At 72.5% G+C, this 41256-nt stretch carries 19 protein-coding genes and 1 pseudogene (1 of these 20 cut by a window edge); 13 read left to right on the top strand and 7 right to left on the bottom strand.

The features are described 5' to 3' along the window. Positions 1 to 481, top strand: a pseudogene (locus tag ACZ7CH_RS38850) (hypothetical protein); the annotation flags it as partial. 61 nt (positions 482 to 542) lie between these two features. Here ACZ7CH_RS38850 and ACZ7CH_RS38845 read toward each other — a convergent pair. Further along, positions 543 to 1331, bottom strand: coding sequence for an IclR family transcriptional regulator (locus ACZ7CH_RS38845; RefSeq protein ID WP_470376228.1), 789 nt, complete (start codon positions 1329 to 1331; stop codon positions 543 to 545). A gap of 366 nt (positions 1332 to 1697) precedes the next feature. Between ACZ7CH_RS38845 and ACZ7CH_RS38840 the strand changes: the two genes are divergently transcribed. Continuing rightward, positions 1698 to 2942, top strand: coding sequence for a chorismate-binding protein (locus tag ACZ7CH_RS38840; RefSeq protein WP_360400085.1), 1245 nt, complete (start codon positions 1698 to 1700; stop codon positions 2940 to 2942). Between the two features lie 13 nt (positions 2943 to 2955). Here the strand turns inward: ACZ7CH_RS38840 and ACZ7CH_RS38835 are convergent, their stop codons facing one another. The 4 genes from ACZ7CH_RS38835 to ACZ7CH_RS38820 form a co-directional block, all read right to left on the bottom strand. Continuing rightward, a complete protein-coding gene (locus ACZ7CH_RS38835; protein ID WP_470376227.1) occupies positions 2956 to 5814 on the bottom strand; it encodes a helix-turn-helix transcriptional regulator in 2859 nt (952 codons plus the stop codon). Between the two features lie 60 nt (positions 5815 to 5874). Continuing rightward, on the bottom strand, positions 5875 to 6150 hold the full coding sequence (locus tag ACZ7CH_RS38830; protein ID WP_360400079.1) for a hypothetical protein: 276 nt from the start codon (positions 6148 to 6150) through the stop codon (positions 5875 to 5877). A gap of 569 nt (positions 6151 to 6719) precedes the next feature. Next, positions 6720 to 12842, bottom strand: a complete 6123-nt coding sequence (adhE, locus tag ACZ7CH_RS38825; RefSeq protein WP_470376226.1) for a bifunctional acetaldehyde-CoA/alcohol dehydrogenase — start codon at positions 12840 to 12842, stop codon at positions 6720 to 6722. 176 nt (positions 12843 to 13018) lie between these two features. Next, positions 13019 to 13570: an NUDIX domain-containing protein gene (locus ACZ7CH_RS38820; RefSeq protein WP_360400073.1), complete on the bottom strand. Its 552-nt coding sequence runs from the start codon at positions 13568 to 13570 to the stop codon at positions 13019 to 13021. Between the two features lie 264 nt (positions 13571 to 13834). Here ACZ7CH_RS38820 and ACZ7CH_RS38815 point away from each other — a divergent pair, with 264 nt between their 5' ends. From ACZ7CH_RS38815 to ACZ7CH_RS38790, 6 genes are read left to right on the top strand one after another with little or no spacing between them, the layout of a single operon-like run. Beyond that, positions 13835 to 14866, top strand: a complete 1032-nt coding sequence (locus ACZ7CH_RS38815) for an NAD-dependent epimerase/dehydratase family protein (protein WP_360400070.1) — start codon at positions 13835 to 13837, stop codon at positions 14864 to 14866. 2 nt (positions 14867 to 14868) lie between these two features. Beyond that, positions 14869 to 16200, top strand: a complete 1332-nt coding sequence (locus tag ACZ7CH_RS38810; protein ID WP_360400067.1) for a D-arabinono-1,4-lactone oxidase — start codon at positions 14869 to 14871, stop codon at positions 16198 to 16200. A 22-nt stretch (positions 16201 to 16222) separates the two neighbouring features. Further along, the gene (locus ACZ7CH_RS38805) at positions 16223 to 17107 is read left to right on the top strand and encodes a sugar phosphate isomerase/epimerase family protein (RefSeq protein WP_470376225.1); all 885 of its coding nucleotides are present in this window, start codon (positions 16223 to 16225) and stop codon (positions 17105 to 17107) included. A gap of 39 nt (positions 17108 to 17146) precedes the next feature. After that, positions 17147 to 17458, top strand: coding sequence for an L-rhamnose mutarotase (locus ACZ7CH_RS38800; protein ID WP_470372069.1), 312 nt, complete (start codon positions 17147 to 17149; stop codon positions 17456 to 17458). After that, positions 17455 to 18435, top strand: a complete 981-nt coding sequence (locus ACZ7CH_RS38795; RefSeq protein ID WP_470376224.1) for an aldo/keto reductase — start codon at positions 17455 to 17457, stop codon at positions 18433 to 18435. The genes ACZ7CH_RS38800 and ACZ7CH_RS38795 overlap by 4 nt, the downstream gene beginning before the upstream one ends. A 30-nt stretch (positions 18436 to 18465) precedes the next feature. Then, positions 18466 to 19872 (top strand): glutamate decarboxylase, encoded by a 1407-nt coding sequence (locus tag ACZ7CH_RS38790; protein ID WP_360400055.1) that lies wholly within the window; start codon positions 18466 to 18468, stop codon positions 19870 to 19872. On the opposite strand, the gene ACZ7CH_RS38785 is transcribed toward ACZ7CH_RS38790, so the two are convergent. Then, entirely contained in the window at positions 19810 to 21225 is a 1416-nt protein-coding gene (locus ACZ7CH_RS38785; RefSeq protein WP_470376223.1) for an ATP-binding protein, read from the bottom strand. The genes ACZ7CH_RS38790 and ACZ7CH_RS38785 overlap by 63 nt on opposite strands. After that, complete coding sequence (locus ACZ7CH_RS38780; protein ID WP_360400049.1) at positions 21225 to 22892, bottom strand: NAD(P)/FAD-dependent oxidoreductase; 1668 nt, start codon at positions 22890 to 22892, stop codon at positions 21225 to 21227. Before ACZ7CH_RS38780 ends, ACZ7CH_RS38785 begins: the two co-directional genes overlap by 1 nt. Positions 22893 to 22948: 56 nt before the next feature. Here ACZ7CH_RS38780 and ACZ7CH_RS38775 point away from each other — a divergent pair, with 56 nt between their 5' ends. The 5 genes from ACZ7CH_RS38775 to ACZ7CH_RS38755 all read left to right on the top strand — a co-directional run. Continuing rightward, positions 22949 to 23215 (top strand): UBP-type zinc finger domain-containing protein, encoded by a 267-nt coding sequence (locus ACZ7CH_RS38775; protein WP_360400046.1) that lies wholly within the window; start codon positions 22949 to 22951, stop codon positions 23213 to 23215. A gap of 479 nt (positions 23216 to 23694) precedes the next feature. After that, entirely contained in the window at positions 23695 to 23898 is a 204-nt protein-coding gene (locus ACZ7CH_RS38770; protein WP_360400043.1) for an MbtH family protein, read from the top strand. Between the two features lie 251 nt (positions 23899 to 24149). Continuing rightward, entirely contained in the window at positions 24150 to 25517 is a 1368-nt protein-coding gene (locus tag ACZ7CH_RS38765; RefSeq protein ID WP_470376222.1) for a serine hydrolase domain-containing protein, read from the top strand. Between the two features lie 76 nt (positions 25518 to 25593). Beyond that, on the top strand, positions 25594 to 39198 hold the full coding sequence (locus tag ACZ7CH_RS38760; protein WP_470376221.1) for an amino acid adenylation domain-containing protein: 13605 nt from the start codon (positions 25594 to 25596) through the stop codon (positions 39196 to 39198). A gap of 14 nt (positions 39199 to 39212) precedes the next feature. Then, positions 39213 to 41256, top strand: partial view of a non-ribosomal peptide synthase/polyketide synthase gene (locus tag ACZ7CH_RS38755; RefSeq protein ID WP_470376220.1) — the 5' portion only. The gene runs 17474 nt beyond the window's last position; 2044 of the gene's 19518 nt are visible here — the first part of the coding sequence; it begins with the start codon at positions 39213 to 39215; its stop codon lies off the right edge, out of view.

Raw genomic sequence — 41256 nt, 5'->3', positions numbered from 1 at the left:
GCTGATGCCCGCGGGCACCACCGAGACCTCCTACGCCAGGGTCTTCCGCCACGACCTGCCCGCACGCGGCGCCCGCTACGTCATGGTCTTCATGACCAACAACAAGACCAACCACCGCGACATCGGCTGGGGCTGGTCACCCAACGCCCGCGACTGGACCTTCTCCCAGACCCCGCTCGTCCGCCACCAGGACGTCGGCGCCGTCAACATCGGCGGACCCCACCTGCTCTTCCGCAACAACAGCGCCTACGTCGTCTACAACACCGACATCGGCAGCGGCGGCAACATCCTCATCACCGAACTCGGCCGCGACTTCACCCAGCGCCGCCACCTCGGCGTCTTCCACGACTCCCTCACCGGCGCACCCGACAACGGCCGCTCCGCCGCACCCTCGTTCGGCACCTACCAAGGCCACGAGTACATGATCTACGAAGCAGGAGACCGGCTCGCGGGCAACATCGCCATCGCACGAGCGCTCTGACGCCGGTCGGCACCACCGGCCACTCCTTTGTGGAACGGCTGATGTCGACGGGCGGTCGTGCTCATCCGGCGAGTCGGTGACCCGCGGACGGGGGAGCGGAGTGGAGCTCCCTGGACGCGGTCTCGGCGGCGTGGTGGACGCGGCGCGCGACGGCGTCCGGGCTGAGGCGCTGCACGGGCCCGAACACGGAGATCGCGCCGACGAGGGTCGGGCCGGGTCCCCACACCGGGGCTGCGACACCGGTGAAGCCGGGAAGCCACTCGCTGCGGTCGAAGGCGACGCCGTGCTTGCGCACACCGGTCAGCGCGGACTGCAGCACCCCCGCGGAGGTGATGGAAGCGGGGGTGAGCGCCTCCAGCCCGTGGGCGCACAGCACGGGGAGCAGACCGGGGTCGCCGGCCAGGAGGATCTTCCCCGGTGCGGTGCAGTGCAGGGGGAGGGGACCGCGCAGCCGCGTCGCGAGCTCGCTCGACTGCCTGCCGTGCAGGCGTTCGACGACGCGCGCCGTGGTGCCGCACAGGACGGAGAGCTGGACGGCCTCGCGAGTGGACTCGTAGAGGTCCGCGAGCACCGGCAGCAGCCGTTCCCTGGTGTGGTCGGAGATCTCCAGCGGAACGGCGGTCGACAACTCGGTGATCTTGGTGGTGAGGAGGAACCGGTTGTCGATCATCTCGACGAGTCCCTCCGCGCGCAGGAAACCGACCATGCGGTGAACTGTGGACTTCGGGAGGTCCGAGTAGCGGGTGAGCTCGGTGAGCGACGCCGCGCCGTCGCACGCACCGAAGGCCTGGAGCACGGACAAAACCTTCGTGGCCGCAGTGCGTCGCGAAGGGTCTCGCGGTGCCGGCACGGTCGCGGGGGCTTCCAAGGCGGTGTTCTGGCTGGTGATCACGGTTAATCTTCTTTCGCCTGTGGGTTCCACCACACCGTATTGAGGGCGTCGCGTCGTGTAGCTACGGAGTTCCACAAACCCGTACGCGAAAGAGTGAATGTTGCGAATACTCGGTGTTACTGCCCGGTTGATGTCCGAAAAGTTCCATCGGTTGGCACGGCCGTTTGACCGGGTGGATCGGCCGTGAATAGATTCGTTTGGGGCCAATTCTGGTCTTGCCGGACCGAGGGACCACCGTGGAGCTGGGGGAAGAGCGGTGGCCGGTGTGGACAGGAAGACCGATCGCCGAGTCGCGGTTGCTCCGCGACACCCGAGGAGCTGGTAATGGCCGTTCTCACGGAACCCTCCCCGATGTCGTCCGCCGAGCTCGCCGCTGCACTGATCCGCACCGGTTTCTTCGACACCTACTTCGTCTACGAGCACGGCGACGTGTGGACGGTCACCTGGGGCGTGCGCGTGGAGATCGTCGTGAACGCGACCCGTGTGCGGGTTCGGCGTGACTCGGTGGAGGAGTCGTGGCCGGTCGTCGGCGGGCCCGTGCGCGCGGCACGTGCGGCGCTGGAGCGGTTGTCGTTGCGCGAGTGGACGGTGTGCGGCTGGATCGCGTTCGAGGCCGTGCACGTTTTGAACGACCGCTCGGACCTCGCCGGGGACTCGGAGGTCGTGCACCTCGTGGTGCCCGAGGTGGAGGTGCGCATCGAGGACGGGAGGGCGAGCGTGGTGCGGGGCGGCGACGCGCGGCTCGGCGCACTGCTCGAACACCTGCGCACCGCACCGGTCGAGGACGCGCCGGCACCGGGGCGCGCGACCGTGCCGGTGGACCTGGACGCGGGCAGCGGCCGGTACCGCGACGCGGTGCTGGCGGCGGTGGAGGAGATCCGTTCGACCGGGCTGCGCAAGGTGACCCTGTCCCGCAGCGTGCCCGTGGACGAGCCCGTCGACTTCGTGGAGACGTACCTGGCCGGGCGCGCGGCCACCGCACCGGAGCGGTCGTTCCTGTTGTCGATCGGCGGCTTGACGACGACGGGCTTCTGCGCGCAGACGGTGCTGGAGGCCGGGTCGGACGGGAAGGTCGCCACGCGGCCGCGGCTGGAGTCCCGTGTGGACGAGCTGGTGCCGGACCCGGACGAGGCGCACGACCACGCGATCGCCGTCGAGTGCGCGTTCGCCGGGTTGACCGAGGTGTGCGAGCCGGGCTCGGTGGTGGTGGACGAGCCGGCGTCGCGACTGTGCGGCCGGCTGACCGAGGGCAAGACCTCCTGGGACGCCTTGGAGTTGCTGTTCCCCGGCGTCACGATCTCGGGTGCGCCGAGGAAAGCGGCCTGTGAGTTCACCTCCCGGGCGGAGGCCGCGCCGCGGGGCGTCTACTCGGGTGCCGTGCTGTTCGCGTCGGACAACGGGTTCCTGGACGCGGGCCTGGTCCTGCGCGCGGTGTACGAGCGGAAGGGACGGCGGTGGCTGCGCGCGGGCGCCGGGATCGTGGCGTCCTCGCGGCCGGAGCGGGAGATCGAGGAGACCTGCGCGAAGCTGCGCAGCATCTCGGCGCACCTCGTGGCGGGCCCTGCGTGAGGGAAGCCGTTCCCTACCTGCTGCTGCCGGTCGAGTGGAACATCGCCGCCAGCTGCGTGCGCCGCTGGATGCCGAGCTTGCGGTAGACGTGGGTGAGGTGGAACTCGACGGCCCGCCGCGACACGGACAACTTCCTGGCGACCTCGTCGTTCGAGGAGCCCGTGGCGACCAGGCTCGCCACGCGGTGCTCCTGCGGCGTCAAAGGAGAGCCCGCGGAAACGGAAACAGGAGCGGCCGGCCCGGCGCCGGACCGTCCCACCGCCTCCGCCGGCAGTTCGGCGAGCTTGGTGAGCAACGGCAGCGAACCGCACCGCTCCGCGGCCACCTTCGCCTGGGCCAGCTCCTCCCTGGCGAGCTTCTGCTGCCCGTGGCGCCACCTCGTCGTCCCGAGCTCCACCAGGACCGTCGCGCGCAGCAGCAACGCCTGCGTGTTGCGCAGGACGTGTTCGGCCTCCATGAGCCACGGCAGTGCCGCCGCGCCACCGGTCGCCATGCCGACGGTGAGCATCGCGCGGGCCAGACTCGGTGCGGAGGCCCACTTCTTGGCCAGTTCGAGCTCTTCGAGGGCCAGCTGCACCGCCTCCAGCGACTGACCGAGGTGGAGGTGCGCAACGGCCGCGTACGAGCGCCACGGCAGCACAGCGGGGCCGGGAGCACCCCACGACTTCAGCCTCCGCCCGCACTCCAGGTGGTCCGTGAGCGCGCCGGCGTCGTCCCCCAGCCGCATGCGGAGGTGACCGCGTCCCTGCAGGAGGCTGGTGTGGTGCCAGCTGTTCGGCAGCGGGCTGGTGAGGCCGATGGGCTCGACCAGCTCCCGTGCCGCCTCGACGTCACCGAGGTGCAGCAGCGCGGACAGGAGCGCGTCCATCGGCCAGATGCGGCCGGGGTGGCGCTGGTGCAGGTTCATCCGGTGCGCCTTGGCCAGTGCGAGCCGGGCGTCCACTACCGCCTGGGCCAGAGCCCCGCGGTGGAAGTGCACCCGCGACCGCAGCGTGTGGCCCAGCACGAAGACCAGGTCCAGCTTCTGGCGGTGGGCTTCCAGGATCGCCTCGCTGGAGTACCGCAGGGCCAGGTCGAGCTCGTTGGTCCTGATCAGCGAGTTGATGGCGGCCATCATCCGCTGCGGGTCATGCATGATCGACACCGCGCCCGCGGACAACGCGGTCAGCGCGGCCTCGCGGGACGTCGTCAGGTCTTCGCCCCGGTTGCTCAGGTCCTCCGCCACCAGTGCGGCCAGCCCGCGGCCACGGGCGTCACGGCGCCGCCAGTCGACCGCGACGCGGTCCGGAGCGGCGTCGGGCTCCTCGGACTGCTCGGACTGCTCGGTTGGCAGGGTGACGCGGAGCGCGAGGCGCAGCTGAGCGGAGAACTCCGGTGCGGAGGCGCACATCCTGGCGATGGACTCGCTCAACGCCGCGCGCGCGTCCTCGTAGCGCCCGTCGAGGCAGAGCGTCCTGGACAGCAGCGAGGTGACGTCGAGGAGGAGCTCGGGTTCCTCGATGTCCTCCAACGCCTGCTTGAGGTGCGTGGCCGCCTGGTAGGGGTCGAAGAACGACTCGGCGTGGCCGAGCTTCACGAGCAGCTTCGTCCTGAGCTCGGCCGGCACGTGCTCCTGCAGCGCCCTGGTGAGGAAGCTCGCGGCGGTGGTCGCGTCACCGTCGTGCAGCAACTGGTCCGCTGCCCGGTGGAGCGCGTCGGCGGCCCACCGGCCGAGCTTCGCGGAGGTGCACTGGACGTGCCGCGCGACGAGCGCCGCTCGTGCACCGGACGCGTGCAGGCTCGCGGCGGCCCGTGCGTGGAGGTCGTCCCTGACCGCGCGCGTGATCGAGCTCGTGATCGCGTCCGTGAACACGGAGTGGGTGAACGCCGGCTTGGCGGCGCCGGTCAGCAGCCCCATCCGCGTCAACCGGTCGGCGCCGTCGGTGGCTTCCGGCACCGTCATCCCGGCGACCTCGGCCGCGAGCCCGAGGTCCGGGGGTTCCACGACCGCGATCGTCCTGGCCAGCCGGAGCAGTGGTTCGGGCTCGCCGTGTAGCCGTGCGAGCACCGACTCGCCCAGCTCCTCCACCCCGTACGAGGACGGGATCTCCTGCACGGAGAACTCCCCGGTCGTCTCCAGCAGGGAGTGGAGGAGCAGCGGGTTCCCGCCCGTGGCCGCGTGCAGGGCTGTGACGGCCTCAGGTTCCGGCCGGCTGCCGAGCACCGGTTCGGCGAACGTCGACACCTCGTCCGCGGTGAGACCGCCGATCCGCACGCGGGTGGCGTAGATCTGCATCTCCGCGATCTGGAGCGGGTCCGCGGGGTAGATCCCGGTCGTGCAGCTGAGCAGCACGGCGAGCGGCAGCTTGGTCGCCCGCCGCATGAGGTAGTTGAGCCACTGCAACGACGAGGCGTCGGCCCACTGCAGGTCGTCGACGACGAAGCAGACCGGTCCGCGGTCGGCGAGGCCGCTCACGAGCCGGTAGAGCTCGTGGTACGTCTGGTGGGTCGCCGGCTCGTCGAGCCCCGCCGCGGTGCGGTTGCCGGCTTCCGGCTGACCGTCCACACCGAGGATCGACTCCAGGACGCCGGCCTCCGGCCCCGCGGTGAGGTTCTCGAACAGCTGCCGGACGACGGAGAACGACATGAAACCGTCCAGAGTGGACGTCGCGGCACCGGCCACCTGGAACCCGCGTGCCCTGGCGGCGTCCGCCACCTCGCCCAGCAGCGTCGTCTTGCCGACGCCGGTGGTGCCCTCCACCAGCACCACCGCCGGCCTGTTCGTCTCCGCCGCGGTGAGCGCGCTGAGCAACCGGCCGAGTTCCTTGCCCCGGTGGACCGACCGGGGTGCGTCAGAGGAAGTCCTGTGCGGTTCGTTGCGCTGCTGAGCCATCTGCGGAGCTCCGTCGTGAGTCGGTCCGGTTGGTGAGCACCAGCGACGCCGCGGCCTGGCTCAGGCCTGCTGCGCCGCCCTGTCGCGCCGGGTGAACCCCTCGGCCATGACCGCGTGCAAATTCGAATTGGACGGGAGTTTGCGACAGGGGCCAGTCGCCGTCAACCCGCTGGTGACCCTGCTCAGCGCGTGGTCGAGCCGCTGCCCGTGCGAGTGCGCGACCAGGCCGCCGTCCATCCCGCCCGGCTCGGCCCGCGGGGTGGATGCGGGTGCCACCGGCCACAGCAGGCCCTCGGGTTCCTTGAGCACGTTGCCTCCGGCTGCCTCGACGTCCACCAGCGCTTCGAGGCGAACAGTACGACAGCCGCGCCAGTCGCCGTCGCGTCCACATCGGCGGCGAACAGGCCGTGGTCACCGGGCTCCGGCGGTGCGCGTGCGGTGCCGGAACGCTTGTGCGCGAGGTGTCGTCGGGCGTGTCCACACCATCCGGTCGCGCGGTGGTTCAGCGCAGCCGGTGAGCCCGCGCGGGTGGAATGGCCGGAAGTGTGCGTTTGACTGCGCATCAAGGCCGTGACCAGCGACGACGTTGCTCGGCAAGCCGGGGGAGCCCGGACTCCACAGCGGACCGGTCGCCATGCCCCCTGGCGGTCTCCGCGGTGACGGCCGTCGGCACCGCGGGAGCGGTGCCGGGCGCGCCGGGGCACCGCGTGCGGAAGGCGAGTTCGCCGCGCGACTTCGGCACGGCGGGCAGGAGTGCGCCCGATTGCGCACTGCCCGCCTGGCCCCCGGGGTCTGCCTCCGCGATCACGTCCCGGGCACCCCAAACGAGACGTGACCCGGAGAGTCACGTCTCGAAACGCCACAATCCCGGTGGGTCCGCGCGGGGCGGACCCACCGGGACCGGATCAGCGGCCGCTGTGGGCCGCGGCGCGCACGTCTTCCAGGTCCACCGCCCCGTTGGCGTAGGCGGTGCGCATCAGCTCCTCCATGTCGGCCAGGACCGGCTGCCTGGGGTTGGCCGGAGCACACTGGTCGTCGAACGCGTTGAGGGCCTGCTGCGGCAGCGAGCTCAGGAACGCCGCCTCGGGCACCCCCGCCTCCGCGAACGAGGCGGGCAGCCCGACGGCCGAGCGCAGCCGTTCGATCGCGGCGGCGTAGGAGCGCACTCCCTCCTCCGGCGTGGCCGCGGGCAGCCCCAGGGTGCGGGCGATGTGCTGGAAGCGTTGCGGTGCCTGGTAGTTCTCGTACTTGGGCCAGCCGGTGAGCTTCGCGGGGGGCTGGCCGTTGTAGCGGATCACGTGCGGCAGCAACAGCGCGTTGGTCCGGCCGTGCGCCAGGCCGAAGGTCGCGCCGAGCGTGTGCGACATGGCGTGGACGATGCCCAGGAACGCGCTGCCGAAGGCCATGCCGGCGATGGTGGCCGCGTTGTGCATGGCCTCCTGTGCCTTCTCCGCTCCGAGCAGCACGGAGTCCTCGAGGTTCTCGAAGATCAGCTTGATCGCCTGCAGGCACAGCCCGTCGGTGAAGTCGTTGCTGTAGACGGAGACGTACGCCTCGGTCGCGTGGGTGAGCGCGTCGAACCCGGAGTCCGCCGCGAGCCCGGCGGGCAGCGAGCGCACGAGCACCGGGTCGACGATGGCCACGCTCGGGGTCAGCGCGTAGTCGGCCAGCGGGTACTTGCGGCCCGTCTCCCGGTCGGTGACCACCGCGAACGGGGTGACCTCCGAACCGCTGCCCGACGTCGTCGGCACGCACACGAGCTTGGCGCGCTCCGGTTCGGGGAAGCGGTAGAGGCGCTTGCGGATGTCGGCGAACCGGCCCCTCGCCTCGGCGAAGTCGACCTCGGGGTGCTCGTACCACAGCCACATGAGCTTCCCGGCGTCCAAAGAGGACCCGCCACCGATGGCCACGATGGTGTCCGGCTGGAACTCGCGCATCATCTCCGCACCGCGCTGCACGGTCTGCAGCGACGGTTCCGGCTCGACGAAGTCGATCAGCTGGACGGCCACGGGCTCGGAGCGGCCGGCCAGCACGGACCGCACCTTGTCCGCGTAGCCGAGCTTGGCCACCGTGCGACCGGTCACGATGCTCACCCGGTGCACCCCGGTCATCTCGCCGAGGTAGCGGATCGAGTTCGGCTCGAAGTAGATCTTCGGCGGCACCTTGAACCACTGGATGTTGTTGTTGCGGCGGGCGATGCGGCGGATGTTGAGCAGGTTCGCCGCGGTCACGTTGCCGGAGACCGAGTTGCCGCCGTAGCTGCCGCAGCCGAGGGTCATCGACGGCAGGAACGCGTTGTAGAGATCACCGATGCCGCCCTGCGCCGCCGGTGAGTTCCACACCACCCGCACGGCCTTGACGCCCTTGCCGAACCGCTCAGCCAGCCGCTCGTCGGCGGTGTGCACGACCGCCGTGTGGCCCCTGCCGTGGAACTCGACGACCTCAGCGGCCCGCCGGATGCCCTCCTCGGCTCCTGCCACGCGCAGCAGCGCGACCACCGGGCACGGCTTCTCCCTGGTCAGCGGTTCGTCCGGGCCGATGTCAGCGACCTCGGCGAGCAGGAGCGTGGTGTGCTCGGGGACGCTGAACCCGGCGCGGCCGGCGATCCAGTGCGCCGAACGGCCGGAGGCGGCCGGGTTGACGGACACCTTGCCCTCCCTGCGCGCGTCCGGGCCGAACAGGAAGTCCTCCAGCGCGCGCTTCTCCTGCGCGGTCAGCACGTGCGCGAGCCGGGTCCGCAGGCTGTCCACGGCCTGGTCCCACACCCCGGTGTCGATCAGCAGCGTCTGCTCGGCTGCGCACGTCATGCCGTTGTCGAAGCTCTTCGACAGGACGACGTCGTGCGCGGCGCGGGCCAGGTCGGCGTCGGCGGCGATGAACGCGGGCACGTTGCCCGCTCCCACGCCGATCGCCGGCTTGCCGGCCGAGTGCGCGGCGCGCACGACGTCGTTGCCGCCGGTGGCCAGCACGAGCGAGACGCCGTCGTGGTTCATCAGCGCCTGCGTGACCGCACGCCTGGGCGTCTCCACCCACTGCACGCAGTGCGCGGGCGCACCGGCCGCGACGGCGGCGTCGCGCACGATGCGGGCCGCCTCGGCACCGCAGCGGGGCGCCAGGTGGTGGAAGGCGAAGATGATCGGGTTCCTGGTCTTGAGCGCGATCAGGGCCTTGAACACGACGGTCGAGGTCGGGTTCGTGACGGGCGTGATCGCACACACCACACCGACGGGTTCGGCGATCTCCACCAGGCCGGTGAGCTCGTCGCGGCGGACCTCTCCCGCGGTGCGCATGCCGGTCATGCTGTTGGTGACGTGCTCCGCGGCGAAGAGGTTCTTCACCGCCTTGTCCTCGACGACTCCGCGCTCCGTCTCGGCGACCGCCAGCACGGCGAGGTCCAGGTGGCTCGCGGCGGCGGCACGCGCCGCCTTCGCCACGATGTGGTCGACCTGCTCCTGTCCGAGCGCGTGGAACGCCTCCAGCGCCTGCTGCGCACCGCGGACCAGGCCGTCCACGAGGGGCTCCACGTCCTCCGCCGGAGCGGCGGCGGACGACTGCGGCCGGTGGACGACCGGGCCGAGGGAGGCAGCGAGGTCGCCGACGGTGCGGTGCTCGTAGAACACCTCCAGCTCCAGGGCACCGAAGTGCGCCTGCAACGCGACCGCGGCCTCGACCAGGGCGAGCGACGAGGCACCGAGACCGGCCAGCGCGCTGTCCGCCGTCACCGCTCCCCGAGGCAGTGCGAGCACGTCGGTCAGCGCGTCGATCACGAGCGCAAGGGCGTCGTGCTGCTCGACACCCGCGACCTCGCCGGGTTCACGGGCGCCGGCCGGGTTCTCGGCCAGTGCGGCGAGCGTGCTCAGCCGCGGTCCCGCGTCGACCACCGCGACCGCGGTGGCCGCGGGGGCGTCGTCCGCCAGGACGGCCGACTCCGGGTCGAAGCGGACCCCGGCGGCCTGCTCCGCCGTCAGCAGGTAGTCGGTGCCCCCGGCCGCCGGTGCCCCGTCGGCGACGCCGTCGAGGAAGCGCCGGGCGGGCTCGTTCTTGGCCGTGGGCACGTAGGGCAGGCGGATCTTCACGGCCGTGCCCGAGCCGAGCGACGCCAGGACCTGGTGCTCCACGCCCCTGCCGAGCACCCGGCAGCTGAGCAGGAACGTGTCCACGACCAGCTCGTCGGTGTCCTGCCGGCTGATCACCGCGCCCACGACGCCGTGGTCGCCGAAGCGGTCGGTGGCGCGCACCACCAGGCAGCGCACGCCCGGTTCCGCCAGCAGGGCGCGCAGCTCGTTCTCCTGCCTGCGCACGGTGCTGAAGTTGAACTGGTTGGTGCGCTGGGTCATCTGCGCGACCCGGCGCAGGTCCGCCTCCGCCGCGGGCGTGATGTCCACGACCAGGTCGAGGCCCGCGATGAAGTCGGCGAAGGTCAGCGAGGACCGGCGCAGCTCACCGCGGTCCCGGTTGGCGTCGTAGGCGGCCGCGCGACCGCGGTCCTCCTCCGTCACCACCAGGCGGTCGAAGGCCCACATCCGGTCCAGGAACGGCTTGATCTCCTCCTCGTCGGCGGGCACGGTGAGCGCCAGCACGCCGGGGCACGCGGCACGGACCTGGGCGACCTCCACCGGGTTGTCGTCGAGGAAGACGAAGCTGTCGAGGCCGAGGTTCAGCTCCGCGGCCAGCCGCGCCAGGCCGACGGGCTTGGGGTCCCACCCGATCGCCCGCGCGGCGACGTGGTCGGACCGCAACGGGAACTCGGGGCGGGCGCGGAAGACCGCGTCCACGGTCTCCGGGTCGTTCTTGCTGGCGAGGGCGAGCAGCACCCCCTGCTCGCGCAGGGCGACGGCCCACTCCTGCACGTGGCGGTGACCGCCGGTGAGCCGGACCCCTTCCGGGCCGTCCTCGCCGGCCACACCAGCCCACAGGGTGTTGTCGCAGTCGAGGACGAGCACCTTGAACGGCCGGGCGAGCAGGGCGTGCACCGAGCGGGCGATCCCCGTGGCCAGGGCGTCGTACCCCGCCGGCGTGTAGGCGAGGTGCGCCATGCGGTAGCGGGCCTCGTCGTGCACGTCACCGGGATCGGTGCCACCGTGCCAGTCCTCGGCGCCGAGCAGGTGCACCCCGGAGGTGTCGCCCAGGTCGGCGAAGAGCCGGTGCTGGCGCGGGTCCGCGCCGGTGACCGACGGGCTGGGGCAGACGCGGAGCAGCAGCGGGACGCGGGCCCGGGCGGCGAACGACCGCACGGCCTCCGCGAGCTCGCCCAGGGTGCGCTCGGTCTCCTCGGCCGGCCAGTCGTCGAAGCGCACCAGCACCACCGCACATCCCGACCGCGCGGACCCGAGGGTGCCGGCGGGGTCGAGCAGCTCCTGGAACACCTGGCCGAACGGTGCGAGCACCGGGCGCAGGCCGAGACCGAGGTCGCGGCACCACGCGGTGAGGGGTGCCGCCAGCGGGTCGGTGGTGAAGGTCGCGGCGACGGCGAGCACGGCGCCGTCCGCCGCGGGGTCCGTGGTCGGCTCGGGTGAGGGTGCGGCGGCGTTCGCCGTCGGCGGCACACCCAGGGCCGCCGGTGCGAAGGACTCCAGCACCTCGACCCGGCCGGCGCTCACCTGACCGAGCCCACCCACAGCGGCCGCGGCGACCGCTTCGACGGCGAGCCCGTCGACGACCCCGCGAACGGTCGGCGAGAACCCGGTGTCCATCCTCGGGGGCCGCAGGACCAGCCCGCCGAGACCGGGGTGCCCGCTGATCGTCGTGCGCAGCAGCTCTTCGCAGCGGAGCTTGGCGTCCACGTAGTGCTGCCAGGTCCGCGCGGCACCGGCGACCACGTCACTGGACACGAGCACGACCTGACCACCGGCCGCCGACAGCGGCTCGGCCAGAGCGGACAGCGGCGCGGACACCGCGGTGACGGCCGTGGCGACGTACTCGGCGGCGCGCTCGGCGGTGTCCGGTCCCGGCAACAGCGGCTGGAAGCTCGGGAACGCGTTGAGCACCACCAGGTCCAGCCTGCCCTCCCGGGCGAGCACGTGGTCGCGCAGCCGTGCGCACCCGGCGGGGTCGGCCGCGTCGGAACGCACCGCGTGCACGCGCTCGGCGGCCGTTCCCAGACCGGCCAGCAGCTCCGGCGGGAAACCGGGGTCCCGGCGGTGGGTGACGTACACGTGCGCACCGCGCAGGGCCAGTGCGGCGGCGAACGCGGCACCGAAGCCGCGGCTGCCACCGGTGACCACGGCGACCTTGCCCTCCAGCTCGACGTCCTGGCGGGCGAGGGCGGCGGCGAGGACGTGCGCGTCCGGTTCGGCCGGAACGGCCCTGGCGACGACGGCCAGCTCGACGCGCCCCAGACCGGGCAGGGCACCGCCGAACCGCACCATGTCACGGCGTTCGTCCACGGCCGTGACGTGGATCGAGCCGTCGCCGGTCGCGGCCGGGTCGAGCTCGACGGTCAGCGAGGAGATGAGCGACTGCCGGCCGGGGACCTCCATGCCCGCCAGGTAGCTCGCCCAGCCGAGCAGTCGCGCGACCTCTTCCCGCACACCGCTGCCGATGCGGTCGAGCAGGCTCGTGAAGTCACCGGGATCGCTGCGGTAGGACACCGGGATGCGCTGTCCCACCCGGAGCTCCGCCGGGACCCGGTCAGCGGCCTGCTGCCTGCGTTCTCCCGATCCCACGCGCACCGCGCCGACCCCGGCGCCGACCGTGCCGCCCAGTTCGACGTCCACGGTCGCGACCGGCTGCCCGCCGTCCGACACCTCCAGCCGCACACCCCCGTTCCCGGTGCGCGCCACGTCCAGGGAGTACGACTGCGCCGGGTAGACCGCGGCGTGGAAGCGCGCCCGGACCCGCCGCACCGCCGCAGCGTCCTGCGGGGGCAGGCCCGCCACCGCGTGGAGGACGGTGAGCGCGCCCTGCGCCACCTCCGCGCCGAACCCGCTCCTGGACGCGTAGTCCGCGTCCAGGTGCAACGGGTTGAGATCGCCGCTCGATCCAGCGAATCGGCCGAGATCATCAGGAAGGACATGCACTGCGAACACCGAGGACTCCGTTTCGACGCGCCCGTCATCGGGCAGAGCAGGGATTGAAGTCCAAGCTAATGACGTCGCGGCAATGCCAGAAGCCCGCGTTCCAACCGTTGGGTCGTCCGAGGAAATCGCCATTGCCGAATACCGGAATGCCGCGCACATTCACAGAATTGCGACACCGGGTGAATTCAGCTCCGCCCGGCGACGCCCAGCTGCTCCGCCGCCAGCGCGAGGAGCTGGTCGAGGTAGGCGTTCCCGGTGGGCTCCGTCAGCGGCCACCAGACGAAGGCGTCGTGCGTGCTGTCGACCCGCGGCCGGGCGTCGTGCTCGGCCAGGGCGAGGAAGGTGACGTTGACGGTGTGGGTGGGGGAGTCGCCGTGCGCAGAGGCCTCGAAGACGGTGGAGAACGTCCCCAGCACACCGCACAGGGTCACGCTCAGCCCTGACTCCTGCTCGGCCGTGCGCACCGCGGCCTCGGCGAGCTGCTCGCCCTTGCGCATGCGCCCGCCCTGCAACCACAGGGAACCCGCCTGGGGTTCCTGGCTGCGCCGGGTGAGCAGCGCCTCGCCGGCGCGGACGACGAGCGTGTCGACGCAGACGACGGGCATCCGTTCCAGGATCTCGCGGTAGAGCTCCTCGGGCACCCAGGCGTGGCCTCCGGTGCCGGGGCCGTCGCGCCAGTCGAGCACGGGTGCCGCGGGCAGTGCGTCCGACTGCACGGGGTTGAGCGGTCCAGGCATCGTCCTCCGCCTTCCGGTGATCGCGTTCGCGCTGGAAGGTATGGACCTGTTGCGCACCGGACCACCTCCCGTCCCGTTCGGTGGGACGAACTCCGCTCCGCCGGGCCTGGCCGGAATTCCGTCCCGAACACTGGAACGGGCTCTGGATGATCGATGCCGGCTGTCACACACTCCCTTCAGCCGACGGCCGGCTGCCGGGCGGGAACTCCCACCGGCAGCCGCGCGGAAATACCCGTCACCCGATCTCACGAATGGAATTTCCTCATGACCCAGCAGGAATTCTGGCGCGGTAAAAGAGTGCTGGTCACCGGTGGCTGCTCGTTCATCGGATCGCACCTGGTGGAGCACCTCGTCGGTGCCGGTGCCAGGGTGCGCGTCGCCGACGACCTCAGCTCGGGACGTCTGGAGAACCTCAGCGACGTTCCGGAGTCCGCCTGGGAGTTCGTGGAGGGCGACCTCTGCGACCCGCGGCTCGCCGCCGAGGTGATGCGCGGCATCGACGTCGTCTTCCACCTCGCCGCGATCCACGGCGGCAGAGGGTTCATCGAGCTGCACCAGGCCGCGTGCTCGCGCAACTTCGTCCTGGACGGCGTGGTCTCGCAGGCGGCGGTCGACGCGGGCGTGGAGAACTTCGTCTTCGCCTCCTCCGGCTGCGTCTACCCGGTCGACCTGCAGGCCGACGTGAACGAGGAGGTCCGGCTCTCGGAACCGCAGGTGGGCCCGCCGTTCCACGCGGACGGGATCTACGGCTGGGCCAAGCTGATGACCGAGCAGCGGCTCGCCGCGCTCCACGCAGAGCTCGGGTTCCCGTCGGTGTCGTGCCGCCTGTTCACGGTCTACGGCGAGCGCTGCCCGGAGAGCCACGCCCTGACCGCCATGGTGGGCCGGGCGTTCATCCAGCAGAAGCCCTTCGAGGTCTGGGGTGACGGGACGCAGATCCGCAACTGGACCTACGTCACGGACATCGTGCGCGGCCTGGTCCTCGCCGGGGAGCGCGTCCACGACGGCAGCGCGATCAACCTCGGCACCGAGGAGCCGATCCAGGTCAAGGAAGCCGCCAGGATGATCCTGGAGTTCACCGGCCAGGCCGACACGGAGATCAAGCCGCTGCCCGACAAGCCGACCGGCCCCTACAACCGGGTCGCGTCCGCCGCCATGGCGTTCGAGCGGCTCGGCTGGGCGCCCGAGGTGCCGTTCCACACCGGTCTCAAGCGGCTCACCGAGTGGTACTTCGAGTCGCGCCAGGCCGAGCGGATGACGACGGCCGAGTTCGCCGAGCGGCTGACCACGAGGTAGAGATGACCGACGCACCGCGGGTGACACCAGGACCGGAGATCACCACCGGGGAACACCGGCGCACGGCGTGGTCCAACTGGAGCGGGGCGGTCCGCGGCATCGCGGACCGCCTCCTCGCTCCGGACACCGCGGACCAGCTGCGCGACATCGTGCTCGACGACACCGCACGCGCACGCGGCATCAGCGTGGTGGGCTCCGGACACTCCTACGCGAACCTCGTCGCACCGACCGGCCGGACGCTGGTCGACCTGCGCCACCACCGCGGTGTCGTCGCCGTCGACCCGGCGGCCATGACGGTCACGGTGAGGGCGGGCACGACGATGCGCGAGCTGAACCGGGAGCTCGCCGCGGCGGGCTTCGCGTTGCCGAACCAGAGCGCGATCGACGAGCAGACCGTGGCCGGCGTGGTGGCCACGGCCACGCACGGGAGCAGTCCCCGGCTCGGCACGCTCTCCAGCCACGTCGTGGCGGCGCGGATCCTCACCGCGGACGGCCGGGTGCGCACGATCACGCGGGACGACCCGGAGCTCGACGGCGTCCGCGTGCACCTGGGGTGCCTCGGCGTGGTCCTGGACCTCACCTTCACCGTCGTGCCCGGCCACCGGTTGCGCAAGGTGGTCCGGCGCAGGCCGCTGGCGGAGGTGCTGGCGAACCTCGACGAGTTCCGCGGAGTCCACTTCGGCGGCTTCTGGTGGTACCCGCACACCTCCCAGGCGATCGTCTGGGAGGCGGCGCCGACGGACGAGCCACCGACCCAGCCACCGGGACCGCCCGGTGCCCTGCTTTCGGCCCTGTGCAACAACTCCTGGTCGTCGCGGGTCGCGGGTGCCGCGCACTACGCGGCCGCTGTGGCCGCCGGCCGGGGCGGTGCGCAGGTCATGCGGTGCGACGACGCGCTCCTGCACCACCTGCCGCCACCCGTGCAGGGCACCGAGTACAGCGTCCCGTTCGACCGGGCGGCCGACGCCGTCCGCGCCCTGGCCGGGGAGGTGCGCCGAGGCAGGTTGCGCGTCTGCGCACCCGTGGACATCCGCTTCACCGCCGCGGACACCGCCTGGCTCAGCCCGAGCAGGCAGGCCACCACCTGCCACATCGGCGTGACGCACCCCGTGACAGCACGGGACCCCGAGGGGTGGGTCGCACCGCTGCGCGCCGTGGACTCGGTGCTGTGGGACTTCGACGGCCGCCCGCACTGGGCCAAGGTCCACTTCCGCACGGGCCGGGAGCTGGCCGCGCGCTACCCGGAGTGGGACCGGTTCCAGGAGCTGCGCAGGGCCTGGGACCCGGACGGCGTCTTCCTCGGAGGGCACCTCCGAGAGCTCTTCGAACGCTGACCCCTTCGAGAGGCGGAAGCTCATGGCGATCAAGTTCGGCTACCACACCTGGTCCTACTCCAGCTTCGGCAGCTGGGTCCCCGCGTACACGTTGGACGAGACCGTCAAGCGCTTGGCGCGCATCGGCTTCGACGGCATCGAGATCGGTGCCGCCGCACCGCACGCCTTTCCGCCGTACCTGAGCCCGGCCCGGCGGCGCGAGGTGCGCAGCCTGCTCGACGACCACGGCGTGGAGGTCTCCGGCATCGGCCCGGCGCCCACCGGGGGACCCGGTTACAACCCGAGCTCTCCGATGGCCGAGGAACGCGAAGCGACCGTGGAGCACTACCGCGCGATCAACGAGCTGTGCGCCGAGTGGGGCGCCGGAGCGGTGGTCTACCTGCCAGGCTGGGTCGTGTTCGGCACCCGGCGGCGGCAGGCCTGGGCGTGGTCGCGCGAATGCCTGGCCCTGGTCGCCGACGACGCGGCGCAGTACGGCCTCACGGTGGTGGTCGAGCCGCTCGCGGAGAACTCGAACCTGTGCGAGAGCGGCGAGGACGCCATGGAGCTGATGGAGGACATCGCACGGCCGAACGTCAAGGTGATGTTCGACTGCAGCCACGTCCGCTACCGGCGGGAGTCGCTCACCGACCAGGTCCACCTGATGGGCGCCGACCTGCACCAGATCCACATCGCCGACACCAGGGGAACGCAGACGCGGTTGCCGGCCGGTTCCGGGGACGAGGACTGGGAGGGCCTGGTCGACGCCCTGCTCGACACGGGTTTCGACGGCTACCTCACGGCCGAGACGGGGTTCCACCGCCGCGGGATCGACCCCGACCACGACGCGCGGGCAGGGCTCGCGTTCCTCAAACCGCTGGTGGAGCGAAAGCTCGCCGAACGCGCCGCGTCCACCCCCGCACCCTGACCCGCGTCCCCGGCAACCCGATCGGAAGGTACCGGCACCATGGAGACAGTCGCCCTGCACACCAGGCTCAAGCCGGGCAAGGAAGCCGCCTACGAGGCCGCGCACGCCCGGATTCCCGACGACCTCGACGCGGCGCTGCGCGCGGCGGGGGTGCGGTCGTGGCGGATCTGGCGCAGCGGTCTCGACCTGTTCCACGTCGTCGAGGTGGACGACTACGCGGCCATGATGGAGAAGATGCACGGGCACCCGGCGGACATCCCGTGGCAGCAGAGGATGGACGAGTTCCTCGACGCCCCGCTCGACTACGACTCGGGCAGCTCGGCCGCGAAGTTCGTGTGGGAGCTGCCGTGATCCACGGCCTCGGCCTCGGCGGGTCCGCACTGGGGAACCTGTACCGCCCCGTGTCCGATGTGGACGCCCGCGCCACCGTCGACGCCGCGTGGCAGGCCGGTGTCCGGTACTTCGACACCGCCCCGCACTACGGCCTCGGCCTGTCGGAACGGCGGCTCGGGGCAGCGCTCGCGGACCGGCCCCGGTCGGAGTTCGTCATCTCCACCAAGGTCGGCAGGCTGCTGGAACCCCGTGACAGCGGCGGTGATGACCTGGCCGAGGGCTTCGCGGTGCCCGCGACCCACCGCCGGGTGTGGGACTTCAGCGCGGACGGGGTGCGCCGCTCGCTGGAGGCCTCGCTGACGCGGCTCGGCCTGGACCGGGTCGACCTCGTCTACGTCCACGACCCGGACGACCACGCCGAGCAGGTCCTGCGCGAGGCGTTGCCGGCCCTGGCGGAGCTGAAGGCCCAGGGCGTGGTCCGCGGGATCGGCGTGGGCGTGAACCGGTGGGAGGTGGCGGAGCCGTTCGTGCTGGCGCATCCCCTGGACCACGTCATGCTGGCCGGCCGGTACACGGTGCTCGAACACGCCGCGACCCTGGACTTCCTGTCGCTGTGCGCGGAACGGGACGTCTCCGTGGTGGCGGCCGGTGTCTTCAACTCCGGGTTGCTGGCCCGCCACGAGGTCCCTGCCGACGCCACGCACGACTACACGACGGCACCGCCCGCGCTGGTCGAGCGCGCCCGCAGGATCGCCGGAGTCTGCCGCCGGCACGGCGTCCCGCTCCCGCGGGCGGCGCTGCACTTCCCGTTCGGGCACCCGGCGGTGCGGGCGGTCGTGGTCGGTGCCCGGTCGGCGGCCGAGGTCACCGAGAACGTCGCGATGGCCGCCGGCGAGGTGCCCGCCGGCGTCTGGTCCGACCTGCGCGCCGAGCACCTGCTCTCCCCGACCGTTCCCGTACCGCTGCCGAAGAGCTTCGAGAAGGCGGCCGGCTGATGTTCCTCCGATCTCCAGTTGAGGTGTGTGATGTTTGAGCTGCAGAGAAGTTCCACCGGCTGGCGGCTGCCGCAGGAGCCGACGGCGGCGGGTACGGCGTACCAGGCGGTGCAGGACGAGCTGCGCCCGGACGTGCGGCCACAGCAGAACCTGGCGACGTTCATCACCACCGGGATGGAGCCGGAGGCCGAACGGCTGATGGCCGACTTCCTCTACCACAACACCGTCGACGGCGTGCAGCCGTTGCACACGGCCGACCTGGCGCAGCGGTGCGTCGCGGCGCTCGCCGACCTGTGGCACGCCCCCGGCCCGGACAGCGCGGTCGGCACGTCGACCGGCGGTTCCAGCGAGGCCTGCATGCTCGGCGGGCTCGCGATGCTGATGCGGTGGCGCTCCCGCGCCGGCGGCTCCGGCAGGCGGCCCAACCTGGTCATGAGCACCGCCGTGCACGTGTGCTGGGCGAAGTTCTGCGCCTACTGGGACGTCGAGGCGAGGCAGGTCCCGGTGCGGGAAGGCGGTTCGGGCATCGACCCGGAGATCGCGGCCGACCTGTGCGACAGCGACACCATCGGCGTGGTGACCGTGCTCGGCACCACCTACGACGGCTTCTACGAACCGGTGCAGGAGGTGTGCGCCGCGCTGGACCGGCGGTGCGCCCGCGACGGCGTGGACGTGCCGGTGCACGTCGACGCGGCCTCCGGCGGGATGGTGGCACCGTTCCTCGACCCCGCGCTGGTGTGGGACTTCCGGCTGCCCAGGGTGAGCTCGATCAACACGTCCGGGCACAAGTACGGCCTCGTCGCTCCGGGGCTGGGGTGGATCGTGTGGCGCGACCCGAGCGTGGTGCCCGCCGAGATCGGGTTCTCGACCGACTACACCGGTGGCCGCATGTCCACCCAGACGCTGTCGTTCACCCGGCCCGTCGCACCGGTCATCGCGCAGTACTACCAGTTCCTCCGCCTGGGGGCGGAGGGCTACCGGGCCGTCATGCGGCGCTGCCGCGACCTCGCCCTGGCGCTGACCGCGCACCTCGGCCAGTTCCCCGAGCTGCGGGTGGTCTCCCGCACGGACCACCTGCCCCTGGTCGCGTTCACCACCCACCACGACGCCGGTTTCAGCGTCACCGACCTCGCCGACCGCCTCCGCCGGCGCGGCTGGCTCGTGCCCACCTACGCACTCCCGGCCGACCAGGCGGACGTCACGGTCGCGCGGATCGTCTGCCGCAACGACCTCTCCGACGTGCTCGCCCGCCGGCTCGCGGACGACATCGCCGACGCGGTCACCGCGCTGCGCGCCGATGCGGTACTGCCCGTCCAGCGGGGCAACGACGTGGTGCCGCGGAGCGCGGAGATCACCTTGACGGCCGCAGGAGGGTCAGGCTCCTACAGCAGCTTCCAGCGGAAGGAGGACCTGGAACCGCGTGTCACCCGGCTGTGACTCCACCCGGATGTCGCCGTGGTGCTTGTTCACCACGATCCGCCAGGAGATCTCCAGCCCGAGCCCGGTGCCCTCACCGACCGGTTTGGTGGTGAAGAACGGCTCGAAGATCCGGCTCCGCACCGCCGCCGGGATGCCGGGGCCGGTGTCACCGATCTCCACCACGAGGTGCCGGTCCCGCCGGAACGTCCGCAAGGTCAGCGTGCCCGACCCGCCCATCGCGCTCAGCGCGTTGTCGATCATGTTCGTCCACACCTGGTTCAGCTCGCCGGCGTAGGCGGGGACGGAGGGGAGTGTCCGGTCGTAGTCCTTCACCACCCGCACGTCGCCGAACTTGCCGCCGAACATGACCAGGGTGGAGTCCAGCAGCTCGTGCACGTCGACCACCTGGAACGGTGCGCGGTCCATCTGCGAGTACTGCTTTGCGGCGGCGACCAGGGTGGACACCCGCGTGGTGGCGTCCTCGATCTCGTTCATCAGCATCTCGGTCTCGACCGTGTACCGCAGCCAGTGCACGGCCGAACCGGTGACGGCCGCCGGGCACGGCAGCAGCGAGGTCGCCAGCCACTCGACGTCCAGGCCGCCCGCGACCAGGACCGGTGCCACGTCCCAGCCGCCGCTGACGCCGTGGTCGTCGAGCCAGTCGGAGACCTCGTCCTCGGCGTCGCTGGTCTCCAGCGGGCTGAGCTTCGGTGCCTTGGCGACCCGTTCGACCGCCTTCTCCTGCAGCTTCACCAACGCCGGCAGTTCGGACGGGTCGAGCGCGCCCTGGGCGAGCAGGGCCAGTTCGTGGCGCATGCCCGCGACGCGTTCGCGCAGGGCCGCGGTGGCACGCACGGCGGCCGCGGCCGGGTTGTTCAGCTCGTGGGTCAGGCCTGCGGACAACGCGCCGAGCGCGGTGAGGCGTTCGTGCTGGCCCACCGTCGCCTGGGTGTTGCGCATGCCCCAGAACAGGCCCTCCAGCAGGTGCATGGCCATCGGGAACCACGTGCGGACCATCGGGCCGAACTCGTCGGCGTCGAACTGCAGCATCGACGTGGCCGTGATCGACTCGACGGTCATCTGGTAGGTGGGCTGGTCGAGCTCCAGGTAGGCCTGGGTGGCGCCGAAGTACGAACCGCGCAGGTCGCTGCGGCTCACCTCGATGCGCTGGCCGCCGATGGTGCGGCACAGCGCGACGGTTCCTCCCAGCAGCACGAAGAAGCACGTCGCCGGCTCGCCCTCGGTGAGCACGGGGGTGCCCGCCGCGCGGGTCTCGACGTGACCGTGGGCGGCCAGCCAGTCCAGCTGCGCTTCGTCGAGCTTCTCGAACAGGAACAGCTCGCGCAGTTCCGCCGGGGTGAGCCGCTGCATCAGGACCTCTCCAGGTAGCGGTGGACCAGCGTGACGGCCATGGCGCCCTCGCCGACCGCGGACGCGACGCGCTTCACCGACTCCGCGCGGACGTCGCCCGCCACGAACACGCCGGGCAGGCTCGTCTCCAGGTGGTACGGCGCCCGCTCCAGGTCCCAGCCGGGCGGGGAGGTGCCGAGGTCGGGCCCGGCGAGCAGGAAGCCGTGCTCGTCGCGCTCCAGCGTGCCGTCCAGCCAGTCCGTGCGCGGGGCGGCGCCGATGAACGCGAACAGCCAGGTCGCCGGGACCGCCGTCGTCTCGCCGGTCTTGTTGTTCAGCAGCGTCAGCGTCTCCAGGTGGCCCTCACCCGCGCCGCCGCAGACCTCGGTGTGGGGGCGGACCTCCACGTTCCCGATCGCGTCGAGCTGGTCGATCAGGTACCGCGACATCGACTGCTCCAGCGAGTCGCCGCGCACCAGGATCACGACCTTGCGCGCGTGCCCGGAGAAGTAGACGGCCGCCTGGCCCGCTGAGTTCGCGCCACCGACCAGGTACACGTCCTGGCCCGCGCAGTTCGGGCCCTCGGTCGTCGAGGCGCCGTAGTACACGCCCCGGCCGGTCAGCTCGCCGAGGCCGGGCGCGTTCAGCAACCGGTACGACACCCCCGTGGCGAGGATGACGGTGTGGGCGGAGAGCTCGGTGCCGTCGCCGAACCGCACGACTCGCGCGGCACCCCGGCGTTCGAGCGCGACGACGTCACGGGTGGTGAGCAGCTCCACGCCGAACTTCACCGCCTGCCTGCGGGCCCGTTCGGTCAGCTGCCCGCCGGACACGCCGTCCGGGAAGCCCAGGTAGTTCTCGATGCGGCTGCTCGTACCGGCCTGGCCGCCGGTCGCGATCCGTTCCACCAGGACGGTCCGCAGGCCCTCCGACCCGCCGTACACCGCGGCACCGAGGCCCGCGGGACCGCCGCCGACGACGATCAGGTCGTAGAAGTCGGCCGACGGCTGCGTGCTCAGGCCCACCTCGGCGGCGAGCTCCGCGTCGGACGGGTCGACCAGTGCCTTGCCCGAAGCCGTGACCACGACCGGCAGCGTCGTCCCGTCCTGGTGCGCCGCGGTCAGCAGGCAGCGCGCCTCCGGCTCGTCGAGCGCGTGCCAGCGGAACGGGACGTTGTTGCGCGCCAGGAAGTCGCGCACCTCGTAGGACCGCGGCGACCAGCGGTGCCCGACCACCCGCACCCGCTGCGGCGGCTGCCGGTCGCTCACCGCCCACGCCCGCAGCTGCTCGTCGAGCACCGGGTAGAGGTTCTGCTCCGGCGGGTCCCACGGCTTGAGCAGGTAGTGGTCGAGGTCCACGACGTTGATCGCCTGGATCGCCGCGTCGGTGTCGGCGTAGGCGGTCAGCAGCACCCGCCGTGCCTGCGGGAACACGTCCATCGCCTGTTCGAGGAACTCGATGCCGCTCATCTGCGGCATCCGGTGGTCGGCCAGCAGCGCCGCGACCTCCTCACCGCGCAGCTTGATCTCGTGCAGCGCCTCCAGCGCCTGCGGCCCGGACTCCGCCCGCACCACGCGGTACTGCTCGCCGTACTTCCGCCGCAGGTCGCGCGCCACCGACCGGGACACGGCCGGGTCGTCGTCCACCGTGAGAATCGAAGGCCGCGCGACGCGACCGGCAGTCGTCATGCGCCCAGTCAAACACCAGAAGTTGTTGAAAGCTGCAATGGAGGTACCGTCGGGCCGTGACCACCACCACCTGCGAACACGTCGCCGACCTGGGCCCGGAGCCCACCCCCAGCACGACGGAGGGCTGCGAGGACTGCCTGGCCACCGGAGGCAGGTGGGTCCACCTGCGCCTGTGCCTGGGCTGCGGCAAGGTCGCCTGCTGCGACTCCTCGCCGGCCAAGCACGCCTCGAAGCACTTCGCCGAGGAGGGGCACCCGATCATCCGCTCGTTCGAGCCGGGCGAGGCCTGGCGCTGGTGCTTCGTGGACAGCACGCTCGTGTGAGCCGCGCGGTGCCCGGCCGGCTGAGTTCGCGTCGGCCGAGGCACCGCGCTCGTCATTCCACTCCAGATGGACAGAACGCCGCGGCGACGTCTCCGCCGCGGGGATTCACGGGACAGTCCGTCGAAGTCCTTTTGTGGTGCGGGTTGTCTTGCCACGTACCGCTCCTACCCGCATTGACGGGTCGAATCCGATGGGCAGCTCCTGGCCGTCCTGCCTGCGGGAAAAGCAAGGAACTCTCGGGTAACGCCCCGCTTCCCGATGTTGCAGATTCCTAAACATATGAACTTTTGATGTCGGAATGTGGACATATCAAGAATGCTCCTTTCGGCGGTGTTTGCGGCAGTGTCGGGGAGACACTGTTGTCCTCGGATTGCGTTCGTGGCTGGTTTCTGCGCGGGTTCCCTCGGATGATCGGGATTCGGCTGGGCTCCGGCACGTCCGCATCCGCTGCTGACGATCGACAGAAGAAGGAGAAAGTTGTGACCGACGACACCTACCAGGTCCTCGTGAACGACGAGGAGCAACACTCGTTGTGGCCTTTGGGCAAAGAGGTCCCGCACGGCTGGCGTGCCGAGGGCAAGCAGGGGTCGCGGCAGGAGTGCATGGACCACGTCGACACCGTCTGGACCGACATGCGGCCCCGTAGCCTGCGTGAACAGATGGCGGCCGAACAGAACGGCTGATCACTCGCCGTTGTCCGCAGGGGCGGCCGGAGTCGACGGCCAGGTGAACGGCGCCCGCTGCGGCAGGGCCCGGCGCACAGTTCGCCGTACACCGCAGAACTCACTTCGGGACTCCGCAGGCATTGATCTGCGGAGTTGTTCGACGCTGTCCTGCTGTCGATCGTGTGCATGGATTCCGAATGTTATTCGGGACAGCGTGGAATTTGTGTGAGGTGCGGTTGCGGCGGGTACCAAGGTTTGTCATGGGTTATATGTGCCCAGGTATTCAGCTTTTTGCGGAGTTCTACGGAAGGGTGATGGTGGACCACTTACGCGGGGTGCTCGAACGAGCGGCTCTCGCCAACGACGTACCGGGCGCACAGCTCGTGGTCCGGTGCGGCGGTGAGGCCTTTGAATTCGAGTTCGGAGAAGAGCGGCACGGTACGGGTTGCGCGGTCCGGCGGGACAGCAAGGTGCCCATCGGGTCAATCACCAAGACATTCACGGCGACGCTGTTGATGGTTCTGGTGTCCGACGGTGACGTCGACCTGGACGAGCCGGTCGTGGAGTACCTGCCCGAGCTGCGGCAGGCCCTCGGCGCCAATGCCGACGTCCTCACCGCCCGCCACCTGCTGAGCCACACCGGCGGCCTGCAGTCGGAGCTCATCGCCGCCGACGACCGGGCGGCGCTCGCGGCCTCCGTGCGGGACGTCGTGCAGCCGCCGGGAGCCGGGTTCTCCTACTCCAACACCGGCTACGCCCTGGTCGGACGCCTGATCGAGGCGGTCACCGGCATGGAGTGGGCGGAGGCGCTCCGCGCCGTGCTGCTCAAGCCGCTCGGTCTGGAGCTCGGGTTCATCGCCGGCGCCGAGGACGTCACCCCGGCCGCCAGCGGGCACACCGTCAACCGCGCGCTGCGGCTGGTGCGGCCCGTCGAGCAGGAGCTGACGCCGGTCGAGGCGCCGGCGGGCGGGCTCACCGCGAGTGCCGCGGACCTGGTCGAGCTCGCGCGGATGCACCTCGACCCGCGACACGGCGGCATCGACCCCGGCCTGGTCACGCCCGAGCACCTCGCCGAGATGCGCAGGCCGGTGCCCGGAGCGGACCCGTTCGGCCTGGCCGACGGCTGGGGGCTGGGGCTCGCCCTGTTCCGCAGCCACGGCGCCGGCTGGTTCGGCCACGACGGCACCGCCGACGGCACGTCCTGCCACCTGCGGCTCAACCCCGCGTCCGGCACGGTCGTCGCGCTGACCGCGAACTCCTCGACGGGTGCCGCCCTCTGGCGCGACCTGCTGCCCGAGCTGCGCGCGGCCGGCATCGACCTCGCCGACAGCGCCGCGACGATCAACGCCGAACCGCGCGCGTCCATCCCGGGCGAGTGCACCGGCACGTACGTCAACGGCGACACCGCCTTCTCGGTCGTCGTGCGGGGCGACGAGCTGCACCTGGTCGTCGACGACGAACCGGCCGCGCGGCTCGCGGTCCACGACGGGTTCGTGTTCTCGGTGACCGAGCTCGCCGGCGGCGCGACCGGTCACCCCGGCCGCTTCCTGCGCGATCCGCGCAGCGGCCGGATCGACCGCATCCAGATCGGCGGCCGGGTCGCCGGCCGGCGAGGCCGCGACCGCGACGTGGCCTGACCCCGCCGCAGGTCCCCGCACCCCCTTCCCCCAGTACCCGTGGCGCTGCTGCGCGCCCGAAAGAGGTTGAACGGCGATGACGCTCCACGAGACGGTGCCCGCCGGCACACCGCTCTGCTCCCAGTCGCGCGACACGGTGGTCGGCCTGTTCACCGAGCAGGTCCGGCGCACGCCCACCGCGGTGGCGGTGGTCGCCGAGGACGGCGAGCACACCTACGCGGAGCTGGACGCGCGGTCGGACCGGCTCGCCCGGTGCCTGCCGGCGCTGGGGGTGCGGCCGGAGCGGCCGGTCGGCGTGCTGGTGGAGCGGTCGGCCGAGCTCGTGGTGGCACTGCTCGCCGTCCTCAAGGCCGGTGGCGCGTACGTGCCGCTCGACGCCCGTGCGCCCGACGAGCGGATGACGACCGTGCTGGCGGAAGCCGGTGCTTCGCTGCTGCTCACCGACACCACGTGGAAGGCGGTCGCCGACCGCGTGCACATCGGCCACGTGCTGGTCGTGGGCGACGAGGAGGCGCACGAGGGCACGGGTGGGCTGGCGGAGGTCCACCCGGACAACCTCGCGTACGTCGTGTTCACCTCCGGCTCCACGGGCGTGCCGAAGGGCGTGGCGGCACGGCACCGCGACGTCATGGACCTCGCCCGTGACGCGCGGTTCAGCGGCGGTGCGCACGATCGCGTGCTGGTGCACTCGCCGATGGCGTTCGACGCGTCCACTTACGAGCTGTGGGTGCCGCTGCTCTCCGGAGGTACCGCCGTCATCGCGCCTCCCGGTGACGTGGACGGACCGGTGCTGCGCAAGGCGATCGGCGAGCACGGCGTCACCGGGATCTTCGTCACGTCCGGCCTGTTCCGCGTGCTGGCGCAGGACGACCCCGCGTGCCTGACGGGTCTGCGGGAGGTGTGGACCGGCGGTGACGTGGTGCCCGCGGCGGCGGTGCGGCGGGTGCTGGAGGCGTGTCCCGGCACGACCGTGGTGGACGTCTACGGCCCCACCGAGACCACCACGTTCGCCACCAGCCACCCGCTGCCCGACCTCGGCTCGGTGCCCGACGTCCTGCCGATCGGCACGGCCCTGGACGGCATGCGCCTGCACGTGCTGGACGACGACCTGGACCCGGTGCCGGACGGGGCGACCGGCGAGCTGTTCATCGCGGGCACGGGACTGGCCCGCGGCTACCTCAACCGGCCCGGCCTGACCGCTGACCGGTTCCTGGCCGACCCGTTCGGTGCGCCGGGCGACCGCATGTACCGCACCGGCGACCTGGTCCGCTGGACGCCGGAGGGCACCGTCGACTTCGTCGGCCGCGTCGACGACCAGGTCAAGATCCGCGGCTTCCGGGTCGAGACCGCGGAGGTCGAGGCCGTGCTGGCCAAGCACCCCGGCGTCGTGCAGGCCGCGGTGCAGGCGCAGCTCGACCACAACGGCGTGAAGCGCCTGGTCGCCTACGTCGTCGGCACCGCACCGTCCGACGACGAGCTGCGCGACTTCCTCCTGCGGACGCTGCCCGACTACATGGTGCCGTCGGCGTTCGTGGCACTGGACCGCCTTCCGCTCAACACCAACGGGAAGGTCGACCGCAAGGCGCTGCCGGCCCCCGACTGGGGCTTCGACCGGCGCACCGCGCACGTCGCACCGCGCACCCCCGCCGAACGCGCCATCGCGCAGGCCTGGGCAGAGGTCCTCGCGGTCGACCCCGGCCGCGTCGGCGCGCAGGACGACTTCCTGTCCCTGGGCGGCGACTCGATCCAGGCCCTGCGGGTCGTGTCCCGGCTGCGCACGGCGCTCGACGTGCCGCTGTCCACCGGCGACCTGCTGGACGCGCGGACCGTCGCGGGTCTGGCCGACCTGCTCGCCGACCGCCTGCCCATCGCGGCGGACGACCGGATCACCGCGGTGCCGCACGACGCCGTGCTGCCGTTGTCCCCGGCGCAGCAACGGTTGTGGTTGCAGCACAAGATCGACCCGACGGGCACCGACTACAACACCGGTGTCGCCCTGCGGTTGCGCGGCCCGCTCGACCTCGACGCCCTGCGGACCGCGCTGAACGGCCTGGCCGAACGGCACGAGACCATGCGCACCACCTTCGCCGAGGTCGACGGGCGCGGCGTGCAGGTCATCACCCCGGCCGCGGTGGTGCCGCTGCGCGTGGAGGACCTTTCCGCTGCCGCGCACCGGGACGAGGCGCTCGACCGGCTGTGCGCGGAGGAGCTGACCACGCCGTTCGACCTGAGCACCGGCCCGGTGGTGCGCGCCGTGCTGGCCACGCTCGCCGACGACGACCACGTGCTGCTGCTCGACCAGCACCACATCGTCACCGACGGCTGGTCGGTCCGAGTCCAGGTCGACGACCTGCTGGAGCTGTACCGGGCCGCGGTTCGAAGAACAACACCCGACCTGAAGCCGCTGCCCGTCCGCTACGGCGACTTCGCGGCCTGGCAACGCCGCCGCGTCGAGGACCCGGCCGTCACCGGCCAGCTCGACCACTGGCGCACCGCCCTCGCGGGCCTCGAACCACTCGACCTGCCCACCGACCGGCCCCGCCCCGCGCAGCGCACCACCCGCGGTGCCGTGCACCGCGAAACCCTGCCGGGACAGCTGGTGCAGCGCCTGACCGAGGTCGGTCACACCGGTGGCACCACCCTGTTCACCACGCTGGCCGCCGCCGTGCAGCTGCTGATGGCCCGCTACACCGGCCGCCGCGACGTGGCCGTCGGCACCGCCTCCGCCGGACGTGGCCGGCCCGAGCTCGACGACCTCGTCGGCTTCTTCGTCAACACCCTCGTCCTGCGCTCCACAGTGGACCCGGCTGTGCCGTTCGAGCGTTTCTTGGCCGACGTGCGCGAGACCGTGCGCGACGCGTTCGCCCACGACGAGGTGCCGTTCGACCGGCTCGTCGACGAGCTGCGGCCCGACCGCGACCCGAGCCGCACCCCGCTCGTGCAGGCGCTCGTGGTGCTGCAGCAGGAGATGGTGCGGTCTACGGCGGTCGGCGACCTGGACGTCACCGAGCACCACCTGCCCCGGCCGCGCGCCCGGTTCGAGCTGCTGGTCGAGTTCTGGCCGCGGGACGGCGCGCTGGAGCTGACCCTGGAGTACAACACCGACCTGTTCGACGCCACCACGATCGAGCGGATGGCCGGTCACCTCAGGACCCTGCTGGAGGCCGTGGCCACCGAACCCGGCCGGCCGCTGAGCGAGCTCCCGCTGCTCGACCGGCAGGAACGCCACCAGGTCCTCGACGCGTTCAACGACACCGCCGTCGACCGGCCCGCCGCCACGATCACGGCCCTGTTCGCCGACCAGGTCCGCCGCACGCCGCAGGCCGAGGCCGTCGTCGCCGGCGGCACCACGCTGACCTACGCCGAGCTCGACTCCCGCGCCAACCGCCTGGCGCACCACCTGCTGCGGCACGGACTGCGCGCGGAGGAACCGATCGCGGTGCTGCTGGGCCGCTCGGCCGACCTCGTGGTCGCCGAGCTGGCCGTGCTCAAGGCGGGCGGCGCGTACGTCCCGCTTGACACCAGGGCACCCGCCGAACGCCTGGCCGTCCTGCTGGCGGGCAGCGGCGCCGCCGTCGTGCTCACCGACCGGACCTGGCAGGCCACCGCGCAGGAGGTCCACGAGGGCCACGTCGTCGTGCTGGGTGACCAGGACGGGGCGACCTCCGCGCCGGACGTGGTCGTGCACCCCGACCAGCTGGCCTACGTCATGCACACCTCGGGCTCCACCGGCGTGCCCAAGGGCGTGGCCGTGCGGCACCGCGACGTCACCGACCTCGCCCGCGACCGGCGGTTCACCGGCGGCGCGCACGAGCGGGTCCTGCTGCACTCCGCGCCCGCGTTCGACGCCACCACCTACGAGCTGTGGGTGCCGCTGCTCTCCGGCGGCACCGTCGTGGTCGCCCCGGCGGAGGACCTGGACGCGGACCGGTTGCGCGACCTCGTCACCGGGCACGGGCTGACCGGGCTCTGGCTGACCGCCGGCCTGTTCCGGGTCATCGCGCAGGACGACCCCGACTGCCTGACCGGGCTGCGCGAGGTGTGGACCGGCGGCGACGTCGTGCCCGCCCCCGCGGTCCGCCGGGTGCTGCGCGCCTGCCCCGGCATCGTCGTGGTCGACGGCTACGGCCCCACCGAGACCACCACCTTCGCGACCTCGCACCGCATGGCCGACGCCGACGCCGTGGACGACGTGGTGCCGATCGGCCGCCCGCTGGACGGCATGCGGCTGCGCGTGCTCGATGAGAGCCTGACGCCCGCCCCGGTCGGCGTGCCGGGTGAGCTGTTCATCGCGGGCTCCGGCCTCGCGCGGGGGTACGCGGGCCGGCCGGGGCTGACCGCGGACCGGTTCGTCGCCGACCCGTTCGGAGCGCCGGGGGAGCGGATGTACCGCACCGGCGACCTGGTGCGGTGGCGGCCCGACGGCACCGTCGAGTTCGTCGGCCGCACCGACGACCAGGTCAAGATCCGCGGGTTCCGCGTCGAACCGGGCGAGGTCGACACCGCCCTGTCCGCGCACCCGGCGGTCGGTCAGTCGGTGACGGTCGTGCGGGTCGACGACACCGGCCGCAGACGGCTGGTGACCTACCTGACCGCCGTGGACACCGCACCCGAAGCGGCGGCGTTGCGGGAGTTCCTCGGCCGCGTGCTGCCCGACTACCTCGTGCCGTCCGCGTTCGTCGTAGTGGAGGCGTTGCCGCTCAACGCGAGCGGCAAGGTCGACCGGCACGCCCTGCCCGACCCGGTGTGGGCCACCGCCACCGGCGCGCACGTCGCCCCCGCCGACGGACCGGAGGCCGTGCTGGCCGGGATCTGGGCGCAGCTGCTCGGCGTCGACCGCGTCGGCGCCGGCGACAACTTCTTCGAGCTGGGCGGCGACTCCATCCTCAGCATCCAGGTGGTGTCGCGCGCCCGGCAGGCCGGGCTGTCGCTGAGCCCCGGCGACCTGTTCCGCCACCCCACCGTGGCGGCGCTCGCGGCCGTGGCGACCGTCGCCGGACCAGCCGAGACCGACCAGGGCCGGGTCGTGGGAGACGTGCCGCTCACACCGGTGCAGCGCTGGCTGTTCGCCACGAACCCCGACCACCCCGAGCACTTCAACCAGGTCCTGACCGCCGAGCTGGCGTCCGATGTGGACGTCAACGCCCTGCGCACGGCCCTGGCCGCGCTGGTGGAGCACCACGACGCGCTGCGGATGCGGTTCGAGCGCACGGACTCCGGCTGGCGCCAGCACAACGCGGCGGCCGAACCGGCCGAGCTGCTGACCACGAGCCCCTGCACGGGTTTCGACCTCGCGACCGGGCCGCTGCTGCACGCCCAGCTGCACGAGTCGGTGCTGCGCCTGACGATCCACCACCTCGTCGTGGACGGCGTGTCGTGGCGCGTGCTGCTCGAAGACCTCGTCACGGCCTACGACCAGGCGGCCCGCGGTGAGCCCGTCCGGCTGGCCGCCAAGACGACGTCGTTCCGCGACTGGGCGCACCGGCTCACCCGGCACACCGCCGACGGCGGGTTCGACGACGAACGCGACCACTGGACCGCGACCGCGGCGGTGGACCCGTCCCTGCCCGTCGACCACGACGGCCCCAACACCGCCGGGTCCACCCGCGCCGTCTCCGTGCGGCTCGACGGCGACACCACCAGGGCGTTGCTGCAGGACGTGCCCGGCGCGTACCGCACGCAGGTCAACGACGTGCTGCTGAGCGCGCTCGGCCGGGTGCTCGCCGACTGGACCGGCCGCTCGCGGGTGCCGGTGGACCTGGAGGGCCACGGCCGTGAGGACGTGCTCGACGGCGTCGACCTGTCCCGCACGGTCGGCTGGTTCACCTCGATCTTCCCGGTCGCCCTCGACGTGCCGGAAGGCGACTGGGGACCAGTCCTCAAGTCGGTCAAGGAACAGCTGCGCGCGGTGCCGCGCAAGGGCATCGGCCACGGTGCCCTGCACGAGCCCGGCACCGGTGGCCCGCAGATCAGCTTCAACTACCTCGGCCGGCTCGACTGGACGGGCGTCGAGGGCGGCGTGCTGCACGCCGTGCGCGGCAGCCTGGAGCTCGACGGCGCACCGCGGGCGCCGCGCCCGCACCTGCTCGACGTCGTCGGCGCGGTCGAGCACGGCTGCCTGGAGCTCACCTGGTACTTCAGCGACCAGGTGCACGACGAGACGACCGTGCGGCGCCTGGCCGAGGCACTGGCCACGGCGTTGCGCGAGGTCGTGGTCCACTGCTCCCGTCCGGGTTCCGGCGGTCGCACGCCCTCGGACTTCCCGCTGGCACGCCTGGACCAGGCGGCGGTGGACCGGCTCACCGGTGACGGCCGCGACGTCGAGGACCTCTACCCGCTGACGCCGATGCAGGCCGGCATGGTGTTCCACGGCCTGGTCGACGGCACCACCTCCGGCGCCTACTTCAACCAGGTCCGCTTCCGGCTCACCGGCGTGACCGACCCGCACGCGCTGGCCGAGGCCTGGCAACGGGTCGTGGACCGCAACGCCGTGCTGCGCAGCGAGGTCGTGTGGGACGGGCTCGCCGAACCGCTGCAACGCGTGCGGCCCGAGGTGACCCTGCCGGTCACCCACCTCGACTGGACCGGCCTCGACGAGGACGCCGAGTTGCACGCGCTGCTGGAGAGCGACCGCGCGGCCGGGATGGACCTGACCGCCGCACCGCTGATGCGCGTCGCGATCGCCCGCCTGGCGCACGACGAGGTGTTGGTGCTGTGGACGTTCCACCACGTCCTGCTCGACGGGTGGAGCGCGGCCCAGCTGTTCACCGAGGTCTGCGAGCACCACGCGGCCATCACCCGCGGCACGGCGGGACCGGCCACGGCCCGCCCGCCGTTCCGCGAGTACCTGCACTGGCTGGACCGCCAGGACGGCGCCGAGGCCGAGAGGTACTGGCGGAGGGTGCTCGACGGCTTCGCCGAGACCACGCCGCTGCCGTTCGACCGCCGCCCCGTGGACGCGCACCGCGCCCAGTCCGGTGGCACCGTCCGGTTCGAGCTGAGCGCCGAGAGCACCGAACGGCTGCGCGAAGCGGCCCAGCGCAACGGCCTGACCGTGAACACCGTGGTGCAGGGCGCCTGGGCGGTGCTGCTGGCCCGCTACGCCGGCACGTCCGACGTCGTGTTCGGCACCACCGTGTCCGGCCGGCCCGCCGACCTGCCCGGTGTCGAGTCGACGGTCGGCATGTTCATCAACACCGTGCCGACCAGGGTCGCCGTCGACCGCGGCCGCGACCAGCTGTCGTGGCTGCGCGAGCTGCAGGCCGACCAGGCGGAGGCACGGCGCTTCGAGCACGTGCCCCTGTCGCGGCTGCGCGGGTGGAGCGACCTGCCCGGCGGCGCGAACCTGTTCGACAGCATCCTCGTGTTCGAGAACTACCCGTTCGACGAGGACGCCATGGCCGAGCACGGCCTGCGGCTGCACGACGTCTACGCGCACGAGCCCACCAACTACGCGCTCACCGTCGTGGTCTCGCCCGGCCGGCACCTGGTCGTCGAGCTCGACCACGACCCCGACCTGTTCGACGAGGCCACCGTGCAGCGGCTCGGCGGGCACCTGCGGCTGCTCCTGGACGACCTGCTGGCCGAGCAGGACCGGCCGCTGCGCGAGCTGCGGCTGCTCGACGACGCCGAACGCGAGCAGGTGCTGGTCGAGTGGAACCCCACCGGCGGGAACTACCCGGTGGCGACGCTGCCGCGGTTGTTCGCCGAGCAGGCCGCGCGCACCCCGGACGCCGTCGCGGTCACCTGCGGGGACGAGCACCTGACCTACGCCGAGCTGGACGCCCGCGCCAACCGGCTGGCGCACCTGCTCGCCGACCGCGGTGCGGGACCGGAGGAGTACGTCGCGCTGCGGCTGCCGCGGTCCACCGACCTGGTCGTGGCGGTGCTGGGCGTGCTCAAGTCCGGCGCGGCCTACCTGCCGATCGACCCGTCCTACCCGGAGGACCGGATCGCGGGCATGGTCGAGGACACCCGGCCGGTGACCGTGCTGACCGAGCTGCCGGACCTGTCCGGGCTGCCCTCGACCGCACCGGACGTCGTGCTGCGGCCGGAGAACCCCGCGTACGTCATCTACACCTCCGGCTCCACCGGCAAGCCCAAGGGCGTCGTCGTCCCGCACGCCAACGTGGCCCGGCTGTTCTCGGCCACCGACGCCTGGTTCGGGTTCGGCGCCGACGACGTGTGGACCCTGTTCCACAGCTACGCCTTCGACTTCTCCGTCTGGGAGCTGTGGGGACCGCTGCTGCACGGCGGCCGGCTCGTCGTCGTGCCGCACGAGGTGTCGCGCTCGCCGCGCGAGTTCGCCGACCTGCTGGCACGGGAACGGGTCACGGTCCTCAACCAGACGCCGTCCGCGTTCTACCAGCTCATCGCCGAACAGCCGCAGGACCTCAGCCTGCGCTACGTCGTCTTCGGCGGTGAGGCGCTGGACGTGCGCAAGCTCGCGGCCTGGAACGGCCCCGGCGAGCTGATCAACATGTACGGCATCACCGAGACCACCGTGCACGTCACGTGGACGCCCGCCGACGGCACCGTCGGCGAACCCATCCCGGACCTGCGCGTGTACGTCCTCGACGAGGACCTGCGACCGGTGCCGCCCGGTGTCGTCGGCGAGATGCACGTCGCCGGCGCAGGCCTGGCGCGCGGCTACCTCAAGCGGCCCGGCCTGACCGCGTCCCGGTTCGTCGCCGACCCGTTCGGTGCCCCCGGCTCCCGCATGTACCGCACCGGCGACCTGGCGCGCTGGAAGGACGGCCGGCTCGACTACCTCGGCCGCGCCGACCACCAGGTCAAGATCCGCGGCTTCCGCATCGAGCTCGGCGAGATCGAGGCCGCGCTCGAAGCCCACGACGACGTCACCGCCGCCGTCGCCGACGTCCGCGAGCACGCCGGGCGCAAGGTCATCGTCGGGTACGTCGTCGGTGGCCGTGGCGCCGACCTGCGCGGGTTCCTCGCGCAGACGCTGCCCGAGCACATGGTGCCCTCGGCGTTCGTGCACCTGGACCGGCTCCCGTTGACCGGCAACGGGAAGCTCGACCGCAAGGCGCTGCCCGCACCGGAGTGGGAGACGACCGGCACCCGGCACGTCGAGCCGCGCACGGAGACCGAGCGCGTGCTCGCCGGCATCTGGGCGCAGGTGCTGGGGCTCGACCGGGTCGGCGTCGAGGACGACTTCTTCGAGCTGGGCGGTGACTCGATCATCAGCATCCAGGTCGTGTCCCGCGCCCGGCAGGCCGGGTACGCCCTGGCGCCACGCGACCTGTTCAGCCGTCCGACCGTCGCCGCGCTCGCCGCCGCCGTGCCCGCGGTCGCCGCGGAACAGCAGGACGTGCCGCGGGGCCCGGTGACCGGCGACGTCCCGCTGACCCCGATCCAGCGGTGGTTCCTCGACGCGGAACCGCCGCACCCCGAGCACTTCGACCAGGTCGTCGAGGTGGAGTTCACCGACGAGGTCGACCGCACGGCGTTGCGCACGGCGTTGGCGGCACTGGTCGAGCACCACGACGCACTGCGGATGCGGTTCGAGCACACCGCGACCGGCTGGCAGCAGCACAACCCGCCGGTCGGACCCGTCGACGTCCTGTCCGAGGTGGACGGGTTCGACCTGGGACGCGGACCGCTGCTGCGGGCCACGCCGCTCACGTCGCACCGGGTCCGGCTCACCGCGCACCACCTCGTCGTGGACGGCGTGTCGTGGCGGGTGCTGCTGGAGGACCTGGAGACCGCCTACCTCCAGGCCGTGCGCGGTGAACGGGTCCTCCTCCCGGCGCGGACCACGTCGTTCCGCGACTGGGCGCTGCGGCTGGCCGAGCACACCGCGGCCGGCGGGTTCGACGACGAGGCCGGGCACTGGGCCGGCGTCACCGGTGACCCGGGCGTGCCCGTGGACCGCACCGGCACCGGCACGACCGGTTCCGTGCGGGGCGTCACCGTCGAGCTGAACGCCCAGGAGACCAGGGCCCTGTTGCAGGACGTGCCCGCCGCGTACCGCACGCAGGTCAACGACGTGCTGCTGAGCGCGTTGGGACGGGTGCTGGCCGGGTGGACCGGCCGCGACCGGGTGCTCGTGGACCTGGAGGGCCACGGCCGCGACGGCGACTTCCTCGACGGCGTCGACCTGTCCCGCACGGTCGGCTGGTTCACCGCGGTGTTCCCGGTGGCGCTCGACGTGCCGGCGGGGGACTGGGGCGCGGTGCTCAAGGCCACCAAGGAACGGCTGCGCGCGGTGCCCCGCCGCGGCATCGGCTTCGGCGCGCGGTACGGCGGGGTGCAGCCGGCGGTGGCGTTCAACTACCTCGGGCAGTTCGACGGCGTGGCGGGCACGGCGGTGCGCACGGCCGGTGGGATCAGCGCCGACGCCGCACCGGACACGCCCCGCCACCACCTGCTCGACGTCGTCGGCGCGGTGCAGGACAAGCGGTTGCAGCTCACCTGGTACTACAGCGACGAGGTCCACGACGAGCCGACCGTGCGCGTGCTGGCCGAGGCGATGGCGGTGGCGCTGCGGGAGATCGTCGCGCACTGCGCCCGGCCGGGAGCGGGCGGCCGGACACCGTCGGACTTCCCGCTGGCGGGCCTCGACCAGCCCGCGGTGGACCGGATCGTCGGCGACGGCCGCGCCGTCGAGGACGTCTACCCGCTGACGCCGATGCAGGCGGGCATGGTGTTCCACAGCCTGTCCCACGGCCACGAAGGCCTGTACACCGAACGGATCTCGTTCGTCCTCGACGGCGTCACGGACGTCGAGGCGCTGGCCCGTGCGTGGCGCGAGGTCGTCGCACGGACCCCCGTCCTGCGCAGCCGCGTCGTGTGGGAGGGCGTCGACCGGCCCGTGCAGGTGGTCTGCCGCACGGTCGACGTGCCGATCAACGACGGGACCGGCGGCGAGCTCGACCTCGGCACCGCGCCGCTGCTGCGGCTGGAGCTGACGCGCGAGTCGGACACCTCCGTGCGGGTCGGCTGGACGTTCCACCACGTGCTGCTCGACGGGTGGAGCACGTTCCAGGTGCTGACCGACGTCTTCACCTGCTACGCGGCGTTCACCGCCGGTCGCGAGCCGGACCTGCCGGCCCGCCGGCCGTTCGGCGACTACCTGCGCTGGCTCGCCGCACAGGACGCGACCGAGGCGGAGGAGCACTGGCGGCGGGTGCTCGGCGGGTTCGCCGCACCCACCCCGCTGCCGCTCGACCGCCCCGCCGCACCGGGTCACGCCACCCGGACCGCCGCCTGGACCACGGTCACCCTGCCCGGTGGCGAGCTGCGCGAGTTCGCCCAGCGCAACGGGTTGACGCTCAACGCCGTCGTGCAGGGCGCCTGGGCGCTGCTGCTGGCGCGCTACAGCGGCCAGGACGACGTGTGCTTCGGCTCCACGGTCTCCGGCCGCCCGGCCGACCTGCCCGGCGCGGACGCCATCACGGGCATGTTCATCAACACCCTGCCGGTGCGCACGGAGGTCGTGCCGGACGAACCGGTCGCGGCGTGGCTGCGGCGCTTGCAGGCCGACCAGGCGGAGGCGCGGCGGTTCGAGCACGTGGCGCTCGCCGACCTCCAGGCCTGGAGCGACGTGCCGGGCGGCGTCGACCTGTTCGCCAGCATCGTGGTGTTCGAGAACTACCCGATCGACGAGGCCGCGGCCCACGGGGTCGTGCTGCGCGACCTGGACGCGGTCGAGACGACCAACTTCCCGCTCAGCCTGGGCGTCCGGCCCGGCGCGGAGCTGGAGTTCCGGCTCAGCTACGACCCCGACCTGTTCGACCTCGCCACGGTCGAGCGCATCGCCGGTCACCTGACCGCGGTGCTGCGCGGTCTGACCGCCGACCCCGGCCGCGCGCTGGGCGAGGTCGACCTCCTCGACGACGCCGAACGCCGGCTCGTCCTCCCGGAGCGCGTGCGGAGCAGCGTCCCGGACGCGACCGTGGCCGAGCTGTTCGCCGCCCAGGCGGACCGGGCCCCGGACGCGACCGCGGTGGTCGCGGGCGGCACGTCGCTCACCTACGCCGAGCTGGACGCCCGCGCGAACGCGTTGGCACAGCGGCTGATCTCGCTCGGTGTGCAGCCGGAGGAACGCGTCGGGCTGCTGCTGCGCCGATCGGCCGACGTGGTGGTCGCGGTGCTCGCCGTGCTCAAGGCGGGCGGCGCCTACCTGCCGCTGGACAGCCGGGCGCCGGTCGAACGCCAGGGGCTCGTGCTCGACCAGGCCGGGAGCCGGGTGCTGATCACCGACTCCGACACCGTCCCGTTCGACGGGCACGTCGTCGTCCCCGGCGGTGAGACGTCAGCCGAACGGCCCGCCGTGGCCGGACACCCCGACGGCCTCGCCTACGTGGAGTTCACCTCCGGCTCCACCGGCACGCCGAAGGGTGTGGCGGTGCGGCACCGGGACGTCGTGGCGCTCGCGCTCGACTCCCGGTTCGACGGCCCGGCCCACCGGACCGTGCTGGTGCACTCACCACTGGCGTTCGACGCCTCCACCTACGAGCTGTGGGTGCCCCTGCTGCGCGGCGGCCGGGTGGTCGTCGCGCCGCCGCAGGACCTGGACGCGGCCGCGCTGCGCGAGCAGATCACCGCGCACGGCGTGACGGCGCTGTGGCTGACCGCGGGCCTGTTCCGGGTGCTGGCGCAGGACTCGCCGGACTGCCTGGTCGGCGTGAGCGAGGTGTGGACCGGCGGTGACGTCGTGCCCGCCGCCGCGGTCCGCCGGGTCATGGCGGCCTGCCCCGGACTGGTGGTGGTCGACGGCTACGGACCCACCGAGACCACGACGTTCGCCACCTCCCACCGGATGACCGGCCAGGACGACGTGCCGGACACCGTGCCCATCGGCTCCGCGCTCGACGGCATGGCCACCTACGTGCTGGACGAGCGGCTGCGGCCCGTTCCGGTCGGCGTGCCCGGCGAGCTGTACCTCGCCGGGGCCGGCCTGGCCCGCGGCTACCTCGACCGGCCGGGCCTGACCGCGTCCCGGTTCGTCGCCTGCCCGTTCGGTGCGCCGGGGGAGCGGATGTACCGCACCGGCGACGTCGTGCGGTGGCTGCCCGGTGGCGTGCTGGAGTTCGCCGGCCGCGCCGACGACCAGGTGAAGCTGCGCGGGTTCCGCATCGAGCTCGGCGAGGTCGAAGCGGTCCTGGACCGGCACCCCGGCGTGGGCGGGCTGGTCGTGGTGGTCCGCGAGGACTCCCTCGGCGGCAAGCAGCTCGTGGCCTACCTGGTACCCGCCGACCCCGCCCGTGCACCGGAACCCGCGGACCTGGCCGCGTTCGCGGGACGAACCCTGCCCGACTACATGGTGCCCTCGGTGTTCATGGTGCTCGACGCGCTTCCGCTGAGCACCAACGGGAAGGTCGACCGGGCCGCGTTGCCGGAACCGTCGGCCACCGCGTCCGCCGCGCCGTACGTGGCGCCCAGGACGGAGACCGAGGAGGTCATGGCCGGCATCTGGGCCGAGGTGCTGGGCGTGGAGCGCGTCGGCGCCGAGGACGACTTCTTCGCACTCGGCGGCGACTCGATGCGCAGCCTGCTCGTCACGTCCCGGTGCCGCGCGGCCTTCGACGTACCGCTGACCCCGCACGACGTCCTCACCGCCCGCACGGTCGCCGACCTGGCGGGGCTGGTCGAGGAGAAGATCCTGCTCGAGCTCGAACGACTCGCCCTCGAAGACGGCGCCAACCAGGAACTGTGAGGAGACACCACACCATGTCGTCGTCGATCGAGGACCGCATCGCCGCGCTGCCCCCGCACCTGCGGGAGCAGATGCGCCGCCGCCTCTCCGGCCGCTCGCAGCAGGCCGACGCCATCAGACCGGCCGACCGGACCCAGCCGCTGCCGCTGTCGTTCCCGCAGCAGCGCCTGTGGTTCCTCGACCGCTTCCAGCCCGGCGGTTCCGGCTACAACAGCGCGCTGGCGCTGCGCCTGACCGGACAGCTCGACGTGGCCGCGCTGACCGCGGCGCTCACCGGTCTGGTGGCGCGGCACGAGTCGTTGCGCACGACGCTCGACGAGGTCGACGGGGTCGGTGTGCAGGTCGTGCACCCGCCGTTCGACCTCGCCCTGCCCGTGGCCGAGCCGGCCGGCGACCTGGACGAGCTGCTGGTCGAGGAGTACTCCCGCCCGTTCGACCTGCGGCGCGGACCGCTGGTGCGGGCGGTGCTGGTGCGGCAGGCACCGGACGAGCACGTGCTGCTGGTCACCGCGCACCACGTCGTCACCGACGGCTGGTCGATGGGCGTGCTCACCGAGGAGCTGGGCGAGCTGTACGGCGCGGCCGTGGCCGGACGGGACGCCGTGCTGCCCGCGTTGCCGCTGCAGTACGCCGACTTCGCGGCCTGGCAACGGGAGCGGCTCTCCGGTGAGGCGCTGCGCGGCCAGGTCGAGCACTGGACGCGGCGGCTCAGCGGCACCACCCCGCTGGAGCTGCCCACCGACCGGCCGCGACCGGCGGTGCGCACCACGAACGGCGCGGTGCAGGCGTTCACCGTGCCGGCCGCGACCACCGCAGCGTTGCGGGCGCTCGCCCAGGAGCGCGGCACGATCCTGTTCTCCGTGCTGATGGCCGGGTGCCAGGCTCTGCTGGCCCGCTACGCCGGGCAGGACGACGTGGCCGTGGGCACCGTGACCACCGGCCGCGGCCGCCCCGGTCTGGAGCGGCTGGTCGGGTTCTTCGTCAACACCGTCGTGCTGCGGTCCACAGTGGACTCACGTGCCACGTTCGCCGAGTTCCTGGACCAGGTCAAGGACAACGTCAAGGAGGCGTACGCCCACGACGAGGTGCCGCTGGAGCACGTGGTCGACGCACTGCGCACCGACCGCGACGTCAGCCGCAACCCGCTGTTCGACGTGATGGTGCTCCTGCAGAACGCCGAACGCACCCCGCCGCGGCTGCCCGGCCTGGCGGTCGAGCAGGTCGGGTTGTCCCGCCGTGCCGCCATCTTCGACCTGACCATCGAGTTCCAGGAGCGCGCCGGCCTGCTCGACGGCGTGGTCGAGTACAACACCGACCTGTTCGACGCCGCCACGGTCGCCCGCTTCTGCGACCACCTCGTGCGGCTGCTCGACGGCCTGGCGAGCGACCCGCACCGGCCGCTGGGCGAGCTGCCGTGGCTGTCGGACGCCGAACGCGACCAGGTGCTGACCGGCTGGAACGACGCCTCCCGCGCACCGGTCGACGCCACGATCCCCGGCCTGTTCGCCGAGCAGGTGCGCCGGACGCCGGACGCACCCGCCGTGCTCTCCGACGACGAGGTCCTCACCTACGCCGAGCTGGACGCGCGGGCCAACGCGCTCGCTCAGGAGCTGATCGACCTCGGTGTGCGGCCGGAGGACCCGGTGGGGCTGCTCGTGGAGCGGTCGGCCGACCTGGTCGTGGCCGAGCTGGCGATCGTGAAGGCCGGCGCGGCGTACGTCCCGCTCGACGGTCGTGCACCGGCCGAACGGACCCGGCGGGTCATCGCCGACTCCGGGATCGCGGTCGTGCTCACCGATGCGCGCAACCGGGACGCGGTCGCGTCCGTCCACACCGTACTGCTCGACGGCGAGCGGACCGGCGCCGCCGATCCCGCTGTCGCGGTGCACCCGGACCAGCTCGCGTACGTCATGCACACCTCCGGCTCCACCGGCGTGCCCAAGGGTGTCGCCGTGCGGCACCGCGACGTCGTGGCGCTGGCGCTGGACTCCCGGTTCGCGGGCGGTGCGCACGACCGGGTGCTGCTGCACTCGCCGTCGGCGTTCGACGCCTCGACCT

The organism is Lentzea sp. NPDC037011 (assembly GCF_055607425.1).
This window is presented reverse-complemented; position numbering and strand designations above follow the sequence as displayed.

What these genes read in the sequence shown, in the direction of transcription:
- ACZ7CH_RS38840 (WP_360400085.1), top strand. Translation starts at nt 1,698, where the DNA reads ATGGCCGTTCTCACGGAACCCTCCCCGATGTCGTCCGCCGAGCTCGCC.
- ACZ7CH_RS38835 (WP_470376227.1), bottom strand. Translation starts at nt 5,814, where the DNA reads ATGGCTCAGCAGCGCAACGAACCGCACAGGACTTCCTCTGACGCACCC.
- ACZ7CH_RS38820 (WP_360400073.1), bottom strand. Translation starts at nt 13,570, where the DNA reads ATGCCTGGACCGCTCAACCCCGTGCAGTCGGACGCACTGCCCGCGGCA.
- ACZ7CH_RS38815 (WP_360400070.1), top strand. Translation starts at nt 13,835, where the DNA reads ATGACCCAGCAGGAATTCTGGCGCGGTAAAAGAGTGCTGGTCACCGGT.
- ACZ7CH_RS38810 (WP_360400067.1), top strand. Translation starts at nt 14,869, where the DNA reads ATGACCGACGCACCGCGGGTGACACCAGGACCGGAGATCACCACCGGG.
- ACZ7CH_RS38805 (WP_470376225.1), top strand. Translation starts at nt 16,223, where the DNA reads ATGGCGATCAAGTTCGGCTACCACACCTGGTCCTACTCCAGCTTCGGC.
- ACZ7CH_RS38800 (WP_470372069.1), top strand. Translation starts at nt 17,147, where the DNA reads ATGGAGACAGTCGCCCTGCACACCAGGCTCAAGCCGGGCAAGGAAGCC.
- ACZ7CH_RS38790 (WP_360400055.1), top strand. Translation starts at nt 18,466, where the DNA reads ATGTTTGAGCTGCAGAGAAGTTCCACCGGCTGGCGGCTGCCGCAGGAG.
- ACZ7CH_RS38785 (WP_470376223.1), bottom strand. Translation starts at nt 21,225, where the DNA reads ATGCAGCGGCTCACCCCGGCGGAACTGCGCGAGCTGTTCCTGTTCGAG.
- ACZ7CH_RS38780 (WP_360400049.1), bottom strand. Translation starts at nt 22,892, where the DNA reads ATGACGACTGCCGGTCGCGTCGCGCGGCCTTCGATTCTCACGGTGGAC.
- ACZ7CH_RS38765 (WP_470376222.1), top strand. Translation starts at nt 24,150, where the DNA reads ATGTGCCCAGGTATTCAGCTTTTTGCGGAGTTCTACGGAAGGGTGATG.
- ACZ7CH_RS38760 (WP_470376221.1), top strand. Translation starts at nt 25,594, where the DNA reads ATGACGCTCCACGAGACGGTGCCCGCCGGCACACCGCTCTGCTCCCAG.